Consider the following 48,420-nt stretch of genomic DNA (forward strand, 5'->3'; position numbering starts at 1 on the left):
ACTATCGGGGCGAAAGTGAAACTTTTACTTTCGATCGTAGTTTCTATACCGATGCTTCCCGGCAAAGACTCGATAAAGTATCCAATCAGTACAGTGTAACGGACGAACCGTTAAAGACCAACAATTTTAAAGCCGGATTGGAATATGATCTTTCCGAGCATACGTTTGTTGGCTTTAAAGTGAGCGGGGATATCGGTAGTTATACGAACAATAGTATGTCGGAAAACAAGGTTCGTTCGGCCGATTCAAGTCTGCTGTCGGATGCGCTCACCAATAACCATAACTATTCCAAATGGAACAGTATGAGTTATAACGGTAGCTTTTTACACAAATTTGACAATGAAAAACAGGAAATCAGCGCGGATGTCGATTATACCCATTCCCGTTTTCGGGACAATGCGCTGCTGGCTACCCAATTTAATCCGACACCGGTACAGAGTGCTTATGAATCAACAAGAAGAGGAATGACACCTTCGAGTACCACTATTTTTGTAGCGAAAGCCGATTATGTATATCGGGTAAAAGAAAAACTGTCATTTGAAGCCGGTTGGAAAAGCAGCTTTGTAAAATCGGATAATGATGTGCGTTACGATACGATTTCCGGTGGTAACTGGGCGATTGATCACGGAACGACCAACCATTTTATTTATAAGGAACAGATCCATGCCGGTTATATCAACTACAAACAGAGCTTCGGATTTATCGATGTTCAGGCCGGATTGCGTGCCGAACATACCATTGCGGAAGGGAATCAGGTTACGATGAACTCCGTTGTAAAAAGAAATTATACGCAGTTGTTCCCAAGTCTGTTTCTAAAAAAGAATATCGGCGAAGCGCATACCGTTCAATTGTCGTATAGCAGACGAATCGACCGACCGGATTATTATGATCTGAACCCGTTCCGTTTTTTTAGGGATCCGTTTATTTTTTATGAAGGAAACCCATATTTACAACCGGAGTTAACCCATTCGGTAGAATGGGGCTATTCGTTTCGAAGTAAGCATATGATCAACTTTTTTTACAGTACAACCAGTGATGTTATTGTAGATGCAATCACTCAAATTGACAATACCAATACTACAATATTGCGTTCCGAGAACCTGAGTACGCGAAAAAATTACGGAATGAGTCTGACATCTTCGGTAAAACTAACCCGTTGGTGGGATTCGAGCAGTTTTCTAAATCTCTACCGAAATGAATTTAGTGGTGAACAAAACGAAACCGATATCGCGACCGGAATATGGAGTTATACAATTAATTCGCAACACAGTCTGAGGTTTAAAAAAGGCTTGTCCTCGGAATTTAGTTTCCAGTACAATTCCCGATCGATATACAGTACGTTCGAGCGCAAGGATTTCTTTGTCGTTTCGGCCGGTATCCAGAAAAAGCTGTTTTCGGATAAAGCGACGGTAAAACTGGCGGTAAATGATATTTTTAAAAGCCGACGGTTTTATAGAACCATGCAGTTTAACAATATCAACATGAAAGAAAACATCAATCTGGACAGCCGTATTCTAAACGTTTCTTTTACCTATAATTTTGGTGATCAAAGTCAGTCGGCACGGAAGATAAACATCGAAGACGACGAAACTAAAAAACGAATGAAAAATTAAATAAGAGACTACCTTCGGGAGAGCCGCTGTTTCGAAATGATACGGCGGTTTTCTTTTTTAGAAAAACTAGCTGTACTATTTGATAATTCACTAAATTGTAGTGGATTAACCGATTTAAAAAAACGAAAGCTATGGGTTTCTTCAGTCTTAAAACCACCTGGACCAATGCGGAGTTTATCCCGTTAAAGCTGTGTATTGCTGCGGCCTATGTTATCATCGGGACGTATTTTCATTCTTTTTTTGAGCACTATTACATCCCGTTATTTGCCCTTTTTGGAATTACCGTTATTTGGTGCGTGACGCTATGGCTACGGAAAATGAAACAGGAGAATCCGTCGGGCGGAAAAAACGAATTATAGAATAGGTTGTATGTTTTGCGGATAAAGCATAATATACAGAATTTTGGAAATCCCGATGGTAATAAAACTCAGGGAAGTCCACGTAATTATGGTAATCGCAGCAAAAAGCGGATTCAGAATCAGGAAAAGAGAAAATAGGAATCCCAAGGCTCCGAAAAGCATATACCAACCCCAATTGTGTCGTTTTAGCGAAAGGAGTTCAAAACCCAGCGCGAATATGGTGGACGAACGGAATAAAAGCATAAAACCGATAAAATAGGGAAGTATCATTTCGGAAAGCTCCGGATTGGCCAACAGGCAAATTCCCAATACCAGATCGAGAATACCGGCCGATACGCCCCATCCGTAGCCATATACCTTTTCTTTTTGGGTAATATAATACCCCAGTTCTAAAAGACCGTTTACAAGGAAAGTAACACTAAATAAGGTGGCTAGTGCGGCATATGAAGTTACGGGTGTACAAAACACTCCTATTCCAACTCCGATAAAAAGTAAACCCAATACCAGAAAAATAAGCTTGTTATTCATAATTTTCTAAGCAATTAAATTAAATCGTATGCTAAAGCGATTGGAAACGCTATAGTTTTTTCAAGTTTGAAATCACAATAAATATACTATTTTAATCTTAAAATCAGTATAAAAATAGTGCCTGATTGGAACAAAAAATTAAAAAGGTAGGGCAGTATGCTCTTATGGAGTATAAAAAACGTCTTGTCATCCAAAGAAAGTAATCCGGGATCGGTCTGAATTCGTCGAAAGATTAAATCTGTGTCCTATAAAATTAAAGAAATTGTATCTGTACACAGTGCTGTCTTTTTGCGAAATTTGTGGGTACAAAAAATAATTTACCAAAATGATCACTATAGAAAAATACAAACCGGAATACCAGTGCTATTTCGAGGCGTTTAACAAGGCCTGGCTTGAAAAATACTTTGTAGTTGAAGCGATAGACGAATACGTGTTGACCCATCCGGAAGAAGCAATTTTAAACGACGGCGGACAAATTTTATTTGCCGTATATCAAAACGAGGTTATTGGTACCGTTGCTTTGCGAAAAGTAGCCGATGGTGTCATGGAATTTACCAAAATGGCGGTCGATGAAAAATACCAGGGATTGGGAGCCGGTAAGCTATTATGTGAAGCGGCAATTGCACTGGCACGGGACTTACAACTTCAGAAATTGGTCTTATATTCGCAAACACAATTGGAAACCGCCGTTGGAATATATCAAAAGTATGGCTTTGTACATAAGCCGATCGATAGCTCGAAATACAAAAGAGCCGATGTATATATGGAGATGGACTTGTTGTACGAATCGTAACGCAACATAAAAAATAAACTCAAAAAGCGAATGTTCCGGAATAAAAAAATTGCCCTGCCAGCCATACCGGCTGTTCTTTTATCGATGATCAGTATACAATCCGGGGCTTCGCTGGCCAAACAACTGTTCCCGGTTTTAGGAATTAGTGGTGTAGCGACCCTGCGAATTGGTATTTCGGCAATGGTTTTATATGGATTTTTCCGACCGGATTTTCGAAAATTGACACGAAAAGAACTACTCTTAGGGTTACTCTACGGATTATGCCTCGGAGCAATGAACCTGATCTTTTATTTTGCGATTCAACGGATTCCGTTGGGATTGGGTGTAACACTGGAATTTTTAGGCCCATTGGTGTTGGCATTGGCCGGATCGCACAAACTGCTGGATTGGGTTTGGGCGTTACTGGCCGGATTGGGAATCTTCCTGATTGCTCCATGGAATGAAGGCACCGTTGATGTTTTGGGAATTCTGTTAGCCATATTGGCCGGTGCTTTTTGGGCGGGTTATATCGTAATAGGCGGTAAGATTTCCAAAGTAATGAAAAGCGGCGATGCGGTAACGTTGGGGATGTTGTTTGCTTCTCTGTTTGTGATTCCTGTTGGCGTTTTTAGTGGCGATCTGAACATATTAAACGGTAATTTACTACTATTGGGACTGGCTGTAGCTTTACTGACCAGTGCCATTCCATTTAGTCTCGATATGGGGGCTTTACGACAATTGCCATCCAAAACATTTAGCATTTTGATGAGTCTGCATCCGGCATTTGCGGCCTTATCGGGATTACTCTTTTTAAACGAACAATTAAGCCTTATTCAGGGAATTGCCATAGGCTGCGTGATCGCTGCCAGTATAGGGGCTACACTAACAATTAAGAAGTAATAAAGTATCGTTTTAAATGTGAAAAACAGACTACTAATTGCATTATTTTCTTTATAAATTGCTTTAATCCAAACGTATGAAAGGCACTGGGCAAAGCGTATGGATACGCCACATTACCATCTTTTAGACATGTTAAAATTACAATTCGGTAGTGTATGATTGATCGGAATACTATGTTTTAACAACGTATCGAAATCAATTTCCGTATTGATAAAAGACGCGTCTTTTTTTACAGCACAGCAAAAAAATAAAAGGATGATAAGTAAAAAACAGGCAATCTTTTTCATAAATACAGCAATAAAAAATCCCTCTATACAAGTAGTAAAGAGGGATGATATACAGAATGCAAAGGTAATCCGAAAAAGAAATAGAACCAAAGGACTATTTTAGAAAATCAGGGTCAAGATAGGACGGATTGGGATATTTATAAAAACCTTCTCCGGTAGCAACACCAAGTTTTCCGGTATCGATAAAATGTGTTTTCAGGTAGTCTACCACTTTTTGTTCATGGCCGTTTTTTGTTTTGTCGGCTGCAATTTTATTAATATTATAGGCCGTTGTAATGCCCACGACGTCTAATATTCCAAAAGGTCCTACAGGTGCACCGGTCGCTACCATCCAGGTTTTATCGATGGTTTCCACATCGGCGACACCTTTTACCAAAAGTCCGAGTCCGGCACCCAACAAAGGTACCAGTAAGGAATTCACAATATAACCCGGTTGTTCTTTATGCAAAGGTAAAGCCACCATTCCGATTGATTTGGCAAAAGCCACCACGGTATCAAAAACCTGAGAATTTGTTCCCGGATGTCCCATGATTTCGGCGGTATTGTGTTTCCATATTTCATTGGCAAAATGTAGTGCTAAAAATCGTTCCGGTCGACCGGTAGCAGCAGCAAACTGACTCGGTAATAAGGTGGACGAATTCGACGCAAAAATGGCTTTCTGAGGTGCTACGGCGGCCAGTTTCTGGTAGAAATCAATTTTAATCTCCGGATTTTCAGGAACGGCTTCAATAACCAGATCACTGTTGTCGACGGCTTTGCTTAAATCGGAAAAATAACGAATGTTTTCAAGAGCTTTTTGAACCTGTTCCGACGTTGCTTTCAGGTCTTGCTGATAGGCTTCACCTAGCTTGTGAAACGTTACTTTGGCTTTCTCCAATACGGTATCATTAATGTCATAAACATTTACCGTATAGCCGTGGAATGCCGTCTGAAACGCTATCTGCGCTCCCAAAACACCACTTCCGGCTACAGTTACAATTTGAATCGGCATGATAAATATTTTTTAGTTAAATCGTGTTGTATGCGTTATCGGTTGAAACAATTTCCGGAGTAGCAATTGGAAATCGTATCAGGTTAAAGTTACACAAAATGGAGCAAAAATTGAAACGAAAAAAAGGGTTTTGAAAATAAAAAAGTAACTTTTTTTAGTCACACCGAAGACGGATTGAAATTGTAAAATCCGTAACTTTAAAAGAAAAAACGATGAAAATAAGAGTATGTATTGCCGGTGCTACCGGATGGGCCGGTTCGGCACTAAGCCGGGGCGTGGCAGCGGATCCGGAATTGGAATTGGTTGCCGGAATTTCAAGAAAAGCAAAAGGTCAGAATCTAGGCGCGTTATTAGGATTGGGAGCGGTTTCTGTTCCGGTATACGAAACCGCCACGGAGGCATTGGAGGCAGTACCCTGTGATGTTTTTGTCGAATTTACCAAGCCCGATAGTGCAAAAACAAATGTAATGGCTGCGATCCGGAAAGGAGTTCATGTGGTGATTGGAACGTCCGGTTTGACTGACGCCGATTACAATGAAATTGCGGCATTGGCCGAAGAACATAAGGTAGCGGTACTCGCTGTAGGGAATTTTGCGATTACGGCGGTATTGTTACAGAAATTTTCGGAGATGGCGGCAAAGTATATTCCGAATTTTGAAGTGATCGATTATGCCGACGACCGGAAAGTGGATGCGCCAAGCGGTACGGTACGGGAATTGGTAAAACGGTTGTCGGAAGTACAGGTTCCGAATGAAACGGTTGCCGAAGCCGACAGAGTAGGACCACCGGAAGTTTGGGGTGCCAAGATGAATGGCGTTCGGGTACATGCGTTGCGTTTGCCCAGTTATACCATTTCGGTGGAAACCATTTTCGGACTTACAGACGAGCGACTTACGATCCGTCATGATTCCGGAACCGGAGCCGAACCCTATGTAAAAGGCGGTTTACTGGCGATTAAAAAAGTGAGCAGCTTTACCGGTTTTAAAAGAGGATTGGATAGCGTAATGGATTGATAAAAGTAGACCTGATCGGCAACCGATCAGGTCTGTAGTTAGCTAGAAAGCCACTTCGTCGGGAAGTAAGCCCGATCCGCCAATATAGGGCAGGGCATCGATACGTTTCATATCGCTTTCCGAAATCTCGAAATGGTATACGTTTAGATTTTGTTTGATTCGCTCCGGAGTAACCGATTTAGGTAATGGCAGGGTTCCGTTTTGCAGACACCAACGGATACACAATTGCGCCACCGAAACGGCATAGTTTGCTGCGATTTCCAATAAGGTAGGATCGTTTAGCATTTTTCCGGTTCCCAGAGGTGACCATGCTTCGATCAAAATGTCGTTTGCTTTACAAAATGCCACGACTTCCGCCTGTAGATAACCCGGATGGTATTCGATTTGGTTGATCACCGGTTTTACGGTAGCCGTTTCCAATAAGGCTTCCAGGTGGTGTACCATAAAATTACTCAGTCCGATGGCTTTGATTTTTCCGTCCTGATATAATTTTTCGAAAGCACGCCAGGTATCGGCATTTTTTTGTTTCCAATCGGAAAACTGTTTGGCATTTGCCGGCCAGTGAATCAGATAGAGATCCAGGTAATCCGTTTGCAAGTCACTTAACGTTTTTTCAAAAGCCTTTAGAGTGCTTTCGTAGCCACGCTCGGAATTCCAAAGCTTACTGGTAATAAACAATTCCTTACGGTCAATTCCCGAATCGGCAATCGCCTGACCGATACTTTTTTCGTTTCCGTAGATCGCAGCGGTATCGATATGTCGGTATCCGTTTTCCAAAGCCGATTTTACAGCCAGTACTGCGGTTGCTCCATCGGGTGTTTGCCAGGTTCCGAAACCAATTTCCGGAATGCTAACCCCGTTATTAAGCGTATAATCTGGAATGCTGTTATGCATGATGGTTGTGATTTATAGAGTTATGATAGATTCAAATGTACCAATTCAAAGGTGAAAAGATGTTAAATTCGTGTTGTATTATACCTTCAGTCCGCCAAAAATACTGGTCATAATAATACTGAGAACGATTAGGGTAATGACGATATACATTTTGTCCTTTTCAAGAATAAAAGCAAATAGCGACAGTACCACACGCAGGATTGGTGTCGCGATCAGGGCCAATACGCCAAACTGTATGATCTCGGTAGGATTTAATGCCATTGCACCTTTTAGAATCCCTTCGAAAGTGGTGTATGCTGCACCTTCTCCCTGGAAAGTATGATAGGAAGGAACGGGCGATCCGCCATGATGTAACAGGTAGGCAACACCACCGGCAATCGCCAGAAAACAAGCCGTTAAAACGCCATAACGCAACACTTTTCCCACCAGTTGCTGTACATCGGTATCTGAAATATGTTTTTTCATAAGGCGTCGTTTTAAAATTTATGGTGATAACCGTTATAAATCATTTCCAATGCGACAAAAGTGATCGCCACACAGAAAATAATTCGCAATACTTTTGGATCCATTCGGGTGAGTAATTTCGAACCGGTAAAAGCACCGGCCAATACACCGATGATCACCGGAAAAGCAATTCCCGGATCCATATACCCCCGTTGTAGGTAAACAACAGCACTCGCTGCGGCCGTAACGCCAATCATAAAGTTACTCGTAGTCGTACTCACTTTAAACGGGATATGCATGGTCGCATCCATGGCCAATACTTTTAAAGCGCCGGAACCAATTCCCAGTAGGCCTGAAAGTACACCGGCCACAGTCATAATCGAAAAACCGGCTCCGATATTTTTGAGTTTATACGGAACTTCTCCGTTTGGAGTGGGGTAGGTACTGTTTAATTTCAGTTTATAGGAAAGCGGACTTCCTTCGGTCAAAGCGGACTGGTTCTTTTTTCGCAAGGTCATTGCGGCGGAGAAAATCAGGACGCAGCCAAATAAAATGGCAATCGTATTGGTAGGCGTATACACGGCTATCAACGCACCGATGACGGCGCCAATGGTGGTAGCAATTTCCAGAAACATACCCAGTCGGATATTGGTAATTCCTTCTTTTACATAGGCACTGGCCGATCCCGATGAGGTGGCGATCGAAGCCAATAAAGCCGCTCCGATGGCATAACGGATATCCACACCAAAAGCCAGTGTTAATAGGGGAATAACGACAACACCACCGCCCAAACCGGTTAGGGATCCCAAAAGACCAGCCAGATAAGCACCTAATAAAAGGATTAGGGTAAAGGTTAGTATAGACATAATATTGCAGATTTTAATTTGTAATCGTGTTAATTCAATACAAACATACGCTCTTTTATTTAAACATATGATGTTTTGAATTTTTTTGGACTAATTTTAACACCGGAGTTTACTGATTCTGATCGAGTATTTTTCGTAATGTAGCGATTCCGGCAGCTTCCTGTTGTGATTTCAGTGCTTCCAGCAACTGCTCGTGTAGGTGATGGTTCATGGCAAACTGGGTTATGCCTTTCGGTTCGCGAGCCGCAAAGAAGTTACGCAGAATCACGGTAAAACCATAGTATAATTCGGCCAGTACTTTATTTCCGGAGGCAAAAGCAATCGCCATATGAAAATCGATATCGGCATTGGCACATTCCTCCGGGTTTTCCGCGAGTATGGCTGTTTTCCGACGTTCCAGACAGTGTGTGATTTCGGTCAGTTGTGTTTCCGTTCGATTGGCTGTTGCGAGACGTATGATTTCTTCTTCCAACAGTTTTCGAACGGCATTGACATCTTTAAAATCAGCCCGTTGCAAGCGTTGCTCCATATTCAGCTCCTGGTAATTGTTGGTCACCGTAGTACCGGAACCTTGTTTGACTTTAAGGATTCCCGAAATAGCCAATGTTTTTATAGCTTCCCGAATGGTCGATCGACCTACGCCATATTTTTGCATTAATTCCGGTTCGGCAGGAATTTTTTCACCGGGTTGGTAAACCCCGTTTGCAATATCTTCTTTTATACTGTTGACAATCTTGGTGTACAGTTTCATAAGCCTTATTTTATACAAACATAAGATGTTTTGATGATAAGGCGGATGTTTTTGGGACAGATTTGTGACGAAGAACTAAAAAAGGACTTTATTAGCATTAATAAAGTCCTTTTTAAATTGAAAACCGGGTTGGTTTTTTATCTGTTTTAAGATTCGCAGCTACTGCAACTCACCAGATTGGTGATAAATTCTTTGGAAACACTTTGACTACGTTGGTAATACAAGGTTTTTACACCCAGTTTCCAGGCTTCGATCAACAGGCTGTTTACCTCTTTGATTGGCAATTCCGAAGGAATATTCAGATTTAAACTTTGTGCCTGATCCACGAATTTCTGACGGATAGCCGCTTGTTGGATAATCTCCAACTGACTGATTTCTTTAAAGGTTTTAAAAACATCCTTCTCCTGTTGTGTTAATTCTGTAATATGCTGAACACTACCACCATTTAACATAATACCGCGCCATATTTCTTCGTTATCCAGCCCTTTTTCTTCCAATAGTTTTTTTAGGTATTTGTTTTTACGCATAAAATTCCCTTTGGAAAGCCCGGCTTTATAATAGTTACTACTAAACGGTTCAATTCCCGGAGAGGTTTGTCCTAAAATGGCCGAAGACGATGTGGTAGGCGCAATAGCCAGCGTCGTTGTATTACGACGACCGTAACCTTTTAGTAATTCCGGTTCACCGTAAATACGCGCCAGTTCCTGAGTCGCCTTATCGGCTTTATCACTGATGTGTTTGAAAATTTCGGTGGTTTTCATTTTGGCTTCCATACCTTCAAACGGAATCATGTTTTTTTGCAGGTACGAATGCCAGCCTAGTACACCAAGTCCTAACGCACGGTGTCTTTTTGCAAATTTATTCGCAGCGGTCAGGTAATAATTTCCTTCCGTTTTTTCGATAAATTCCTGTAATACGGCATCCAGGAAAAAGATAGCCAGTTTAACGGCTTCGGTATCTTTCCATTCCTCATACAATTCCAGATTCATCGACGACAAGCAGCAGATAAACGATTCGTCTTTTGTTGACGGCAACATGATTTCACTGCACAGATTACTAGCATTGATACGCATGTTGAGATCTTTATAGACCTGCGGTTTATTTTTATTCACATTATCCGAAAAGAAAATATACGGAAGTCCTTTTTGCTGACGGCTTTCGAGTACTTTGGCCCAAACATGGCGTTTTTCGGTATCGCCGTCGATCATTTCCTGCATCCAGTAATCCGGTACGCAAATTCCGGTAAACAGATTTTGAATCGGATTACCTATATTTTTGATTTTTAGAAATTCCTCGATATCCGGATGATCAATATCCAGATAGGCGGCAAAGGCACCACGGCGAACGCCACCTTGCGAAATGGTATCCATAGCTGTATCGAATAGTTTCATAAAACTTACGGAACCACTACTTTTCCCGTTGTCGGTTACGGCACTACCGCGTTCGCGCAATTCTCCGAAATAACCCGAAGTACCGCCTCCGATTTTCGTCTGCATAATTACTTCGCCCAATTTATGGGTAATTCCTTCGATATGATCCGGAACGTGTACGTTAAAACAGGAGATCGGTAAACCTCTTTCGGTTCCCATATTGGCCCAAACCGGCGAACTGATACTCATCCAGCCGCGTTCGATCATTTCCTGAAAGGATTCTTTTAGCTCCGGGCGAAACAAACGACGTGCAGCAGCACTACAAATCCGATCGATGGCGCCTTCTACGGTTTCTCCTTTTAAAAGGTAACCCCGGTTTAAGATTTGCTCACTTTCTGAATTTTTCCACCATAATTTTGGTAATGGCGCATTGTCGGTTGCGATTTCGCTATTGGTTTGTGGGATATCTTGCATGTTTAAAAACTCAAATTAAAATAAATCGTTAGCGGTAATACTTTTGTCATGTTTGGTATAGTCAACCGGACGTTTAGCGAAGAAATCATCCAGACTATTCGCAAATACCTCTTCTTCAAACCATGCCATAGCCTGATAGTCTTCCGGAGATACATAGAATACTTTCTCAATACCAATCTGACTAAGACTTTCATCGATACGGAACTTCATAAAATTCACCAAATCGTGTTTTTTAATGATTTCAATTTCACCTTCTTCAAAGATCCAGTCCAGGATATCCGATTCAACACTGATGGAATCTTTAACGCTTTCGCGAATCAGGTCGATGGTTTCCGCATCAAAATATTCCGGGTGTTCTTCGCGAATTTTGTTTACGATATAAATACCCGCATTAGCATGCACCTGTTCGTCTACCGAAGTCCAGGCAATAATATTGCTTACATTCTTCATATATCCTTTAAAACGGGTAAAGGCAAGGATAATCGCAAACTGACTAAATAATGATACATTTTCGATCAGAATACTAAACAAAATCAGCGCAACTACATATTTTTTATTGTCTTCCGAACGAGTATCCTGTAATACTTTTGACAAATAGTTTACCCGTTGCATGATTACCGGAATGTCCAGTAATTTTTCGAATTCGTCGTTATAACCCAATACTTCCAATAAACGGGAATAGGCTTCCGAATGGCGGAACTCACATTCGGCAAAGGTGCTACCCAATCCGTTGAATTCCGGTTTTGGAAAATGCTCATAAATATTGCCCCAAAAACTTTTTACGGCCACTTCAATTTGTGCAATAGCTAATAAACTATGTTTGATTGCCGTTTTTTCGGCCGAACTTAAATGGGAATGAAAATCCTGTGTATCGGCTGTAAAATCAACCTCACTGTGTACCCAGTACGATTTGTTGATAGCTTCAGTAAATTGCAGTACCTCCGGGTACTCAAACGGTTTATAGTTGATTCGTTTATCGAAAATTGACATATATATAGAATTTAAAATTGAACCTGATTTGGGGAGGTAGCGTCGGGCTTTTTTCCGATCGGAAATAAGCTTGTCCGGTATTTTTCAAAGGTACGACAAGCCTGATTTTTGGTCAAAAGATTTGAGAAAGAAATCCGGATGTTTTATCAACAGCCCCTTTCGAACCTGTAAAAAAGAGTTATCAACAGCAGGCAATTTTACGGAAAGTAGTAGGATTGTGGCGACTTGCCCGGTATCCAAAAAAAGTTATAAACAGCTTTTCTTCCGATCTGTTTTTGCTTTTTAAAACGACTTATCAACAGTTTGTATCCGGTACGATTTTGTGCCCGTATAAAATCGCAGTCGAATAAGGTAATTTTATCTAAAATGATTTTAAATAAGCTGTTTGTAGCCGTATTCTGATTATTTCTTTTGAATCAAATAGTTGTGAAAATAAACGCAATTAAGTTGCGTTTACTGAAATAATTGTATTTTTGTACCCGAATGGACATTTCTTGTCCTGATATTTCTATATAAAACATAAAAAGCTATGACAAAAACGACTTATGATGTTATTATTGTAGGAGGAAGTTACTCCGGTTTATCCGCAGCGATGAGTCTGGGACGGGCTTTGCGACAGGTGTTGGTTCTTGACGATGGAAAACCCTGTAACCGGCAAACACCGCATTCCCATAATTTCCTGACACAGGACGGAGAAACGCCACAACAGATTGCCGCAATTGCTAGGGAACAGGTAGCCCGTTACGAGACGATCCGTTTTTATAAGGGTAGCGCAACAGCGGCTCAAAGAACAAACGGGAATTTTGAAATCAAAACGGATGACGGTAGCGTTTTTACCGCCAGACGACTGTTATTCGCGACCGGTTTAAAAGATAATTTTCCGGATATTGATGGCTTCGCAGCTTGTTGGGGTATTTCGGTATTACATTGTCCGTATTGTCATGGATATGAAGTAAAACAACAACCGACCGGAATTATAGCCAATGGAGATATAGCCTTTCATTATGCACAACTTATCTTTAACTGGACCAAAAAGCTGACGATTTATACCAATGGAAAATCGACACTTTCGGCGGCGCAGGTACAAATAATAAAAAGCAATTCAATTGCAATTATAGAAAAAGAGATTGCTTCCCTCGAACACGAGCAGGGAAAATTAAAGAGGATCGTGTTTAAAGATCAGACAAGTATACCGCTTCAGGTGATTTATTCCCGTCCGGAGTTTACACAAAATTGTCCGATACCGGAAGCATTGGGTTGCGAAATAAATGAAATGGGACTGCTAAAAATCGATCCGACTTTTAAAACTACGGTCGAAGGTGTATCTGCATCGGGCGATTGTTCCAGCATGCGAACCGTGTCAGTTGCCGTCGCCACTGGGACTCAGGCCGGTGCTTTTATCAATAATGAGCTGTCGGCAGAAGATTTTGTTAAAATATAAGTCGCTGATTATTAATTGGTAGTGTTTTTGGAAGGCAGTAAAAGTAAAATTAACCCTTCCGGAAGCTTTTTTCCTAACCTTAAAATGCTATTTTTGTTTTTTAATTTTTAACAAATATATATTATGAAAGACTTATTAACGAAGATCAACGCCGAAATTGATGCATTCAAAGCCGAGTCAGAATTACAAGTTGAAAAAGGAAATAAAGCTGCAGGAACAAGAGCTCGTAAATCTGCTTTAGAATTAAGCAAATTATTAAAAGAGTTCAGAAAAGTATCTGTAGAAGAATCTAAAAAATAAGACGCTATAGCACAGGTATTTCGTTTGTAGATACGCTGAACTATAACAACATCGAATGCCACTGGACTACCGGTGGCATTTTGTTTTTGGAGCTATTGGTTTTCTGTATCTTTGCCGGACTAAAACAGGAATACGATATTGCTATTTATTTTTTATCTTAAATTTTAAAAACCTTGGATACCCAATCAAAAACGATAACGCAATTAGTAAAGGGCAATCCGCTTTATGTATTTGCCTTAAATTCGGAAGCCGGAGAATTGTTCCAAAACGAAAAAACACTGTTTGTCGGTATCGGAAAAGTCAACGCAGCCTATCATTTGACCCGTGAAATTCAGCTAAACCGACCAGAGTTGATCATAAATCTTGGATCGGCCGGGAGTAACACTTTTACAAAGGGAACCGTAGTAAACTGTACCCGTTTTATACAACGCGATATGGACGTGAGAGGATTGGGATTTGATTTGTATAAAACGCCACTTTCGAACGAGGAAATCGTGTTGGAATACGGAGTAACAATTCCGGGGTTACCGGACGGAATTTGCGGTACCGGAGACAATTTTGAAACCAATCATGATACGACCGATTATACCGTTGTGGACATGGAGGCCTATGCGATGGCACTGATCGCAAAACAGGAACAAATTCCGTTTTTATGTTTGAAATATATTTCGGACGGAGCCGATGGTTCCGCAGCCGAAGACTGGACGATACAGGTACATAATGCAGCAATAGCATTTAAAAAAGTACTCGATTCGATTGTCATTGCTTCTCAGTCAACCGTGTAAGGTAGCGTCTGAAATGGAGTAGCCTTTTTTGTAAGAATGGTCTATAGGGATAGTCCGTTTTTTGGATAATTTTGAAATATCAAAAAAAAAACCATGTTATTTTCCATTCAAACACCGTTAGAAAACGATAAAGTCCAATTATATCCCTTACAGGAATCCGATTTCGAATCCCTTTTTGCCTTGGCTTCCGATCCTAAAGTTTGGGAACAACATCCCAATAAAGATCGATGGAAAGAACCCGTTTTTCGTGTTTTTTTCGACGGAGCGATGCAAAGCAAAGGGGCCTATAAAATTGTAGACAAAGCGACTGGAGAAGTCGCCGGCTGTACCCGATTTTACGATTATAATGAAAAAGAAAACACGATTCTGATTGGTTATACTTTTTATGCGGTACAATTTTGGGGAACCGGAATCAACCCGTCTGTAAAAAGACTCATGATGGATTATGCTTTTCAATATGTCGCTGCCATTGACTTTCATATCGGCGCGACCAACTACCGTTCGCAGATTGCCATATCACGACTTGGAGTCACCAAAATTGCCGAAGAAAATATAGCTTATCATGGCGAAACGCCCAAACTGAATTTTATCTATCGAATCCGAAAACAGGATTGGGAAACCATCGAAAAAAAATAATCAACCGATAATAAAATGACGACCCGAAAAGAGTCGTCATTTTTTTTAGAAAGAGGTTTGGATCACGTTTTAAACGATAAGCGAAATAGTGATAACCGGAAAGTATTATTTGACTTGGAGTTGGTAGATTTAACGCTTATATAACTTTTTTTAAATCGCATTTGCTTAAATTTATAAGGTTAACCTTTAAAAAACAGTAAGTATGAAAGCAGTACGATATTTTGGACATAAAGATGTCAGAGTAGTAACCGATATGGAAAAACCGGTTCCGTCGGGGGATGAAGTACTATTAAAAATTGGAGGAGCCGGTGTTTGTCATTCCGATTTACATATTATTGATGAAGGAATTGTTTCGGGAGTTACGTTTACATTAGGACACGAAAATGCCGGTTGGGTAGAAGAAGTGGGACAGGATGTAAAGGGTTTTAAAAAAGGTGATGCCGTATTGGTTTACGGTCCGTGGGGATGCGGACATTGTAAACCGTGTCAGCATTCACAGGAAAATTATTGTGATCATCAGTCAGAACAAGCTTTTGGAGGTGGATTAGGACTTAACGGTGGTATGGCCGACTATATGTTGGTGCCGTCTTCCCGTTTATTGGTTCCCATTCATGACCTCGATCCGGTAATCGCAGCACCTTTAACCGATGCGGCTTTAACGCCTTATTCGGCCATCAAGCGATCGTTACACAAATTAATGCCGGATGAATATGTCGTAGTGATCGGAGTAGGAGGATTGGGCCACGTGGCTTTACAAATACTAACGGAAATGAGCGGCGCTACGATTATAGCCTGTGATATTACTCCGGAACGATTGGAATTTGCTAAAAAATTGGGTGCTACCCATGCCATCAATTCAATGGATAAAGATGCGGCAGCGCAAATCCAGAACATTACCGGTATCCGAAAAGCCAAAGTTGTAATCGATTTTGTTGGCGCATCGTCTACAATTGACCTTGGCACGAAGGTAGTTGGTCTGGATGGCGATCTGACTATTGTTGGTTTGGGCGGTGGAAAATATGAATACAATATGAATGGCTTACCCTTTGGTGTCAGTATGACCAATCCGTATTGGGGTTCGCGTACTGAACTTATGGAAGTAATCGGGTTGGCCCGACAAAAGAAAATCCATATTGAAGTCGAAAAATACAAGCTAGATCAGGCGGTGGAAGTGTATGACAAATTGCGAAACGGACAGATAAAAGGACGTGCCGTTTTAATCCCGTAAACCATCATAAATTATAAAAAAGCGACTGCTGGAATTTTCCAGCAGTCGCTTTTTTATTGTGATACGGGAAAATAAATCGGGAATTGCGATAAAAATTTTATCTTTGTCGTACAAAAATGTAATCTACATGTGAAAATAATTTCTTTCAGGCATTACTAAAACCGGGGACTACAAAGTGCTCCCGGGTGTTTTGTTTCACCTCTAAAGAAAGAAATTATGTTGATTTTACAGCATGTCTCCTATATACATCCCAATAGGGAGCTTTTATTTGACGACCTGAATCTGGTTGTTAACAATTATGACAAAATAGCCTTAATCGGGCATAACGGCGTAGGAAAGTCCACGTTGTTTCGGATCATCACCGGAGCTGTACCAATTTCCGGAGGTCAGTGTACTATTCGTACCGAACCGTATTATATACCACAGGTATTCGGACAATTTAACGAGCTTACCGTAGCTGAAGCTTTACGGATTGACAGAAAATTACAGGCACTATCCGAAATCCTCTCCGGTACTGTAACTGAAGAAAATTTTACGACGCTCAACGACGATTGGACATTGGAAGAACGTTGTCGGGAAGCTTTGTGCTACTGGCAATTGGACGGTATCGACCTGAATCAGCCGATGCATACGTTAAGCGGCGGACAAAAAACCAAAGTTTTTCTGGCCGGAATTGCCATACATCAACCGGAATTGGTTTTATTGGATGAACCCAGTAATCACCTGGATCGTACAGGACGTCAGTTGTTATATGACTTTATCCAATCGTCCAATATAGCGATGATTGTAATCAGTCATGATCGCAAGTTGCTAAATCTACTCGATATAACCTGCGAACTAACACCAAACGGGATTACGACCTATGGCGGTAATTATGATTTTTATACCACTCAAAAAGAGATCGAAAAGAATGCTTTACACCAGGATATTCAAAGCAAGGAAAAGGCCTTAAAAAAAGCAAAAGAAAAAGAGCGGGAAACCTTGGAGCGCCAACAAAAACTGGATGCAAAAGGAAAAGGCAAACAGGAGAAATCCGGAGTGGCAAGAATAATGATCAATACTATGCGGAATAAAGCTGAAAACAGTACTTCCAAACTAAAAAGCATTCATGCCGAAAAAATAGGCGGTATCGCCAAAGAATTACAAAATTTACGAGCTACAGTACCGGATAGCGACAAAATGAAATTTGGTTTTGGACTACCGGCACTACATAAAGGCAAATTATTTTTTAAAGCAACGGAACTAAATTTCTCGTATGACAATAGGCCACTATGGAAACATAATCTAAATATTGAAATCGCAAGCGGCGATCGCCTGACGATAAAAGGAGATAATGGTTCCGGAAAGACCACATTGATTCAGATTATTTTAGGCAATTTGCAACCTAAAATCGGAATAATTCACAGAATACCGATTAAAACAATCTATATCGATCAGGAATATTCCTTAATCGATAACGGTATAACGGTATACGAGCAGGCGCAACAGTTCAATACGGCTGCTTTGCCGGAACACGAGATAAAAATGCGTTTAAATCGATTTCTGTTTACTTATGATGACTGGCAAAAGCCTTGTAAAGTCCTTAGTGGTGGAGAGCGAATGCGTTTGTTGCTTTGTGGTCTTACGATTGGAAATGAAGCGCCCGACTGTATTGTTCTGGATGAGCCGACAAATAATCTGGATTTGCAAAATATCGAAATTCTTACCGCTTCGATAAATGAATACAAAGGAACCCTGATTGTCGTTTCCCATGATGCTACTTTTTTGGAACAGCTGCATATTGAGAGAGAAATAGTACTATAATTACTTCTTTACACCTGACAGGTTTTCAAAACCTGTCAGGTGTTTGTGTAGGTAAAGATATATATGCGTATTGCGAATAATAGATTGGTGTTGTTTTAGAATGTATTGTTGAAATGTGAATAATATACCATAACACACATATTGTAATTTATAAAGATTCTATTTTTCACAGATTGCAATTCTTTCTTTTTGAAGAGCGATAATAATGAATTATTTTTGCAGTCCACTAACTTAATTGACAACTGTTTAATGACAAAAATGACGAATCGTGCCTTATTACAAGGCAGGATTTCGGCACTACTATTGCCATGCCTTTTTCCGATGGTATCCCAGGCACAGGATATCTTATGGGAAAAATCGTATGGTGGTAAACATGCCGAGTTCCTCGCAGACGTACTGCCCACGCCCGACTATGGGTTCCTCTTAGCTGGCAGTTCCTTATCCGACAAAAACGGAAACAAAGAAATGGTTTCGAGCGGTAATTTCGATTACTGGCTCTGGAAAATGGACGAACACGGATCACCCGAATGGCAAAAAAGCTATGGCGGATCCGGTATGGATTTTCTTCAAAGTGTACAACTCACAACCGATGGCGGTTTTATTCTGGCCGGTGTATCGGATTCCCCGAAAAGTGCCGGAAAAAAAGACGACTCCAAAGGTCATGATGACTTCTGGATTGTAAAACTCGACGCCAAAGGAGCCGAACAATGGCAGCGTACTATTGGTGGAAACGGTCAGGAGCAACTGGCTTGTATCCGTCGTACCAAAGATGGCGGTTATATTGTAGGCGGTTCGTCCGCATCGGGAAAATCCGGTGACAAAACGCAAGCGAACTTTGGCAACCTGGATTACTGGGTAGTCAAATTGCGTTCGGACGGTACGATCGAATGGCAACAAACCTATGGCGGAAAACACCTTGATCAGTTGAAAACGATCGAGCAAACTCCGGATGGCGGCTATATCATTGGTGGTTATTCCAACTCGCCGGCTTCCGGAAATAAACTCAACGACAATATAGGCGTGGGTGATTACTGGATCCTTAAAACCGACAAACAGGGTGGTATCGAATGGCAACGTACCTTAGGTGGTGATGGTGATGATCACCTGACGGCACTGATCCAATGCAAAACCGGAGGCTATTTATTAGGCGGAAGTTCCAATTCGAACCCATCGAACGATAAAAGTAAGGCTAACGGTAAAGGAACCGACTTCTGGGTGGTACGATTGGACACGGACGGGCAAACCATTTGGCAGGAAACCTACAATTATGGTAAAACCGACCTGTTAACTTCGATTATTGAGAATGACGATCATACGTTTTTAATCGGTGGTTATGCGCATACCGAAGTAGGCGAAGGCAAAAAAGATAAAAAAGACATCAACGACTATATCGCGGTAAAAATAAACGATAAAGGCGAAGAAGTATGGAGTAAAACCGTAGGAAGTGATGGGGAAGATATCTTAGGCCGATTAATCGAAACCCGTGACGGTGGTTATCTGCTTGCCGGAACCTCCAAAGGGAAGCCCTCGCGCAATAAAAGCGGCGGACATGGCGGTAGCGATTTTTGGGTGGTAAAACTTAAAGATCGTTATAAAAAAGAACTGGACAAACCGGCCATTGAAGCCCTTCCTAACCCGGCGCAACAATTTACCAATATCATTGTGGGTTACGATTTCCAAACAGGAACCGCTTCGGTATTCGATCTTTCGGGACGACAACTGCAACAGTTCTCGATCGACAGTCGCACCGTACCGGTTGACTTAAGTCAGTACCCGGAAGGTATCTATATCGTAGAAATCCGTACCAACGTACAACACAACTCGGTAAAAGTCATCAAGGGCATCCAACCTAAATAAGAAATTACATGAAAAAAATACTACTCACCTTACTGCTTTTAGGGCTTTATGGGACAACTATGGCCCAGGAAACACCTCCGCCTAGTCCTACCGCAATAGTTGTACCCGAGGTAACCAAACCTTCGGTGGACGCCTTTGCCTTAACCAAATTCGGAGATATCCCGATTAATGAATACTCCGGAATGGTCAATGCTTCTATTCCGCTTTATACTGTGCAATCCGGGCATCTTTCCTTACCGATAAGTTTAAACTATAATGCTGCTGGGGTTAAATTGAGCCAACCGGCTACCTGGACTGGAATTAACTGGACACTTAGTGCCGGAGGAGTTATTACCCGAACGGTAAATGATAAACCCGATGAAGCCGACTATCTGGAAGGAAGGCTGACCGCTGAAATGATTGATCCGGCCGGTTTGTATAACGGTTCCTCTCATGCTATTTGGTTAAACCGGATTTTTGCGAAGCTACGTAGGATATGGGATGTGAAGCCCGATCAGTTTTATTTTAATTTTCCGGGCTATTCCGGTAGCTTTTTCTTCGACGTGAATTTTGTACCACGTCTAGCCAAAGCGGATAGCAATCTTAAAATTGAAATTATGGGAAGTGATCCCGATAACAAGATTCGTTTCCGTCAGTCGCAGGAATTTCGTTTGATCACCCCGGAAGGAATCAAATATTATTTTGGAGGTGCTACTGCCACCGAAACCACCTTTGTCGGGACACGTATGGATAATCCGTATGTCCCAACGGCCTATTATCTAACCCGGATTGATCATCCGGAGAGTGGTACCATCCTGTTTGAATACGACTCGGACTCGGTAAACAGAACCATTCGTATGGATCAGGTAGAAAACCTAACGGTGAAGGTATATGAATTCGATACCAGTACCCGCGATTGTATTCGTCCGCCAACGGTTGAACAGGATCATACGACCACCACTACTAATACGATTACCGCTAATGGTAAGACCTTAACCAAGATAAAAGGGGCTGGCTCCGAAATCACGTTTAACAGTGCCAATGGTTCTTCGTTGCATTATCGAAAAGTGTTAAATAGTGTTGAAATAAAGCAAGGTGGGGCAGTTGTCAATACAATCAATTTAACCTACCTGTTTCCCGGTTTACCAACTTTTTCAGAACGTTTTTTCCTGACCAAAGTAGAGTTCAATAAAAACAACAACTATGGTCACGGACGTAAATACGAACAATATACTCTGGAATACGATGATCCGCTAGGATTGCCTACGCGAACCAGTTCGGCACGTGATGCATTAGGATATTACAACGGTAAGACGTTTAATTCGACCGCCTTGCCACAAAACAACGATTTGTATTTCCATAATTATTATCCGAATCTGGCCGACAGAAGTTCCGATTTTGCCAGTGCTGTAAAAGGATCATTAAAGAAAATCAGTTATCCGACCGGAGGCTATTCGGAATTTGAATACGAAATGGAAAAATCCAAAGACTATGTTGACGGAGGAATCACAATGGATATCTGGCGTAACAATCCGGCGAGAAACCCGGTTAACAAAACATCGGTAAACAGTGCAATTACAGGGGATTTATACGAAAATCCGGATGGAACCTTTGGATTTACAGGTGCTTTTGAAAGTCAAACCGTTAAAGGGATTATCAATGTTCTCTCGAATAGTCAGATGGGGCATACCGATGTTATTGTGTTGAAAATTTCGGATTTATCAGCCAATACCATACAGGAGATTACTTTCCGAATGCCGGATGGCAATCAGGAAATAGGAACCGGTAGGTATGATTTTTCAAAGGAGTTTACTTTTGATATTGTAAAAGACCATCAATATGCTTTCCAACTCTATAACAACTACCAATTTTCAACCACGCAGTTTGATGCGCAACTTTATTTTACTTATCGCAAAGGAACCAAACTAATAGACGACGGAAAGCTACGGGTTAAGCGTACGACGGATTATACGGCCGCAAGTGAACAGGCTTTTGTAAAACGGTACTACTATACTTCTATGGAAGATTATTTTAAAAATCCATTGGATTTGGTAACCTTTCGAAAAAATCACGAGTATATTACCGATTGGCAGTTGACCAAATGTTGTAATGGAGGTGGTGAAGCGCCACTAGAACAAAAGCAACAGTTTGAAATCAATTTTAGAACGTTTTCTTCTAATCCGCTTACCCCAACTAGCGAACTGGAACGCAACTACGAACACGTACTGATCAGCTATGGCGGAGATAACTTTGAATTGGGCGGAAAGTACAAACGTTTTCATAACAACACCTTTGGAATCAATGAGGATATATGGCCGATACATCAGAGTGTATTCCAACAAGAAAGAGCCAGTTATAAAGGAAATGCAGGGGATATTTATCAGGGTACCTTACTGGAAGAAATCGATCTGACAAAACGAGGCAGCACCTTGTATAAGGTTCGACAAAAAAACTGGCAATACCGCTATGAAGACGTAGCGAGTATCACTGGCGTTATCGGAGGATATGCCTTCTTTAACTGTGTATTCAAGAATAGTGGGATTACCAACTTTGACCTTCGTAAATACCAACTGTTATCTCGAAAAGCACAGTTAATCAAAGCAAAAACCTATGACTTTACCACTCCGGTATTATATACAGTGAATCCGGAGAGCAACCCGACAGCTTATTTGTCCACTACAGAAGACTATTGGTATGATGGGCTGATCGGTTTACCGACCATGATTGTAACCACCACAAGCGAAGACGGCATGGTAAGCCGCGTGCATTACACGTATGCCAATCAGACCAATTTGGTACCGGATGCTACACCTGCACAGATCGCAGCCCTGAACAAATTAGTTGAATTAAACAAAGTATCCCAGCCGGTTATGGTTCGAACTTTCTACGGACTTGCTAATGGAATTCCCCCTTTAACCGGAACCAAAGTCACGTATTATAAAAGCTGGAACAATAACCCGAACCGAATCTTACCGGAGCTGGTGCGTTTTTCAAAAGGAAGCGGTGCTTTGGAAGATCGTATCCTGATCGAGAAATACGATGCATACGGAAACATGACGCAAGTACGACTAAAAGACGGCGCCCCTACCTATTACCAATACAACAATCGGAATCAGGTAATGCTTAAAATTGAAAACTTTGTCCCAGGCGATCCTGGTAACGGAAATGATGAGGTAGTATTACCGGAACCAGTGTTAGGCGCTCCCTGCACTTTTAGTCAAACCTATCCGGGATCTATTGTGACGTATTATTACTATGATGCCACGACCTTTTTGTTAACCCGAACACTGGATACCAATTGTCGGAATACGTATTACGAGTACGATAGTCTGATGCGTTTAAAACGCATAAAAGATCATGACGGCAATATCATCGAGGAGTATGACAACAATTACAGAACCAACTAAAACCTGCAGTATGAGAAAATTACTTATAGCCTTATTGTGCGCGCCGGTTTGGATGGTGGCACAAACGAATACCCAAAACTGGACCAAGAAAACCAGCTATCGGGAGGCCAATAGTGGCCGACCGGCTTCAGCGGTGACCTATTACGATGGACTGGGTAGACCGATACAACAAAATATAAACAAACAATCCGGTACCGGAAAAGACGTGATTACCCATATTGAATACGATAAGGGACGTCAGTTAAAAGAATACCTGCCATACCCGGCTTCAACCAACGATATGAGTTATCAGGCCGGAGCACAGTCGGCAACGTTAAGCTACTCGCAATATAGCGGACAATATCCCTTTAGCGAGAAACAGGTAGAGTTATCTCCTTTGGCACGAGCATTAAAGCAAGGTGCGCCCGGGGCGGATTGGCAAATCAAACCGGATGGGAATATGGACCATGCCATAAAAATGGATTATCAGACCAATGGTGCAAACGAAGTCAAAAACTATTTTGCAATAACCACCTGGGATAATACGAATGGTCTTTATACGATACAGTTGCAGGACAAAGGATTTTATGCGATCAATCAATTGTATAAAACGATTGTTAAAGACGAAAACTGGACTTCAGGAAGTAACAATACCACTGAGGAGTTTAAAGATAAAAATGGACGTGTGGTTTTAAAGCGTACTTATAACAATGGAATCCACGATACCTATTATGTGTATGACATCTATGGAAATCTGACCTATGTAATTCCACCACTGGTGACCAATCCGGCTTCACAGTTGGACGATTTGTGTTATCAGTATAAATACGATTCCCGTAATCGTATGGTCGAAAAGAAACTACCGGGCAAACAATGGGAGTTTATTGTTTATGACAAAATCGACCGCGTGGTTGCCACCGGACCGGCTTTATCACCTTTTGGCGGTACACAAACCGGTTATCTGATCACCAAATACGATGCACTTAACAGAACTGTCTATACCGGATGGTTACAGACTAATACTACCCGAGCAAGTATGCAGGAGCAATACAATGCTGTGGGAACTATCGTATCAGAAGAACGACTTAAAGTGAATGTTACGCAAAGCGTCGATAATGTTGCTATTAGCTATACCAACAGGGTAATCCCAACCAGTGGCATGACTCTGCTTACGGTAAGTTATTACGATGATTACACCTATGTAAATGCAATTACGCCGCAGTCGCAAGTGGAAGGGCAAACGGTTGCCACTTCGATAACCGGGCAATTGACTGGAAGCTGGGTACGTGTTTTAACGACTGCATCGGAGACCTTAAACGAGCAAAGCTATACCCTATACGACCTGAAATACCGTCCGATTCGTGCCTATACAATCAACCACTTGGGTGGTTATACTCGTGTGGACAGTAAGCTGGATTTTAGCGGAAAAACATTGCAAACCCTAACGTATCATAAGTTAAACAGCAGTGCCACGGAATTAAAATTAACGGATACTTTTGTATATACCGAAGAAGATCGTTTAGTATTACATAAACATAAGATTAATGAAGAAGCGGAACAGTTGTTGACTAAAAACAGTTACGACGAATTGGGTCGATTGGTATCCAAAAACGTAGGAGGTGAGGATACTACCGGAGCCGTTGGATTACAAAAAGTAGACTACCGTTATAACATCCGCGGTTGGTTAACCGATATTAATAATATTCGTCCCGAAGGCGATCCGATGCTACAAATGGAACAAGGAGATTTATTCGGGTTTAAAATCAATTACAATCAGGTAACCGAAAGTGAAGAAGGTGGGATATCCTATGCTTCCACCAGTGTGAACGGTCAGATAAAGCCGTTGTATAACGGGAATATTGCCGAAACGTTTTGGAAAACCAACAGTGATAACGTACTTCGTAAATACGGTTATCAATACGATAATTTAAATCGTCTGAATAAGGCCATTTACCAAAAGCCGTCAACCGGAAATCCGGTTCCGGGTTCGTATGACGAATCGGTTAGCTATGATAAAAACGGAAATATCACCTCCTTGAAACGTACAGGGAATCTGGATCACCCTACGGTGACCATTGATATCGACGATTTGTCCTATACCTATAACGGAAACCGTCTGATGCGCGTAAACGATGCAACCAATAATCCGGAAGGATTTAAGGATAACGGATATGGAAATACCTATAACGATTATGCCTATGATGCGAACGGTAATATGACGCAGGATGCGAATAAAAAGATTACGAATATCGTTTATAATCATTTAAATCTGCCAACAGAAATTCTGTTCAGTGATGGTAATAAAATTACGTATATTTACAACGCAGCAGGTGTTAAGGTAAAGAAAAACGTAACGGTATCCGGAACAACAACTCCAACAGATTACCAACAGGGATTTCAGTATGAAAAAAGTATTTTAAAGCTTTTTCCGCATGCTGAAGGCTATGTGAGTGTAACTTTTGCATTAAGCCGTTATGGTTTTAGTTATGTATTTAACTATACGGATTATTTAGGTAATATACGTGCCAGTTGGGCTTGGGACAGAAGGAACGAAGTCTTAAAAATAATGGAAGAAAACCATTATTATCCATTTGGCTTAAAGCATACGGCGTATAATACGGAGTTGTATACTTTTGTGTTACCTTTTGATGGTTCACCAGGCTACAATGTTCCATATTTAGAACAACAAAGTGGTAAACCTGTTGTAAATCCGTATAAGTATAAATACAATGGGAAAGAGCTGCAAGACGAGCTGGGGCTTAACATGTATGATTATGGAGCAAGGAATTATGATGCTGCAATTGGACGTTGGATGAATATTGACCCGCTGGCGGAAACAAGCAGAAGATGGTCGCCTTATACCTATGCTTATAATAATCCTATGAGATTTGTTGACCCTGATGGAATGCAAAATGAAGATTGGATTAAAAAAGGAGGAAGAGTGTTTTACGACGCTTCGGTAAAAAGCCAAGAGCAAGCAACATCAATATATGGTGATAATGCTAAAATTATGGCGGAAGGTTCCAGAACTCTCAGTAGAAACGCAGATGGTCAGATTGATGGCAGATATTCTTATACTTATCACAATAACGGCACGGTTACGGATAAAAATAATGAAATTGTTGATTTTAGCAACGGTGATATTAATACTGATGGTGGAACAACTATAGTAAATCCCGAGAATACTTCTGGTACTTTTTCTGGCCTTTCCATTGGAGGAGCCGTGGGCGGTGGAATTTCACTTGAGGCGGGATTTGTTAATGACCCGTCTGGTGGACGGGCTTTCTATTTTAGTTTCGGAGGTAATTCCGGTTTCGGAGGAGGAGTTGGATTTAAAGGCGGTATAATAACTCCGACTGCCAATAACTCTTTTTCGGTAACTGATTTTGGTGGTAACGGGAATTCTTGGAGTGGCTCAGTTGGTCCAGTTTCTCTTGAGCGAGGAGGGACACAAGGTAGTAGCTATGAAAATTATGGAGAATATATTAAAGGTGCGCAAGAAAGACCTTATATTTATAACGCAGGTAGTCAAACGAGTCATTATCCTGGGATTAGTACACCTACAAAAATAGGTTTAGGGGGGATGATTACCGAAACCAAGACTTGGACTTTTAGAATTAATTAATCTATGAAGAATAATAGCTTTGAATTCACAAATAAAATGCTCTGGAGAATATTAGCAGTGATACTGATTTTTTTTATCTCATTTATGATAATCTGGAGTTATAAAAATAAAGATAATACAAACAAAAACAACCTTCAGATTTCAATAATTAATGTTTTAAATCAGAACTATTCAGGTATTGTTTCTTATAAAGATTATGATAAATCAAATCATAATAATCCAACAATATACCTTACAAATGGGGTTAAATTTATTGAGGGAGACTATTGGGACGTTATAAAAAAAGGAGATTCTTTAATAAAGAAAAGAGGAGATTTTTTTATAAACGTTTACCGAAACGATTCAGTATTTAAATTGGACAAAAAGATATATTTAGAGGACGATTTAAATTAATAATAAAATATTGAATTTATTTTTTGAGACCTAATTAAAACAAAATGAGAAATTATTTAGCTATTATAATGGTAATCTTCATTAGTTACTCTATGAGGGCACAAAATGATGATATAACAATTGATGCTAACAATAATACTATTCCCAATTCACAAATGATGTTCAAAGGAATGAGTGTTGAATCATTAACAGATTTTTTTTATAAAAATATTAGCAATATTAAAGAAATCGATAAAATAATGAGTTATAAGTTTTACCAAACAACTCCTTTCAAAGAGTTTAGTAAATTAATTGAAAGTAAAAATACTCAATTTGGTAAATTTATAAGTAAAGAAGTCATTAAAGTCGAATATTCTAACGATAAACATAAAGCGACTATCTTTTTGAAAGTTAAATACTCAAAAGTTGAATCAAAGGAACAAATAGTATTTCTAAAGGAATTTGAAAAAGACAGCTACAATATCGTTGAATACTTCGTACAATAAACCCGATAGCGCGGATTTGTAATCCGTGCCAATAAAGAAAGAGCAAACTACAACTGTAAAAAGTTGTAGTTTTGTTTTTATAAGATATATGGTTTTAGTGAATTTTAGACTTAGCACGGATTACAAATCCGCGCTATCGGGGATTCAACAATAATAAATGGAGCAAATTAAAAGATATATGAAATATTTAAGTTTATTATTACTGACATTGGTTTCTTGTTATACCGATGTGAAAAATATTGAAATCAAAGGACAGATTTTAGATAGTCAATTAAAAAGACCAGTTTCACATTCGTCAATTACCATCATATGTTGGAGTTACGGAAATACACCAGATGGAAGTTATACTAAACAAGATTCTTTAAATGTGACATCAGATAGTGATGGCAATTATCGAGGAGATTTTGAAAAAGGTGCATATATTGAAATTAAAACTTCCGCCAAGGATTATCTTGATAATCATCAAGCGTTTGATGTGACCACTTCTAAAAATCATATTAATATTTATATGGAGAAAAAAAAAATAGAAGACCCGATATCCCGATAGCGCGGATTTGCAATCCGTGCGATTAAAACTAAAAACTACAACCCTAAAAAGTTGTAGTTTTGTTTTTAGAGGGCATACGGTTTTAGTAAATACTTTCTAATCTTAGCACGGATTACAAATCTGCGTTATTGGGAAAAAAAACAATCAAGATTATAGATGATACAAAGATTACAAAATAAACGTATTAGATTAGGTATAGTCTCAACAGTTTTCTTATTTATTGGTTGCAAACAAAATCAATCGAAAGCATTGTGTGGAACATGGTCAATAAAAGAAATGACTGTTAATCAGAAAAATTTCTCACCATTTTTATATGTCAATACATTTGGCCTTCATTGTAATGATAAGTCAGCGTGGTTTCATGCTTCATATTTTTTTGAAAGTGATAAGTCAGCACATTGGGAAATTGTAGAAAATAAAGGAGTTATAGATTCCATTAGAATCAAATCAAAAATTAAGATTTACAACGACAATTTTAGTGTTAAAATTGTAAAATCAAATGAAACAGAGCAGTTTCATTTAATCATGGAATCTAAAAATGTATATATAGCGGCGTATAAGATTATAGATGATTATTAGAGTTATACCCGATAGCGCGGATTTGTAATCCGTGTAATTAAAACTAAAAACTGCAACTGTAAAAAGTTGTAGTTTTGTTTTTAAGAATACACGGTTTTAGTGAATACTTACAGTTACAAGTCCATACTATCGGAACTAGCCACGGTTATTTTTTGTTCATAATAGTCAACCCAATTGCGTATTCTTCCCACATACATTTTAAGATAATTTTCAGTAAAAAATATATTGGACCAATCAAATCGTTGTGCTTGTACACCAAGATAAAATACAAAAATTGACGCTCCGGCATCAGGAATTGATTCCATTTCTGTTTCTGATAAATTTCTTATTTTTTGATAGCCATTTAGAAAGTTTTTTGCTTTTAATTCATATTCATTTTTGTCAGATTCTATAAAAAATAACTGTTTGCAAAAATAACCAACATCTAAAATTAATGACCCATTTCCACAATTGTCAAAGTCAAAAATGGTGATTTCATTTTCATTATTGACACTCAGATTATCATACCAAATATCTAAATGAACGATTCCATTTTTGTTTTCTAATAAATTACGTTCTTTAATTCTCGTTGACATTTTACTACCAATTTCTTTTAAGAACTTCATTTCGTCTAAATCTTCGTTAAAAAAAGGTTTTAAATTGGTATAGGGTTGATTCAGAAGTGTTTCAGAATCATAATTTATTCTGTCAATTTTTTTACTTTCGGTTACGTTATGAATTTTAGCCATTAATGAACCAATGGAAAAGCAAGTTTCGTTGGACATAAATCGCATTTTTTGGCCTTCAGCAAATGAAAAAAGTACTGCATATCGAATTCCTTCAGGAGCATTAATTTCTTGAATAAAGGTTCCATTACGATCCGAAATTGGATAGGAAACAGAAAGCGAATTTTGCTTGAGTAAATTCAGAAGTTCTAATTCTTGCTCAATTTCTATTTTTGTTCGCCATTTATGACAATAAACTCTAAAAACAAATTTTGTTTCATGATCCGAAATAAAGTAAGTATGATTTACTCCCGTTCTAAATAATTTACAATTAAGATTCTCTGATAGCAGGTATTTTTCTTTTATAAAATTCCCTAATGCTGTTTCTGATAATGTTGAGGCTAATACTGGAAAAGTTGTCATTTAGTTCGGTTTTTTATTATTGTGGCTAATTTATTACTGTGTATAAGGCGTCAAATAGATAGGTTCCTGATAGCTATGAACAAGAACGACATTCAGGTGCTAATTTAAAAATAATTAAGAAATAGTATAACCCGATAGCGCGGATTTACTTCGGCTGTTCGGCTGAAGCCTCGGGTGTAATCCATGCAAATTATAAGACAAACTACAATCCGAAAGCAGTATAAGTTTTATTTTTCTACAATACCCGATAGCGCGGATTTATAATCCGTGCTAATAAAACCAAATCCGTACCATCGGTTTTTGTTTTTCTACAATATCTTTGTGGAAATTTATAGAATAATGACAAATAAAGTAACCGCTAATATCGATAAACTTGGAACAGTCGGTCTGTTTTTGACAGCGTTCTTTTCACCATGTTGCTTTCCGCTTTTTGCTTTTGGAGCTTCTGCTTTTGGACTTGGAAGTTTCGAATTATTTGGAGGTTGGACAATGTGGATTTTTCAGGCGATGGTTTTGATCTCACTTGTTGGACTTTTTATAGCTTACCGAAAGCACCGATGTATCTATCCGCTGTTGGTTGGCGTTCCAAGTGCACTTTTAATATGCTACGGTTATTATTTCGCTAGTGATGGTACCTATTTTATTTATACGGGAATGTTTGGGCTGTTTATTGGTACTGCCATAAACTACTACCGAAACAAACTTCACGGAAATTGTGATACCTGTACTATTTACAACGGCAAAACCGTTGCATTGGAATCAACGATTACATGTCCGAAATGCGGGCATAAAAAAACGGAAATGATGCCAACGGATGCATGTGAGTTTTTCTATGAATGTGAGAACTGTAAAACACGGTTACGACCATTGGAAGGCGATTGTTGTGTGTATTGCAGTTATGGAACGGTAAAATGTCCACCGATTCAGGCTAGTGAAAATTGTTGCTGATTTGCCTGTCTTTTGTTTTTAAATGCATGTGGTTTTAGTGAATACTATAAGAACTTGGCACGGATTGCAACCGAGGCTTCAGCCGAACAGACGAAGTAAATCCGTGCTATCGGTGTTTTTATTCAGTTTTTGTTTAATGCCCAGATAATTGCTTTTTCTTTTGTGGCTCTAAATAGTGTTGTGTGCTTTTCTTTTGGTTCGTCGGAAAACCTCCATTTTATGTTTGCTCTGTTTTCGGATTTCAATAGCGCTGCCAATTCTTTTGTAAAGGGGGCAATATCTTCCGCATTTGAGCCAGCAAACCAAATTCGTTTGTCGGTTGATGGAAATTTAGCCAAATGCTCTTTTGCCGTTCTTACCAAATAGTGATCATTCCACCATAGTGAAGGGTCAAAAGCAATATAATTGTCAAACAGATCAGGAGCTAAGAAAAATGTTTCCAGTACAAAAAGCCCTGATGCCGATTCTCCGATAATACTTTTTTCGCTCGTTGTTCTGTAACGTTTCTCAATTTCAGGGAAAAGTTCCTCTTTTATAAAAGCTCTAAATTTTTCAGAACCACCAACAACGGGTGCTATTTCCTTGTCTTTTGCGACTTCGGTAAAACCTGTTAAATCGCGTCTTCTTTGTGTGTTTTCTATTCCTACGAGAATAATTGGTTTTATTTTGTGCTCTTTTATAAGTTTAGCCAATGTATTTGCAATGTGTGGAAAGTCTTCTTTTGTTCCACCGTCTGCCATATACATTACCGGCAATGAGTCGGTGTTTGATTTGTAGTTTGCCGGTGTCCAGACATTAATTATCCTTTCTTCTCCAACCTGTTTCGATTGAATTTTAAAAGTTTCGTGTTCCGGAATTGGATCACTTGGTTGTGATACGTTTGAGCAACTCATAAGTGTTACCAGTAGAAAAAGAAAGGTGTAATAAATACATTTCATTTGTTTTATTTTTAAGTTCGGTTGTTGTATGCTGACGCACAACTTTGTTACGATATATAAGGCGTCAAATAGATAGGTTCCTGATAGTTCTGTATAACAAGAACTACGTTCACGTGCTAATTTAAAAATAATTAAGAAATAGTCTTTCAAAATCTTTAATCGGTTTCCAACGGCATTCGGGATACAGGGATGGGCGTAACATAGCGTGTCCGTCCTTTTCTTTTCCACCAACACCCAAAACCAAGCAATAAACGGGTGTTGAGGTACCCGGAAACAAAAAACCTACTCCAAATTGGAATAGGTTTTCAAAGGGAGAACCTTAAGACTCTTGATGTTTTAGTAATCGTTATTTTTTGTATTCTTTTACGATTTGATTTATTTTACCAAATATGGACTGATCTTCTTTATCTTTCATTTCGATTTCAATTCTGTCTCCAAAACGCATAAATGGAGTTGAAGCTTTTCCATCTTTTATTATTTCTAAACATCTAACTTCAGCCAAACAACTTGAACCATTCAGATTTCCTTGGTTTGCGACTGTTCCGGAGCCGATAACAGTTCCGGCCATTAATGAACGCGTTTTAGAGGCATGTGCGATTAATTGACCAAAATCAAATGTCATATCGATTCCTGCATTAGGAGAACCAATACATTTGCCATTTAAAGTTGAATATAATGGTAAATGCAGTTTTCCATTTGTCCAATCGCCATCGAGTTCGTCGGGTGTAACAACAACTGGAGCAAAAGATGTCCAGGGTTTGGATTGATAAAATCCAAATTGTTTGGATAGTTCGTTTGGTATCAGATTTCTTAGAGAAACATCATTAATAATTGTGATTAGTTTAATATGATTTAAAGCGTCTTCTGAATGAGTTCCAGCTGGAACATCATCAGTAATAACGGCTACTTCTGATTCAAAATCAATACCCCATTCTTCGTTTTCAATCGTGATGTCGTCATTAGCCCCAATAAATGCGTCAGAAGCTCCCATATACATTAACGGGTCTGTCCAAAAAGATTCAGGCAATTCAGAATTTCTAGCTTTACGTACCAGTTCTACATGAGTAACATAGGCACTTCCGTCTGCCCAATGATAAGCTCTCGGAATTGGAGCTAAAACTCTTACAGAAGAAAAATCAAATGTATTAGGGATCTTGTCTGCGTTTAAGTCTTGATAAACACGTTGTAATTTAGCCTCAGTTTCTTTCCAATTATCGATTGCAAATTGCATAGTTTCTGCAATTTCAGGCACTTTTACAGCTTTAGTTAATTCTTTATTTACGACTACTAATTGTCCATCTCTGGTTTTGTTGTCAATTGAAGCTAGTTTCATTTACTATTTGTGTTATTCGTTTTTTATAATTGTAGTTAAATTATTATAAGAACAACAAATTTAGACAAAAACATTGAAACGAACCCAAAGGTGATGGATCATCACTTATTTCTTATTTTGTGTTAACAGAAACAAACCTTCGGAACCACAATCCGACGCCGGAACCACTTTAAACCAAAAAGAGCATACAAACCAAATTGCACGCTCTTTAAAGACCAAAATAATCAGAAGGATAAAACCATCAATCATTCAGATTATATAAAGATACGATAAATAAAACAAAAAACACTGATTGAATGGTTTTTGTGATAAGTTTATGATAAACGAAGTTGTTTCAGACCGCGCGGATTTATAATCCGTGCTAATAAAACGAATCCTAAACGTTTTACACCTGACAGGCTTCTAAAACCTGTCAGGTGTTTATTTAAACAGTTGATTTGATCAAATATTATTTATTCTCGGCTACATACTCGAGTATACCCGATAGCGCGGATTTATTTCATCAGTTCAGCTAAAGCCTCGAGTGCATCCGTGCTAATAAATCAGATGACTATTACAAATTCCGCTCAAACTATGATTTTACTGTAGCCAAATAATCGACAATAACGTCTTTTTGGGTTAAATCAATAATCCGTTTTTCATACCAGTCGACTAAAACCAGTTGCGGATCTACACCAATAGCATACAGAAAATCGATCATCCCGGAATTGTCGGTCGTCGTTGTTATATCAGTATCAAACGTATCGAACCATAAATAGGTTATAGTAGTCGTTTCAGCATATAAAAAAATGGCAAAGTTGTGATAAACAAAACAACTCGCATTTTGAATGGTATTTCGATACGACTTAAACGTACTGCTTTTTACAAAATCAGGTTCGGCACAGGGTACAAAACCATGGTTGATCAATTTTGTAGTCAAATCGGATACCATAATCGTTAAATCGGATGTGGGAACAGGTCGGTTACCGCCAATAGGACGCGTAGTAAAATACTGTTCACTTTCCGGAACCATTTCCCAGGAATTGCGTTCTTCGTCTTCTAATGCTGTCAATAGTGTAAAAGCCTCATTTATAAAACGGACATTATTAACCGAAGTAAACTCATAACATAAAAAAGAATCCTCATAAAAATAGGGCTCCATGGGCGTTGTTTTTGCGATAGTTAACAAAGCTATCAAAAGTAAGTGATCAAAAATAAAAATTCTTTGATGTTACGTTTTTCCGTAAAGGAAATGCTGGTTTATTGTGGTTCTTTGCGATGAATCATAACGTAATAAAGGAACATCATGGCATATCGAAAAGGCTATTTTAAAAAAGACGGAACCTATGTACAGGGGCATTTTACAAATCATCACAGAAGGAGTTATAAAGGCGGAAATGGCTGTATGATTTTAATTGTACCGGCACTTCTGATGCTGCTATTTTACGTGTTATAGGTTATTTTGGTGGTTTGTTTACACTGATCTGGTAGTGTGGATTTGATAGCGGATTTGATGGCGCGGATTTATAATCCGTGCTAATAAAACGAATCTTAAACGTTTTACACCTGACAGGTTTCCAAAACCTGTCAGGTGTTTATTTAAAAAGTTAGATTGATCAAATATTATTTATTCTCGGCTACATATTCGAGTATATCTCCGGGCTGACAGTCTAAGGCTTTACAAACGGCTTCCAGTGTCGAAAAGCGAATTGCCTTTGCCTTTCCTGTTTTTAAAATGGAAAGATTGGAAAGGGTCAGATCGACTTTTTCGGAAAGCTCATTCAGCGACATCTTTCGCTTGGCCATCATAACATCTAAGTTTACTATTATCGGCATATATTATATCGTTAAATCGTTTTCATTCTGAATTTCGATACCGCGTTTTACGATTTGAGCAATTACAAACAGGATCACGGCCATAAAGAGCCATACATCGGCACCATCGATATTTAAGATACGCAAGTTAGGAATTCCGGCACCTTGTTGGGTAAGCCATTCGGAATAATGTAGGCCGTAATACGAAAACAAACCGATGCCCAAAGCCAGATAAGCTATGTTTAGAATAAATTGGCGTAAGGCACTACTAAAAGGATTGGCAATGTTTAATTTTTTGTCGACAAACAGTTTTACGATCAGATAAAACAATATTGCTTTTAATACGGCTACGATGGTCATAATAATGGTGATAACAGCAAAATGACCTCGGTCTGATTTAAAAAGACCGGATAAATAATCGGCTCCCTCCCAAAAGTTGTGTACGCCATCCGGGTTGATAAAAAGTGAAATAATAGTGTTTACGGCAATGCCGCCCGCTTCTACACATAAGCCGATAAAAATGATCCAGGAAAATACCTGTAGTACTTTCAATATCTGGTTGGTGGTGATTTTAATTTCCATAAGATGATGATGATTTAAAATTTACAAGACAAATATCAGTAAAAATTTATTGAAAAACAATAAAAATAAATTGAAATACAAAATATTTGTACGTTGAGGTTTAAAATGAAATATTCTTATTTCCGGTTTTCCGTAAGGAAATCGCGGCTTGCGGACTGTTATTTGCGGGTAATTACAAATAATAAATAAGTAGATTATGGAAACGATTAAGGTGATTAAAACCGGCCCAAAAAGACAAACGAGTAAAGGAAAAGACGACAAACGGCAACGGGTTACACCGGACAACAAGCCAAAACACCCAACCTTAAAACCGCATAAGCATAAACGTAATGACTAACGGTATTAAAAAAGAACGGAGTCTGATAAAGACTCCGTTTTTGATTATTGATCAAAGCTATATAGAAAGGGAGCTTGTCGTATAAAACGAGATTGCTCCATTTCCTGTAGCACAAAATCGGCCAGATCGGTAGCACTGATAAAATCACCGGGACAATCGATCAAAGACGTATGATACGAAAACGATTCGTTGGTTTGCCGGATTAAAGGCAGCCGAATCATCGTCCAGTCCAGATCACTTTGTGCGAGTAATTCGTATTCCTTTTGTTTGTCATATGTGGTTTCTGGGAAATGATCATACATCCATTGAGTGGCCATTTGTACTGTATCATTTTTAGCATCGGTTGGTGTGTTTACATTTAATCCGGTTGTTACAATATAACGTGACAATTTATAGTGGCGCATGGCTTTTATAATATGACCGGTTGCGGTACTAAAAATAGTAGGTTCGCCTTTGGGCTGTCCAAGTGTACTCACCACTATATCACAGTCCTGTAACAGAAGCAATACCGATTCAAAATTGCGGGCATCGCCTTTTACAATTTCAAGCAAAGGATTTTGAGTGTCAAAATTTTCAGGACTTCGAAGTAGTAAGGTTACGGAAAACCCTTTTTTAAGGAGTTGTTGTACAAGGTGTTTACCGGATTTTCCGGTGCCACCAATTACGGCAATTTTTATAGTTTTCATTGCGATTGTTTTATAAAATTAGAGAATAAAATACCGGGACTCCATTTGGAATCCGGATGTTCAGGAAGCGTTCCTAAACCGGGATTGTTATTTTATAAAACAATTCGAATACGGCTAAGATACAAAAAAGGAAGTATAAAAGCGGCTAATTTTTAAACTCGGAACCGATGCTGTTGCTAAGGTCATAAAGCAACCACTGTTTTTCCAGTACGGCATTTTTTTCATTTTTTAGCAATCGGATAAAATCGGAAACCCCTACCGGTTCATTACCATTACCGTGAATAAGGACAATACTTCCGGAAGTCGCCAATTGTCCTTTTGCAAGCCAGGCATCACTACCAATTGGAATCAGTCCGTAATCGGTTACAAGGCCAACGACTTTGTTGTTGGACACCAGTCCGGGAAAACGGAAAAATACCGAGGGGATAAGTCCTTGTTCGAGCATCACAATCTCATTTTGTACTATTTCGTAGTTAATATCGGTACCGGGTTTAAGTAGGAAATTCTCCTGTAGGGGGAATTTAGGATCATAAAAATGACTATAGGTATGGTTGACCCAGGTAATACGGATCGCATTATTCTTTTCGAGTTGTAGCAACCATCGGATGTCGTCGCGATGGTTTTCCAGAAAATGTCCGGATAAGGAAAGTGCTACCGGAACCGGTTTTTCAATGGTACCAAATGCAGCCATAAGATCGGTAAAAATGTTCCGATCCAACGGTTTGTGCGACGGACAAAGGTCGATGGTTAATGTAATTCCTTTTTCTTTCGGATAACCGTGGATAATACCTGCATCCTGTAACGAAAAGGATTGTGAGGAGGCATATTGCAAGGCTTTTAGATAGGGTGTGTTCTTAAATTGTTTTTTCAGTGTTTCCCAGGAAACGGTTTGTACTTGTAATGCGGTAGCAGGTACAATCCGGGTTTCGAGCGTCGTACAATTAACGGTTAGATATTGCAGTTGTCCGTTTTGTTGAAAACGTCTTAAAACGATCATATCTTCCCGGTTGAATTGTCCGTAGCCGGTGTAGCGCGTATATTGAAGAATATCAGCTTGCGCATTCGCAAAGGAAGCAAACAAGCATAGTAACGTTAGAAATACATGTTTTAATGACATCACAGGCTATTTTAAACAGTACTGAAAGTACTAAATTCAACGGAATTTCGGTTAGGAATACTAAAATTAACGTATTTTATTGCAATCCGATATCGGGATTTTTTAGATAATTTTACTTTTGTATAAATTAAGAAGGTATGGACAAAAAAGAAAAACCTTTCGATATACCGGCATTTTTAGATTATATCCGTATCGAAGGAACCAAAGATAAGCAGTTACACGTAGCCGAATACGATACGAATAGTGCCTTATTGCTGGAATCCACACCCATTGGAATCGATTTCTACCTTTTGGCAATCAAAACCAATCCGGATATCCAGCCACCGGAGGGGATGTCGGATGCATATGCCTATTTTGATAGTCCTGATAAGATATTGAAATGGAACTACTCTTCGGCACTGGCCGGTTATAATATACTCATCAGTTCAGAATTACTCGGAAAGCAGGCCAAAGCGTATAATTTTATGCACTATAACAATCACGAAGCGTTGTACCTTATGCCGGACGAAAAAGATACTTTGCTGGATTTGTTCCGAAAAGCGCATACCGAATACCGGAAGGAAGCGTTTTCAAAAGATATTATCGTGTCCTATGCCGCATTGATTCTGTCGTATGTACAGGTCTTTTATAACCGGCAGTTCGAATCCCGTCGCAGTATTTATAATAAAGTGGTGACGGATTTCTACGAGCAGCTGGATACGTATTTTTCGATTGCGAATGAACGTTTGCTGGTGTTGCCATCGGTAACTTATTTTGCCGAAAAAGCTAATTTGACTTCCAATTATTTCGGAGATGTGATCAAGCATTTTACCGGCAATTCCCCACAGGATCATATTCAGGAGTATATAATACGATTAGCCAAAAACAGACTACGGGAGACAAATTTGACAGTGAGTGAAATTGCGTATAGTCTAGGATTCGAATATCCGACGTATTTCACTCGTTTTTTCCGAAAAGAAACCGGAGTTACACCTACCGTTTTTCGCAATCAGCTATAATTCACAAAAAATACTTTCCGACGTCAATCGGTAATTTGTTTCAGAATTCAAATGATTTGTATCATATTCAAAATGGAGTAGTGTTCTAATTTTGTATGATAAAGGAATAAAACCAGTTGACATTGAAAGCGTTATATGATATTCCGGGTTTTGCCCGGTATGTTAACATAGGCAACCTGCGAAGCAAAGCCCTGCATATCTGCCGTTACGACGGGCAGGAGGATCTCTTGTATCGCTCGGATCCAGTTACAATCGACTTTTATTTTTTGTCGGTTAAGTCAACGGTGGATAAAAAAGTCGTAAATCCCGTTTCCGCTTCAAACGAAGCAGGGACTTATTTGTACCTGGATGGTCCCGGAAATACCTTGGAATGGGATTTGGAGCCTCCGGTTTCGGGCTATAGTATTATGGTGAGTGCTCAATACCTCGGCAACTATGTAAAAGGCTATCGTTTTATGCATTACAACAACCATGAAGCCCTTTTTCTGACGCGTGAGGAGGAACAGGTTTTATTGGATCTGTTTGATAAGGCGTATAGCGAATTTCAAAAAGAACAGTTTTATAAAAATGTGCTGGTTTCTTATATCGTATTAATTCTAACGTATGTACAGCACTTATATGCCCGGCAGTTTGATTCCCGTAGTTCCGTATATCTGGAGGTTGTAGATGATTTCAATAAAAATATAGAAGCGTATTTTCGGGAGGATACAATACTAACGAATCGGTCGTTTACGGCTTATTTTGCTCAGAAAGCGAATCTGACGCCCGATTATTTCAGTGATCTGATACAACATTTTACCGGGATAACGCCAACGGATCATATCCAAAAGTATAGGATCCAAAAGGCCAAAAGAAAACTAAAGCATACAACGATCCCCATCTGCGAAATAGCCAATACACTCGGTTTTCCGTCTCCGACTAATTTTTCCCGTTTTTTCAAAAAGAAAGCCGGAATTTCTCCCAGGGCATACCGCAAGCAAACCGTGATATCATAATTTTAAATACCATTCCAATGGCTATACAAACAAACCTAATTGACAGCGAAATACTTATTGTGTATTTCTCGCACACCGGTAGCACCCAACAACTGGCCGGTTATATAAACGAAAAAACCGGAGGTACCAGTATCCGACTCGAACCGGAAATAGAATATCCTACCGATCATCAGGCAACAGTAGATTGTATTTCGGTACAGAATAAAGCGAATGTAGTACCGGAATTGAAAAACAAAATCGATAACCTGGATCGGTATAAAGTAGTGTTTTTAGGTTTTCCGGTTTGGGATAAGCGCCTGCCGCCACCGGTTAGAAGTTTTTTAAAACAATGTAATTTAAAAGGAAAAACAGTATTGCCGTTTCATACCCATTCCGGTTTTGGTTCCGGAAACAGTATTCCGGAAATCCGGGAATGGTGTCCCGATGCTGCTATTGGAACACCTTTTCTGGAAAAAGGAGATTTAGTCACTACGGCCAAATCAAAAGTAGCGATATGGTTGGAGGAAGTGTTGGAAAAAGTAGACTAATACGATTTTCGAGTAAGCATTATAAACCGGTCTTTTGGACCGGTTTTTTTATAGAAACAAAGAGATAATCGTCTAAAATAGGCTACCTGAAACCCGAAAAAGTAATTTGTTTCAGTATATCCGTAATCTGTTTTCGTACGCTGTCCCGGATAGTAAAGACATTTGCAGTGTAGGTTTGAAAGACCAAAAAATAAATAAAAAGAAAAAATCATGACACAGCAAAAAGTAAATTTTAAAAACAGTAACAATGCCGCTATTACTATGGCAGCAGTGATCAACTTTCCGGAAGGATTTAATCCAAATCAGCAATATCCGGCTATTGTGGTGAGTCATCCGGGTGGAGGAGTAAAAGAACAAACCGCCGGATTGTATGCCCGTAAGCTGGCTGAAAACGGTTATATAACCATTGCTTATGACGCCTCATATCAGGGAGAAAGCACCGGTGAACCCCGACAGTTGGAAAATCCGTATATCCGTACCGAAGATATCAGCGCGGTAATCGACTATCTGACGACTTTGCCGTATATCGATACGGAAAAAATCGGTGCGATGGGAATCTGCGCCGGAGCGGGATATACGGCCAATGCCGCAATTAATGATCATCGGATTAAAGCCGTAGGGATGGTTAGTGCGGTAAATATTGGTTCGATGTTTCGCAATGGGTGGGAAAACACACAAAAAGAAACCGATGCATTGCCGTATCTGATAGCTGGTTCCAATGCCAGAACAGCTGGTCAACAAGGATCGATTCAAACTTTTCCGCTGGCACCGGCACGGGAAGAGGACGCGCCTAATGAAGAATTACGCGAGGCCTGGGAATACTACCATACCGATCGTTGTCAGTACCCGACAGCTCCAGGTTTTGCAACTTCACGTAGCCTGACACAGTTGATCACGTATGATGCCTATAACAAAGCAGAAGCTTATTTAATTCAGCCGATACTGGCCGTAGTGGGAAGCAATGCCGGAAGCGCCTGGATGAGTGACGATTTGTTACAAATTGCCGCTACAACCGATAAAAAGAAACATATAGTAGCAGGAGCCAATCATATGTCGTTATACGATAGGGAAAATTATGTAAGCGAAGCGGTAACTGAGCTAACCGGTTTCTTTCAGCGCGTTTTATAAAACCAATCAAAAAAATAATAACAGATTATCAACATGATACAGACAGTAACATTTAAGAATAAAAATTTAGAAGTAGCGGCCGATATTCACTTTCCAGCGGATTTCGATGCTCAAAAAAAATACCCGACCATCATCAGTGCACATCCGATTGGTAGTTGTAAGGAGCAAACTTCGGGGAATGTATACGGGAAAGCACTGGTCGAATCCGGATTTATTGTTCTGGCATTTGATGCCTCTTATCAGGGAAGCAGTAGCGGAGAACCCCGTTTTGTAGAAGATCCCGCAACACGGGTAGAGGATTTTCATTGCGCCTGCGATTATCTGGTAACCTTACCTTATGTGGATGAAAAACGTATTGGTGTACTTGGTATTTGTGGCGGAGGCGGTTATGCGATTAATGTCGCGATGACCGAACGACGTATCAAAGCGGTGGTTTCGATAACCGGAGTTAATTTTGGTAGGTTATTACGGGAAGATTTCACCGGAGGAAAACCGTTGGAAGGATTGGAAGCGATCGCCCGACAGCGAACAGCCGAAGCCCGTGGCGAAGCCGGAATAGTAAATAATTTGTTACCCGAATCGGTTGCAGCGGGTCAGAAAGCAGGAATTACAGACATCGATGTACTGGAAGCGACCGATTACTACAAAACGCCAAGAGGCCAACAGCCTAACGGAGCGACGAGCGTCTTGTTTTCCAGTTTAAGTGCCGGTATCGGATGGGATGCGTTTCATTTGTCGGAGGTACTACTAACGCAACCGCTTTTGGTTGTGATAGGGGATAAGCCGGGAAGTTTTGGAGCCTACCGCGATGGCCTGGAAATTTTCCGCAGAGCGCGATCGGAGAAAAAGGAATTACTGGTTGTTAAAGGACAGTCCCATTATGATTTATACGATAAGCCGGAGGCTGTTACACCGGCATTAGAAAAAGTAATCCCTTTCTTTAAAGAAAACCTGTAAGACCTTTTTGTACCCAATATAAACTAAAAAAATCCCTGATGTCAGGGATTTTTTAGTATTTAGGATCTGGAATCAAAACCGGAATTACGCTACCGTTACGGCAAATACATCCTGTGGTAAGCGTACTTTTTTAAAAGTCGCAAAAATATCATTCTCGGCATCGCGATACCCCAAAGCCAGTACCACAACACTTTTTAATCCTTTTTCCTGTAAACCTAAAAGGCGATCGAATTTTTCCGGATCGAAACCTTCCATTGGCGTGGAATCCACGCGTAAATCGGCAGCAGCAATCATCGCGGTTCCAAGACCGATATAAGCTTGTCTGGCGGCCCATTGGAAATTGTGCTCGTCACCACGTGACAAGATACCGTTTACCAATGCGTTTTTAAAATCGGCTAGATTTTCAACCGGAATTGCGCGTACGGCTGCAATATGGTTCATATAGTCTTCAATTTGTTCAAGGGTGACTTTTTCAAATGCAGCAAAAACCAGCAAATGTGAGGAATTGGCAATTTGTGTATTAAAAGAACCTTCACCCAATTCTTTTTTAAGTTCCTGATTTTCGACTACAATCAGGCGATACGGCTGTAATCCGGTTGAGGAAGCCGATAGGTTGGTCGCATTAATAATCTGGTCGATGGTATCGGGATTTACTTTTTCGGTGTTGAATTTTTTAGTCGCATAACGCCAGTTAAGGCTTTCGATTAATTCCATGATAGTACAATTTAATGATTCTGATGACAAAGTTCGAAATAAGTTGTTTACTTTTGTCACTAACAAACAAAAAGTAATAGTAACATAGAGGTAACAAGCGGGATATGGAAACACCAATTCACTCACAAATGGCCTGTAATAAGGCGATAATGGCGGTACACGATGCAATGTATGTTTTGGGCGGTAAATGGAAGATTTCGATTATTGCGTCCTTACTATTTGGAAAAAAACGCTATTCCGATATTTTAAAAGATGTCGATGGAATTTCCGGAAAAATGCTTAGTCGCGAATTAAAGGAAATGGAAATAAATCAATTGATCAAGCGTACTGTGATCACGACGCAACCGGTTAGTGTGATGTACGAACTAACGCCTTATGGCGAAACGGTACAACCGGTAATTACCATTCTGGCACAATGGGGAATTGCACACCGGGATCTGATTACCAAAGGAACTGCCGACGCAGGATTGTAATAAAACTTGCAATACGTTTTAAAAAATAGTAACTTGAAACGTTATTAAACCAAAACAAGAAACGATGGCCTGGAATCCCGAACTATACGATCAGTTTAAAAAAGTCCGCTACCAGCCGTTTTATGACCTGGCGGCTTTTATTCAGCCCAAAGAAAATCTTAGAGCAATCGATTTGGGTTGCGGAACCGGAGAACAAACGGCGATTTTATCCCGACAGTTTCCCGGAAGTCATTTTACCGGGATTGATGCTTCGGCCGAAATGCTGGAAAAATCAAAAGCTTTTGCAAATGAAAATCTGCATTTTGAACAGGCTACAACCGAATCCGTTATAAATTCCGACCAAAAATGGGATCTGATTTTTAGTAATGCCGCGTTACAATGGTCGCCGGATCACGAAGAATTGTTTCCCAAACTCATTTCCCGTGTACAGTCCGGTGGACAACTGGCGATACAAATGCCGGTGCAAACAGAGAACATCTTAAACCGGATTTTATTGGATCTGGTTCATGAAAAGCCCTTTTCTGATTATTTAAAAGGGTATAAACGCGACTCACCGGTGTTGTCTTTGGATCGGTATGCGCAGATTTTGTTTGACAACGGAATACGCGACATGCAATTGTTGCAAAAAGTGTATCCGATCATCGCGGAAGATCATAAAACGCTGTTCAATTTTATTTCCGGAACGGCCTTATTGCCTTATACAGAACGGATGGACGACGAGCAACAGTTGCATTTTAACCGCGTGTTTCTGGAACGAATCGCGGCACATTTTCCAAAACTACCGGCAATATATGCTTTTAAACGAATATTGTTATACGGCGTAAAGATGGTTTAAGAATAAAGAATAAAGAATAAAGAATAAAGAGGAAAGAAAGGGATCGTGTGGAATAGAGGTTTAGGGTTTATATAAAATTTAGTTAACGACGTATTCCGATATCCGATTTTTATATAATTTTCAATTTATATTTATTGATCAAATAAAAAGTAAGTATGGCCGCCATTAAAACCAAACAAACCGACGCCGATGTTCACGAGTTTATCGACAGCTTTGCCGCTACCGAACAAAAAAAGCAGGATAGCTATGCTTTAGTGAAAATCATGCAGGATTTTACCGGTTTTGAACCTAAAATGTGGGGACCATCGATTATCGGTTTCGGACGGTATCATTATAAATCGGAACGTAGTCGTCAGGAAGCCGACTGGCCTTTGGTGGGGTTTTCACCGCGAAAAGCGGCTCTTTCATTATACATTCATATGGGAAATGAAGAACAGCACCCGTTACTGGAAAAGCTGGGAAAATGCAAGATAAGCAAAGGCTGTATTTATGTCAAAAAGCTGGCGGATATCGACATTGAAGTGGTTAAGGAATTAATGGGAAACACCATACAGCAATTACACGAAAAATACGGTAAGTTGTAAAAGGGATTCCTGCATTGTATAGAAAATGAAAGCCATTTTTGAAACCTTTTCACCGGAAAACCCAATGATAGCGCACTATGTAAGCTATTATTATGTGGACATCAAACCGGATAATGTAAGAACCGAATTCACCTGTTTTCCACATTATAACAATGTTATTTCCCTTTATCGATCGCACGAAAGAACGCCCGACGGGATGATGATCTATCATCCCGACAGGAAACCGTTGCAAATGTTTACGCCGGTTCGGGAACAGGTGATGGATGTTATTCAATTAGGCAATCTCCACCGGATTGTTATCGTCTTTAATCCGTTGGGAATCGAACAATTTTACCAACAGGATTTTTCCGGATATATAACCGATTTTGAATTTTTTACCGAAAAAGAACTCGATCAGCTTTTTACAGCGGAACCTTCGGAACTAACCCGCTTACTGGATCAGTTTTTAGAAAATCGGTTTCACCGCTATCACAATGTTTTATTGGAACAATCGATAGCCTATATATTCCGGCATTATGAAGATTTTTCGATTGCGGCAATGGCCGACGAACTCCAAACCAGTCGCCGACACCTTGTTCGTATTTTTAAGGCGCATTTTGGGGTTTCCTTAAAGAAATTTCAGCAGATCGTACTTTTTAGAAAAACCATGGAACACAAACTTTTTACCAATCAGGATAAAAGTTTTACGGAACTGGCGTACGAATATAATTTTAGCGATCAGGCGCATTTGAATAAAACCTTCGAAAAATTTACCCATCATTCGCCCAAACAGTTTTTTAGCAAGGGAACGCTATTAGGTTCGGCCGATACCTTCTGGCATTTCACAAAATAGTAGGATGTCTCAATTTTACAAGTTTTCCGTTTTTAAAAAAAGTAATCTTGCTATTCCAAACCCTATAAACAAACCAAAAAATATGATAAAGCCAAACTTTCTTCAAACAATAACGATACTATTGCTATCGGCTACAACCTTTTCGCAGACAACAGACAATCCGGAACTTCAAAAAATGGCCGATGATGATCAAAATGCCAGAAAACAATCCAACATCGACTGGACGATTTTAAATAAAGAAGACAAAACAAGACGCGAGCGAACCGTGCAATTGTTTAAAGAAGATCAGGTAAAAACCGCGAAAGACTATCTCAATGCAGGGATTGTGTTTCAGCACGGCAGAGATTCGATCGATTCGGCTATGGCGGTCAAAAGTTTTGAAAAAGCCATACAATTAGACGAAACACTGAATAAATGGTGGTATGCGGCGGCGGTCGACCGCGACTTGATGCGAAGAGGAAAGCCGCAGATTTACGGTACACAATTCGTTAAAAACAGAACCAACGGTCGGTGGGAACGTTATAAAATCGATCCGACGCGGATAACGGACGAACAACGAAAATACTATAAGGTGGAAACGCTAGCCGAACAGGAAGCAAAGGAGCGGGCGATGAATTTAAAATCGGTTTCGGCCTATTATAATGAACATAAAGCGATTGATCCGATTATTAAATTAATCAAATCGGAAGTAGCCAAAGGGAAACTATCAGAATACGATGTTAGTGAAGAAAAGATCAATAGTTTTGGATATGAACTGTCCGAATCAGGAAAAACGAACGAAGCACTGAAAATTTTAAAACTAAACACCGAGTTGTATCCGAAAGGTTTTAATACATTCGACAGCTACGGCGAAATATTACTACAAACCGGAGCGACAAAAAAGGCGCTACAGGCCTATCAAAAATCATTGCAATTAAACCCGGATAATGAAAATGCAAAGAAGGCACTCGAAACGCATAACATCCGAATCAAATAAAAACACCATTTAAAAAGTGTTTTCAAACTCCGAAAGTATAGTACTGTCGGAGTTTTTTTATTTCATAAAAAACCAAAATTATGATTTGTTGATTTTTAAATTATTGACTATTAGCTTGTTGTTGAAATAAATATATTTTTTAACTATATACTTTGTAATACTATGTATTTTGTTTTTATATTTGTCACATGAACGAAGATTTTACAACCAAATGGATCTCGCAACTCAAAAAAGGCACATTGTCATTTTTGGTGCTTAGTATTCTAAAAGATGGAAAAGAATACTACGGGTATGATTTAATCAATGAGATTAAAAAACGAACGCAAATCGACATCGCGGAAGGGACGCTTTACCCGTTGATGAACCGACTAAAAAAAGAAGAACTGGTAGCCTCAAAATGGGTGGAACAGGAATCGGGTATTCCGAGAAAATATTATACGATCAGTACCTTGGGATTACACACTGTAAACGAAATGAAAACCTATTGGGACAGCCTCAATACAACGATAAATGCAATATGAAATTTAAAGAAATAGCTTTCCGGGAACCGAATTCGAAGCGAATTTACCTGGATTATATCGCGCGGATTCAACAGGCGATTAAAACACTGAATGCCGCCAATCAACAGGAAATTTTATTGGAAATCAACAGCCATATTTACGAAAGTCTGATGTCGAATCCGGATTCCGGAAGAGAAGAAGTAGCCCATTTACTGGATATTTTAGAAAAACTGGGACAACCGGAAGTCTTTTTAAAACCATTGGTAGCCGAGAAGAAACTGGATGAGGCGACACGTACGTTTAATCCGCTTCAGGTACTAAAAGCTCTGGTGTTAAACATCGGAAATGGAATTTCCTATATCATTTTTACGGTTTTATACTTGTTATTATTTGGATTCCTGTTCCTGATCGGTGCCAAATTGATCGATCCGGAAAACGTAGGTTTCTTCTACCGCCCGAACGACATTTTTATATTGGGTTATTTCCGAAACTATGGCGTAAGTCAGTTGCAATATGAGCAATTGGGTAATTGGTTTATCCCGGCAATGCTGGTTTTAACCGTGCTTTTCTATTTTATGATTACCCTGTTGCTCCGATTAAAAAGAACCTTAAAATCGTAAAAATAAAGGACTATGAAAAAAGAAATTAAGGTCGGTTTACTAGGCCTTTTTGTTACCGCATTTGGATGGGCACAAAAAATCGACACGCAAAAACTGGATTTGTATTTTAAAACGCTGGAAGCC

The 48,420-nt window shown here is 39.6% G+C and carries 50 protein-coding genes and 1 pseudogene (1 of these 51 cut by a window edge); 34 read left to right on the forward strand and 17 right to left on the reverse strand.

Going from position 1 to position 48,420, the window contains the following annotated elements:
* Positions 1-1,613: the 3' portion of an outer membrane beta-barrel protein gene (locus tag Q1R07_RS05090; RefSeq protein ID WP_300486709.1), read on the forward strand. Its footprint begins 820 nt before the window's first position; the window shows 1,613 of its 2,433 coding nt (coding positions 821-2,433); its start codon lies beyond the left edge, outside the window; it ends in the stop codon at positions 1,611-1,613.
* 131 nt (positions 1,614-1,744) lie between these two features.
* Complete coding sequence (locus Q1R07_RS05095) at positions 1,745-1,972, forward strand: hypothetical protein (RefSeq protein ID WP_300486712.1); 228 nt, start codon at positions 1,745-1,747, stop codon at positions 1,970-1,972.
* On the opposite strand, the gene Q1R07_RS05100 is transcribed toward Q1R07_RS05095, so the two are convergent.
* Entirely contained in the window at positions 1,967-2,500 is a 534-nt protein-coding gene (locus Q1R07_RS05100) for a DUF308 domain-containing protein (protein WP_300486714.1), read from the reverse strand. The genes Q1R07_RS05095 and Q1R07_RS05100 overlap by 6 nt on opposite strands.
* A 325-nt stretch (positions 2,501-2,825) precedes the next feature.
* On the opposite strand from Q1R07_RS05100, the gene Q1R07_RS05105 reads away from it, so the two are divergent.
* The gene (locus Q1R07_RS05105) at positions 2,826-3,293 is read left to right on the forward strand and encodes a GNAT family N-acetyltransferase (RefSeq protein ID WP_300486716.1); all 468 of its coding nucleotides are present in this window, start codon (positions 2,826-2,828) and stop codon (positions 3,291-3,293) included.
* Positions 3,294-3,323: 30 nt separating this feature from the next.
* The gene (locus Q1R07_RS05110) at positions 3,324-4,172 is read left to right on the forward strand and encodes an EamA family transporter (protein WP_300486719.1); all 849 of its coding nucleotides are present in this window, start codon (positions 3,324-3,326) and stop codon (positions 4,170-4,172) included.
* A gap of 381 nt (positions 4,173-4,553) precedes the next feature.
* Here Q1R07_RS05110 and Q1R07_RS05115 read toward each other — a convergent pair whose 3' ends face one another.
* Positions 4,554-5,450, reverse strand: coding sequence for a 3-hydroxyacyl-CoA dehydrogenase (locus Q1R07_RS05115; RefSeq protein ID WP_300486722.1), 897 nt, complete (start codon positions 5,448-5,450; stop codon positions 4,554-4,556).
* Between the two features lie 212 nt (positions 5,451-5,662).
* On the opposite strand from Q1R07_RS05115, the gene dapB reads away from it, so the two are divergent.
* Complete coding sequence (dapB, locus tag Q1R07_RS05120) at positions 5,663-6,463, forward strand: 4-hydroxy-tetrahydrodipicolinate reductase (protein ID WP_300486724.1); 801 nt, start codon at positions 5,663-5,665, stop codon at positions 6,461-6,463.
* Positions 6,464-6,505: 42 nt separating this feature from the next.
* Here the strand turns inward: dapB and Q1R07_RS05125 are convergent, their stop codons facing one another.
* The 6 genes from Q1R07_RS05125 to Q1R07_RS05150 all read right to left on the reverse strand — a co-directional run bounded on the left by Q1R07_RS05125 (position 6,506) and on the right by Q1R07_RS05150 (position 12,252).
* Positions 6,506-7,357, reverse strand: coding sequence for an aldo/keto reductase (locus Q1R07_RS05125; protein ID WP_300486726.1), 852 nt, complete (start codon positions 7,355-7,357; stop codon positions 6,506-6,508).
* Positions 7,358-7,435: 78 nt separating this feature from the next.
* Positions 7,436-7,822: a DUF1634 domain-containing protein gene (locus Q1R07_RS05130; protein ID WP_300486729.1), complete on the reverse strand. Its 387-nt coding sequence runs from the start codon at positions 7,820-7,822 to the stop codon at positions 7,436-7,438.
* An 11-nt stretch (positions 7,823-7,833) separates the two neighbouring features.
* Positions 7,834-8,667: a sulfite exporter TauE/SafE family protein gene (locus Q1R07_RS05135; protein WP_300486731.1), complete on the reverse strand. Its 834-nt coding sequence runs from the start codon at positions 8,665-8,667 to the stop codon at positions 7,834-7,836.
* Between the two features lie 109 nt (positions 8,668-8,776).
* Positions 8,777-9,418 (reverse strand): FadR/GntR family transcriptional regulator, encoded by a 642-nt coding sequence (locus tag Q1R07_RS05140; protein WP_300486734.1) that lies wholly within the window; start codon positions 9,416-9,418, stop codon positions 8,777-8,779.
* A gap of 146 nt (positions 9,419-9,564) precedes the next feature.
* Entirely contained in the window at positions 9,565-11,262 is a 1,698-nt protein-coding gene (locus Q1R07_RS05145) for a ribonucleoside-diphosphate reductase subunit alpha (protein ID WP_300486737.1), read from the reverse strand.
* 15 nt (positions 11,263-11,277) lie between these two features.
* A complete protein-coding gene (locus Q1R07_RS05150) occupies positions 11,278-12,252 on the reverse strand; it encodes a ribonucleotide-diphosphate reductase subunit beta (RefSeq protein WP_300486740.1) in 975 nt (324 codons plus the stop codon).
* 529 nt (positions 12,253-12,781) lie between these two features.
* On the opposite strand from Q1R07_RS05150, the gene Q1R07_RS05155 reads away from it, so the two are divergent.
* From Q1R07_RS05155 to Q1R07_RS05215, 13 genes are all read left to right on the forward strand, one after another.
* Positions 12,782-13,693 (forward strand): NAD(P)/FAD-dependent oxidoreductase, encoded by a 912-nt coding sequence (locus Q1R07_RS05155; RefSeq protein WP_300486743.1) that lies wholly within the window; start codon positions 12,782-12,784, stop codon positions 13,691-13,693.
* 123 nt (positions 13,694-13,816) lie between these two features.
* Entirely contained in the window at positions 13,817-13,993 is a 177-nt protein-coding gene (locus Q1R07_RS05160; protein ID WP_136402700.1) for a histone H1, read from the forward strand.
* 173 nt (positions 13,994-14,166) lie between these two features.
* Positions 14,167-14,778: a nucleosidase gene (locus tag Q1R07_RS05165; protein ID WP_300486748.1), complete on the forward strand. Its 612-nt coding sequence runs from the start codon at positions 14,167-14,169 to the stop codon at positions 14,776-14,778.
* Between the two features lie 93 nt (positions 14,779-14,871).
* Positions 14,872-15,414, forward strand: a complete 543-nt coding sequence (locus Q1R07_RS05170) for a GNAT family N-acetyltransferase (protein WP_300486751.1) — start codon at positions 14,872-14,874, stop codon at positions 15,412-15,414.
* A 202-nt stretch (positions 15,415-15,616) separates the two neighbouring features.
* Positions 15,617-16,642, forward strand: a complete 1,026-nt coding sequence (locus Q1R07_RS05175) for an NAD(P)-dependent alcohol dehydrogenase (protein ID WP_300486754.1) — start codon at positions 15,617-15,619, stop codon at positions 16,640-16,642.
* 216 nt (positions 16,643-16,858) lie between these two features.
* Positions 16,859-18,445, forward strand: coding sequence for an ABC-F family ATP-binding cassette domain-containing protein (locus Q1R07_RS05180; protein WP_300486757.1), 1,587 nt, complete (start codon positions 16,859-16,861; stop codon positions 18,443-18,445).
* A 249-nt stretch (positions 18,446-18,694) separates the two neighbouring features.
* Positions 18,695-20,302 (forward strand): T9SS type A sorting domain-containing protein, encoded by a 1,608-nt coding sequence (locus Q1R07_RS05185; RefSeq protein WP_300486760.1) that lies wholly within the window; start codon positions 18,695-18,697, stop codon positions 20,300-20,302.
* 8 nt (positions 20,303-20,310) lie between these two features.
* Positions 20,311-23,688, forward strand: coding sequence for a hypothetical protein (locus Q1R07_RS05190; protein ID WP_300486763.1), 3,378 nt, complete (start codon positions 20,311-20,313; stop codon positions 23,686-23,688).
* A 10-nt stretch (positions 23,689-23,698) separates the two neighbouring features.
* Complete coding sequence (locus tag Q1R07_RS05195) at positions 23,699-27,292, forward strand: DUF6443 domain-containing protein (RefSeq protein WP_300486766.1); 3,594 nt, start codon at positions 23,699-23,701, stop codon at positions 27,290-27,292.
* 3 nt (positions 27,293-27,295) lie between these two features.
* Positions 27,296-27,685 carry a hypothetical protein gene (locus tag Q1R07_RS05200; protein ID WP_300486769.1) on the forward strand — a complete coding sequence of 130 codons (390 nt, stop codon included), beginning with the start codon at positions 27,296-27,298 and terminating at the stop codon, positions 27,683-27,685.
* Between the two features lie 44 nt (positions 27,686-27,729).
* On the forward strand, positions 27,730-28,170 hold the full coding sequence (locus tag Q1R07_RS05205) for a hypothetical protein (RefSeq protein ID WP_300486772.1): 441 nt from the start codon (positions 27,730-27,732) through the stop codon (positions 28,168-28,170).
* A gap of 157 nt (positions 28,171-28,327) precedes the next feature.
* Positions 28,328-28,717, forward strand: coding sequence for a hypothetical protein (locus Q1R07_RS05210; protein WP_300486774.1), 390 nt, complete (start codon positions 28,328-28,330; stop codon positions 28,715-28,717).
* A 156-nt stretch (positions 28,718-28,873) separates the two neighbouring features.
* Complete coding sequence (locus tag Q1R07_RS05215) at positions 28,874-29,296, forward strand: hypothetical protein (RefSeq protein ID WP_300486777.1); 423 nt, start codon at positions 28,874-28,876, stop codon at positions 29,294-29,296.
* Between the two features lie 113 nt (positions 29,297-29,409).
* Here the strand turns inward: Q1R07_RS05215 and Q1R07_RS05220 are convergent, their stop codons facing one another.
* Positions 29,410-30,423 carry a phosphotransferase gene (locus tag Q1R07_RS05220; RefSeq protein WP_300486779.1) on the reverse strand — a complete coding sequence of 338 codons (1,014 nt, stop codon included), beginning with the start codon at positions 30,421-30,423 and terminating at the stop codon, positions 29,410-29,412.
* 339 nt (positions 30,424-30,762) lie between these two features.
* Between Q1R07_RS05220 and Q1R07_RS05225 the strand changes: the two are divergent.
* Together Q1R07_RS05225 and Q1R07_RS05230 are read left to right on the forward strand one after the other, a co-directional pair.
* Positions 30,763-31,101, forward strand: a pseudogene (locus Q1R07_RS05225) (MerC domain-containing protein); the annotation flags it as partial.
* Between the two features lie 51 nt (positions 31,102-31,152).
* Entirely contained in the window at positions 31,153-31,371 is a 219-nt protein-coding gene (locus tag Q1R07_RS05230) for a GDCCVxC domain-containing (seleno)protein (RefSeq protein ID WP_300486843.1), read from the forward strand.
* Between the two features lie 122 nt (positions 31,372-31,493).
* On the opposite strand, the gene Q1R07_RS05235 is transcribed toward Q1R07_RS05230, so the two are convergent.
* From Q1R07_RS05235 to Q1R07_RS05245, 3 genes are all read right to left on the reverse strand, one after another.
* Entirely contained in the window at positions 31,494-32,309 is an 816-nt protein-coding gene (locus Q1R07_RS05235) for an alpha/beta hydrolase-fold protein (protein WP_300486845.1), read from the reverse strand.
* A 346-nt stretch (positions 32,310-32,655) separates the two neighbouring features.
* On the reverse strand, positions 32,656-33,642 hold the full coding sequence (locus Q1R07_RS05240; protein WP_300486782.1) for a fumarylacetoacetate hydrolase family protein: 987 nt from the start codon (positions 33,640-33,642) through the stop codon (positions 32,656-32,658).
* 571 nt (positions 33,643-34,213) lie between these two features.
* Positions 34,214-34,783, reverse strand: a complete 570-nt coding sequence (locus tag Q1R07_RS05245; RefSeq protein ID WP_300486784.1) for a hypothetical protein — start codon at positions 34,781-34,783, stop codon at positions 34,214-34,216.
* A 144-nt stretch (positions 34,784-34,927) separates the two neighbouring features.
* Between Q1R07_RS05245 and Q1R07_RS05250 the strand changes: the two genes are divergently transcribed.
* Positions 34,928-35,077 (forward strand): hypothetical protein, encoded by a 150-nt coding sequence (locus Q1R07_RS05250; protein WP_300486787.1) that lies wholly within the window; start codon positions 34,928-34,930, stop codon positions 35,075-35,077.
* 167 nt (positions 35,078-35,244) lie between these two features.
* On the opposite strand, the gene Q1R07_RS05255 is transcribed toward Q1R07_RS05250, so the two are convergent.
* Both Q1R07_RS05255 and Q1R07_RS05260 read right to left on the reverse strand, forming a co-directional pair.
* Positions 35,245-35,457 carry a helix-turn-helix transcriptional regulator gene (locus Q1R07_RS05255; protein ID WP_300486790.1) on the reverse strand — a complete coding sequence of 71 codons (213 nt, stop codon included), beginning with the start codon at positions 35,455-35,457 and terminating at the stop codon, positions 35,245-35,247.
* Between the two features lie 3 nt (positions 35,458-35,460).
* Positions 35,461-36,018, reverse strand: a complete 558-nt coding sequence (locus tag Q1R07_RS05260; protein ID WP_300486793.1) for a DUF2975 domain-containing protein — start codon at positions 36,016-36,018, stop codon at positions 35,461-35,463.
* Between the two features lie 196 nt (positions 36,019-36,214).
* Here Q1R07_RS05260 and Q1R07_RS05265 point away from each other — a divergent pair, with 196 nt between their 5' ends.
* Positions 36,215-36,355 (forward strand): hypothetical protein, encoded by a 141-nt coding sequence (locus Q1R07_RS05265; protein ID WP_300486797.1) that lies wholly within the window; start codon positions 36,215-36,217, stop codon positions 36,353-36,355.
* A 44-nt stretch (positions 36,356-36,399) separates the two neighbouring features.
* On the opposite strand, the gene Q1R07_RS05270 is transcribed toward Q1R07_RS05265, so the two are convergent.
* Both Q1R07_RS05270 and Q1R07_RS05275 read right to left on the reverse strand, forming a co-directional pair.
* Positions 36,400-37,041 (reverse strand): NAD(P)H-binding protein, encoded by a 642-nt coding sequence (locus Q1R07_RS05270; protein WP_300486800.1) that lies wholly within the window; start codon positions 37,039-37,041, stop codon positions 36,400-36,402.
* A 145-nt stretch (positions 37,042-37,186) separates the two neighbouring features.
* Complete coding sequence (locus tag Q1R07_RS05275) at positions 37,187-38,158, reverse strand: polysaccharide deacetylase (protein ID WP_300486803.1); 972 nt, start codon at positions 38,156-38,158, stop codon at positions 37,187-37,189.
* Positions 38,159-38,295: 137 nt separating this feature from the next.
* Between Q1R07_RS05275 and Q1R07_RS05280 the strand changes: the two genes are divergently transcribed.
* The 5 genes from Q1R07_RS05280 (at position 38,296) to Q1R07_RS05300 (ending at position 42,763) form a co-directional block, all read left to right on the forward strand.
* Positions 38,296-39,156 carry a helix-turn-helix domain-containing protein gene (locus tag Q1R07_RS05280; protein ID WP_300486806.1) on the forward strand — a complete coding sequence of 287 codons (861 nt, stop codon included), beginning with the start codon at positions 38,296-38,298 and terminating at the stop codon, positions 39,154-39,156.
* A 122-nt stretch (positions 39,157-39,278) separates the two neighbouring features.
* Positions 39,279-40,151 (forward strand): helix-turn-helix domain-containing protein, encoded by an 873-nt coding sequence (locus tag Q1R07_RS05285; protein ID WP_300486809.1) that lies wholly within the window; start codon positions 39,279-39,281, stop codon positions 40,149-40,151.
* Positions 40,152-40,168: 17 nt separating this feature from the next.
* The gene (locus tag Q1R07_RS05290; RefSeq protein WP_300486812.1) at positions 40,169-40,678 is read left to right on the forward strand and encodes a flavodoxin; all 510 of its coding nucleotides are present in this window, start codon (positions 40,169-40,171) and stop codon (positions 40,676-40,678) included.
* A gap of 210 nt (positions 40,679-40,888) precedes the next feature.
* A complete protein-coding gene (locus tag Q1R07_RS05295) occupies positions 40,889-41,806 on the forward strand; it encodes an alpha/beta hydrolase (RefSeq protein WP_300486815.1) in 918 nt (305 codons plus the stop codon).
* A gap of 33 nt (positions 41,807-41,839) precedes the next feature.
* Positions 41,840-42,763: an alpha/beta hydrolase gene (locus Q1R07_RS05300; protein WP_366526335.1), complete on the forward strand. Its 924-nt coding sequence runs from the start codon at positions 41,840-41,842 to the stop codon at positions 42,761-42,763.
* Between the two features lie 84 nt (positions 42,764-42,847).
* Here the strand turns inward: Q1R07_RS05300 and Q1R07_RS05305 are convergent, their stop codons facing one another.
* Positions 42,848-43,477: an NAD(P)H-dependent oxidoreductase gene (locus Q1R07_RS05305; protein ID WP_300486818.1), complete on the reverse strand. Its 630-nt coding sequence runs from the start codon at positions 43,475-43,477 to the stop codon at positions 42,848-42,850.
* Between the two features lie 104 nt (positions 43,478-43,581).
* Between Q1R07_RS05305 and Q1R07_RS05310 the strand changes: the two genes are divergently transcribed.
* The 7 genes from Q1R07_RS05310 (at position 43,582) to Q1R07_RS05340 (ending at position 48,297) form a co-directional block, all read left to right on the forward strand.
* Positions 43,582-43,950, forward strand: coding sequence for a helix-turn-helix domain-containing protein (locus Q1R07_RS05310; RefSeq protein ID WP_300486821.1), 369 nt, complete (start codon positions 43,582-43,584; stop codon positions 43,948-43,950).
* A 64-nt stretch (positions 43,951-44,014) separates the two neighbouring features.
* On the forward strand, positions 44,015-44,785 hold the full coding sequence (locus Q1R07_RS05315) for a methyltransferase domain-containing protein (RefSeq protein ID WP_300486824.1): 771 nt from the start codon (positions 44,015-44,017) through the stop codon (positions 44,783-44,785).
* Between the two features lie 155 nt (positions 44,786-44,940).
* Positions 44,941-45,369, forward strand: coding sequence for a DUF1801 domain-containing protein (locus Q1R07_RS05320; RefSeq protein WP_300486827.1), 429 nt, complete (start codon positions 44,941-44,943; stop codon positions 45,367-45,369).
* A gap of 25 nt (positions 45,370-45,394) precedes the next feature.
* Entirely contained in the window at positions 45,395-46,201 is an 807-nt protein-coding gene (locus Q1R07_RS05325) for an AraC family transcriptional regulator (RefSeq protein ID WP_300486830.1), read from the forward strand.
* Positions 46,202-46,283: 82 nt separating this feature from the next.
* Positions 46,284-47,177 carry a tetratricopeptide repeat protein gene (locus Q1R07_RS05330; RefSeq protein WP_300486833.1) on the forward strand — a complete coding sequence of 298 codons (894 nt, stop codon included), beginning with the start codon at positions 46,284-46,286 and terminating at the stop codon, positions 47,175-47,177.
* A gap of 188 nt (positions 47,178-47,365) precedes the next feature.
* Positions 47,366-47,698, forward strand: coding sequence for a PadR family transcriptional regulator (locus tag Q1R07_RS05335; protein WP_136402738.1), 333 nt, complete (start codon positions 47,366-47,368; stop codon positions 47,696-47,698).
* Positions 47,695-48,297, forward strand: coding sequence for a hypothetical protein (locus tag Q1R07_RS05340; protein ID WP_300486840.1), 603 nt, complete (start codon positions 47,695-47,697; stop codon positions 48,295-48,297). The genes Q1R07_RS05335 and Q1R07_RS05340 overlap by 4 nt, the downstream gene beginning before the upstream one ends.
* Positions 48,298-48,420 lie beyond the last annotated feature (123 nt).

This window comes from Flavobacterium sp. (assembly GCF_030146175.1).
Classification (GTDB): domain Bacteria; phylum Bacteroidota; class Bacteroidia; order Flavobacteriales; family Flavobacteriaceae; genus Flavobacterium.

Bases quoted from the DNA above. Each gene is read 5' to 3' on its own strand.
- Q1R07_RS05295 (WP_300486815.1), top strand. From the start codon at position 40,889: ATGACACAGCAAAAAGTAAATTTTAAAAACAGTAACAATGCCGCTATT.
- Q1R07_RS05280 (WP_300486806.1), top strand. From the start codon at position 38,296: ATGGACAAAAAAGAAAAACCTTTCGATATACCGGCATTTTTAGATTAT.
- Q1R07_RS05305 (WP_300486818.1), bottom strand. From the start codon at position 43,477: ATGGAATTAATCGAAAGCCTTAACTGGCGTTATGCGACTAAAAAATTC.
- Q1R07_RS05125 (WP_300486726.1), bottom strand. From the start codon at position 7,357: ATGCATAACAGCATTCCAGATTATACGCTTAATAACGGGGTTAGCATT.
- Q1R07_RS05330 (WP_300486833.1), top strand. From the start codon at position 46,284: ATGATAAAGCCAAACTTTCTTCAAACAATAACGATACTATTGCTATCG.
- Q1R07_RS05110 (WP_300486719.1), top strand. From the start codon at position 3,324: ATGTTCCGGAATAAAAAAATTGCCCTGCCAGCCATACCGGCTGTTCTT.
- Q1R07_RS05335 (WP_136402738.1), top strand. From the start codon at position 47,366: ATGAACGAAGATTTTACAACCAAATGGATCTCGCAACTCAAAAAAGGC.
- Q1R07_RS05190 (WP_300486763.1), top strand. From the start codon at position 20,311: ATGAAAAAAATACTACTCACCTTACTGCTTTTAGGGCTTTATGGGACA.
- Q1R07_RS05180 (WP_300486757.1), top strand. From the start codon at position 16,859: ATGTTGATTTTACAGCATGTCTCCTATATACATCCCAATAGGGAGCTT.
- Q1R07_RS05300 (WP_366526335.1), top strand. From the start codon at position 41,840: ATGATACAGACAGTAACATTTAAGAATAAAAATTTAGAAGTAGCGGCC.
- Q1R07_RS05245 (WP_300486784.1), bottom strand. From the start codon at position 34,783: ATGGAGCCCTATTTTTATGAGGATTCTTTTTTATGTTATGAGTTTACT.
- Q1R07_RS05140 (WP_300486734.1), bottom strand. From the start codon at position 9,418: ATGAAACTGTACACCAAGATTGTCAACAGTATAAAAGAAGATATTGCA.
- Q1R07_RS05115 (WP_300486722.1), bottom strand. From the start codon at position 5,450: ATGCCGATTCAAATTGTAACTGTAGCCGGAAGTGGTGTTTTGGGAGCG.
- Q1R07_RS05155 (WP_300486743.1), top strand. From the start codon at position 12,782: ATGACAAAAACGACTTATGATGTTATTATTGTAGGAGGAAGTTACTCC.
- Q1R07_RS05185 (WP_300486760.1), top strand. From the start codon at position 18,695: ATGACAAAAATGACGAATCGTGCCTTATTACAAGGCAGGATTTCGGCA.
- Q1R07_RS05235 (WP_300486845.1), bottom strand. From the start codon at position 32,309: ATGAAATGTATTTATTACACCTTTCTTTTTCTACTGGTAACACTTATG.
- Q1R07_RS05210 (WP_300486774.1), top strand. From the start codon at position 28,328: ATGGAGCAAATTAAAAGATATATGAAATATTTAAGTTTATTATTACTG.
- Q1R07_RS05250 (WP_300486787.1), top strand. From the start codon at position 34,928: ATGGCATATCGAAAAGGCTATTTTAAAAAAGACGGAACCTATGTACAG.
- Q1R07_RS05260 (WP_300486793.1), bottom strand. From the start codon at position 36,018: ATGGAAATTAAAATCACCACCAACCAGATATTGAAAGTACTACAGGTA.
- Q1R07_RS05215 (WP_300486777.1), top strand. From the start codon at position 28,874: ATGATACAAAGATTACAAAATAAACGTATTAGATTAGGTATAGTCTCA.
- Q1R07_RS05175 (WP_300486754.1), top strand. From the start codon at position 15,617: ATGAAAGCAGTACGATATTTTGGACATAAAGATGTCAGAGTAGTAACC.
- Q1R07_RS05145 (WP_300486737.1), bottom strand. From the start codon at position 11,262: ATGCAAGATATCCCACAAACCAATAGCGAAATCGCAACCGACAATGCG.
- Q1R07_RS05170 (WP_300486751.1), top strand. From the start codon at position 14,872: ATGTTATTTTCCATTCAAACACCGTTAGAAAACGATAAAGTCCAATTA.
- Q1R07_RS05320 (WP_300486827.1), top strand. From the start codon at position 44,941: ATGGCCGCCATTAAAACCAAACAAACCGACGCCGATGTTCACGAGTTT.
- Q1R07_RS05100 (WP_300486714.1), bottom strand. From the start codon at position 2,500: ATGAATAACAAGCTTATTTTTCTGGTATTGGGTTTACTTTTTATCGGA.
- Q1R07_RS05265 (WP_300486797.1), top strand. From the start codon at position 36,215: ATGGAAACGATTAAGGTGATTAAAACCGGCCCAAAAAGACAAACGAGT.
- Q1R07_RS05135 (WP_300486731.1), bottom strand. From the start codon at position 8,667: ATGTCTATACTAACCTTTACCCTAATCCTTTTATTAGGTGCTTATCTG.
- Q1R07_RS05255 (WP_300486790.1), bottom strand. From the start codon at position 35,457: ATGCCGATAATAGTAAACTTAGATGTTATGATGGCCAAGCGAAAGATG.
- Q1R07_RS05240 (WP_300486782.1), bottom strand. From the start codon at position 33,642: ATGAAACTAGCTTCAATTGACAACAAAACCAGAGATGGACAATTAGTA.
- Q1R07_RS05095 (WP_300486712.1), top strand. From the start codon at position 1,745: ATGGGTTTCTTCAGTCTTAAAACCACCTGGACCAATGCGGAGTTTATC.
- Q1R07_RS05275 (WP_300486803.1), bottom strand. From the start codon at position 38,158: ATGTCATTAAAACATGTATTTCTAACGTTACTATGCTTGTTTGCTTCC.
- Q1R07_RS05200 (WP_300486769.1), top strand. From the start codon at position 27,296: ATGAAGAATAATAGCTTTGAATTCACAAATAAAATGCTCTGGAGAATA.
- Q1R07_RS05315 (WP_300486824.1), top strand. From the start codon at position 44,015: ATGGCCTGGAATCCCGAACTATACGATCAGTTTAAAAAAGTCCGCTAC.
- Q1R07_RS05205 (WP_300486772.1), top strand. From the start codon at position 27,730: ATGAGAAATTATTTAGCTATTATAATGGTAATCTTCATTAGTTACTCT.
- dapB (WP_300486724.1), top strand. From the start codon at position 5,663: ATGAAAATAAGAGTATGTATTGCCGGTGCTACCGGATGGGCCGGTTCG.
- Q1R07_RS05105 (WP_300486716.1), top strand. From the start codon at position 2,826: ATGATCACTATAGAAAAATACAAACCGGAATACCAGTGCTATTTCGAG.
- Q1R07_RS05290 (WP_300486812.1), top strand. From the start codon at position 40,169: ATGGCTATACAAACAAACCTAATTGACAGCGAAATACTTATTGTGTAT.
- Q1R07_RS05325 (WP_300486830.1), top strand. From the start codon at position 45,395: ATGAAAGCCATTTTTGAAACCTTTTCACCGGAAAACCCAATGATAGCG.
- Q1R07_RS05220 (WP_300486779.1), bottom strand. From the start codon at position 30,423: ATGACAACTTTTCCAGTATTAGCCTCAACATTATCAGAAACAGCATTA.
- Q1R07_RS05150 (WP_300486740.1), bottom strand. From the start codon at position 12,252: ATGTCAATTTTCGATAAACGAATCAACTATAAACCGTTTGAGTACCCG.
- Q1R07_RS05195 (WP_300486766.1), top strand. From the start codon at position 23,699: ATGAGAAAATTACTTATAGCCTTATTGTGCGCGCCGGTTTGGATGGTG.
- Q1R07_RS05270 (WP_300486800.1), bottom strand. From the start codon at position 37,041: ATGAAAACTATAAAAATTGCCGTAATTGGTGGCACCGGAAAATCCGGT.
- Q1R07_RS05160 (WP_136402700.1), top strand. From the start codon at position 13,817: ATGAAAGACTTATTAACGAAGATCAACGCCGAAATTGATGCATTCAAA.
- Q1R07_RS05130 (WP_300486729.1), bottom strand. From the start codon at position 7,822: ATGAAAAAACATATTTCAGATACCGATGTACAGCAACTGGTGGGAAAA.
- Q1R07_RS05310 (WP_300486821.1), top strand. From the start codon at position 43,582: ATGGAAACACCAATTCACTCACAAATGGCCTGTAATAAGGCGATAATG.
- Q1R07_RS05340 (WP_300486840.1), top strand. From the start codon at position 47,695: ATGAAATTTAAAGAAATAGCTTTCCGGGAACCGAATTCGAAGCGAATT.